Consider the following 57,671-nt stretch of genomic DNA (forward strand, 5'->3'; position numbering starts at 1 on the left):
AGAAATGCAGGGGACATTGCATTATGGGCAGGTATGTGTGCTGGAGCAGAGTCTATTATTATACCAGAGGCGATGGATGACGTAGAAGATGTGATTGATCGCGTTCAAAGGGGAGCGGCGCGCGGGAAAATCCACAGTATTATTGTTGTTGCGGAAGGTGTAGGGAAAGGTCACGAAATTGGAAAAGTCATTGAAGAAAGAACCGGTTTTGAAACAAAAGTGACCATCCTCGGTCATTTTCAACGAGGAGGTTCACCTAGCGCTTACGATCGAATGATGAGCACACAAATGGGAGCTAAAGCTGTGGATCTGTTTGTCGATGGGGTTTCTGGTGTAATGGTAGGATTAAGGAATGGAAAACTGGTTCATACACCATTTGAGGAAGCTTTAGAGTATAAGCGTACGATTGATATGGATACGTATCATTTAGCAAGGAGTCTGTCTATATAAAGTAAGCAACAGCTAGTATGAGCCAGTAAGACAAACGATCGTATTAACATGATGAAGAGTTACGTTGTGATGGATGGGATAAAAGGGAGGAAAAGAATATGAAGGTCGCCATAGCTTCAGATCACGGGGGAGTAAATATTCGCCAAGAAATTATTAATTTAATGAAAGAAATGAACATTGAATATGAGGACTTAGGCTGTGAGTGCAGTACATCTGTTGACTATCCAGACTATGCTGTTCCAGTTGCTGAGAAAGTAGCAAATGGGGAAGTGGATCGAGGGATCTTGATTTGTGGTACAGGGATTGGCATGAGTATTGCTGCGAATAAAGTAAAAGGAATTCGTTGCGCACTAGTCCATGATATGTTTAGCGCTAAAGCAACAAGGGAACATAATAATACTAATATATTAGCGATGGGAGAACGTGTCATCGGTCCAGGATTAGCTCGTGCGATTGCCGAGATCTGGTTAACGACTCCTTTTGAAGGAGGCAGACATGAAAGCCGGGTTTGTAAAATAACCGAGTATGAAAATTCTCTGGGATAAAAAATGAGCATAATAGAAGATTAGTAGTATACAATTAGTACGTTTCAATGAAAGGATCAGACTGCTGAGTTAGTTTCAGCGGTCTATATTAATTTTGAACAAGATTATGGAAATATAAAGTGAAACTTTAAACAGTGGGGTATGCCTGTGATCGCCCGGGATAAAAGGTATACTTTATCACACTATGTAAAAGTAAAGTGTGTACTTGTTTAGAGAGTCTATTTGCTTAATAATGAATCTAACAAAGCGCTTACATTCTGTTTACAAACAGTGATAAGCTGCAAAATTTTATTAAAAATGAAAATTGATGATGTAGTTGGCCTATGAAAATCAAGTGAGTCTGTATTCCATGAATGAGCTTATATTTGCAGAGTATGAGAATGTGTACAATTAGTCTATAAAAAGGTGGGAGAAACATGTCAAACTATATTGCGCAAGGATCAATTATTTGTAAACATTGTGGAGAGCTTATTGACACGATGCCTACAGAAAAAGTGACTGTCTACTATTCAGAATGTAAGCAAGAAAAGTGTGAAAATCGTGTATTACAAGAGGATTAATAAAAGTCTATGTATCTGTTATACTTAAACAGCAATAACCTTGATGAAAAAGTCTATGTAGGAATTACAATGTAATAGTTTATTAAATTCCAATCATTTAGATAAAGTCGACCTTCTTAAATGTTAAGAAGGTCGACTTTTTATTTTTAAGAAGGAAACAGCGGGCAAAGATGAAGTATTGGAGGTTTGAACAAGCGATTCATTCACGTGTTTGTTCATAATGCACAATAATTAGTTTTTTTCGAAAAAATATTAAGCAACATTGTACAATTGCTACACATACTGAATGACTGTAAGATACAGGTATAGAATAAATTTTCTTAATATTTACAATTTATAAATATTTATTTTGTACAAGTTAGGAAAATAGCGGTTTGTAAAGTGAAAACGCTTTTATATGAATTCACTATTACTTTGTGAAAATAGGTTTTACTCATGAAGTAGTAGAAAAGATTCGAAAACTGCTGAAAAAGGAACAAGGAAGATCTGTAAGATTTAGTCTTGTTGCAAGGTAAAACTATCTTGCATTAAAAAATAGTGAATTAAGTGAAATAGATTTCACTTATACTCATTATCCATATTCATTTTATTTGGAGGGACGACTATGAGTACACATTTTGATGTGATTGTTGTTGGAGCAGGATCAATGGGAATGGCTGCAGGGTACTATTTAGCAAAACAAGGAGTCAAAACATTATTGGTGGATGCATATGATCCGCCGCACACAGAAGGAAGCCATCACGGTGATACTCGCATTATCCGCCATGCTTACGGTGAAGGAAGAGAATATGTTCCATTTGCACTAAGAGCACAAGATCTATGGTATGAACTTGAAAATGAAACACATCATAAGATTTTTACAAAAACAGGCGTTCTAGTTTTTGGTCCAAAAGGTGAATCTGATTTCGTTGCTGAAACAATGGAAGCAGCTGCAGAACATAAATTAACTGTAGATCTACTAGAAGGTAATGAACTTAATGAGCGCTGGCCAGGTATTACGGTTCCTGAAAACTATAATGCGATTTTTGAACCAAATTCAGGCGTATTGTTTAGCGAGAATTGTATTCGTGCATACCGCGAGCTAGCGATCGCCAAAGGAGCAAAAATTCTAACATATACTCGTGTTGAAGATTTTGAAGTTTCCGAAGATCAAGTTAAAATCGAAACAGCAAATGGATCATACACAGCTGATAAATTAATCGTAAGTATGGGTGCTTGGAATAGCAAACTACTATCCAAATTAAATCTTGATATTCCATTACAGCCATTCCGCCAAGTTGTAGGATTCTTTGAATCTAATGAAGCAAAATACAGCAATGATGTTGATTATCCAGCATTCATGGTAGAAGTGCCAAAAGGCATTTATTACGGATTCCCAAGCTTCGGTGGTTGCGGATTAAAAATAGGCTATCATACGTATGGTCAAGAAATTGATCCAGATACAATTAACCGTGAATTTGGTGCTTATCAAGAGGATGAAAGTAATCTTCGTGAATTCTTAGGAACATATATGCCAGAAGCAAATGGCGAATTAAAACGAGGCGCAGTCTGCATGTATACGAAAACACCAGATGAGCATTTTGTAATTGATACACATCCAGAACATTCTAATGTGTTTGTAGCAGCTGGTTTCTCTGGACATGGCTTCAAATTCTCAAGTGTAGTTGGGGAAGTGTTAAGTCAATTAGCGACAACAGGTAAAACAGAACATGATATCTCAATCTTCTCAATTAATCGTCCTGCTTTAAAACAAAAAACAACGATTTAATCGAGAGATTTTGTATAAATTGCAGAAATGATAGAAATGTGAATATAACTAAATTTGAGTGACTAGCTTACAGCGCTAGAACGATAGATAACTATGTCCCAAAAGCTAGTCACAAATAGTGAGTTATCTGTTTTTCATCAATATAAACAGAATGATATAAAAGAAAAAACTCAAATATAAATGGTAGAAAAGGATAGGTGAATCAGATGGTACAACAAATTACAGATCTTGAAAGAACAAAGATTCTACAAAACGGTGGTAAAAAAGTACAACCTACTTTCTCAAAAGAAGAAATGACGCGCCGTAACTCAAACTTACGCCAATACATGGCAAAAGAAGGTATTGAGGCAGTGGTCTTTACTTCTTACCATAATATTAACTATTACAGTGATTTCTTATTTACTTCATTCAACCGTAACTATGCGCTTGTTGTGACACAGGACAAGCATGTGACAGTAAGTGCAAATATCGATGCTGGTATGCCATGGAGACGCAGCTTTGATGAAAACATCGTTTACACAGACTGGAGAAGAGATAACTTCCTATATGCTGTGAAAAAAGTGTTATCAGAAGCAGGATTCAAAGGCGGACGCGTAGGGATTGAAGACGATCATTTGAACTTAAGCTTACGTCGTCAAGTACAAGATGCACTACCAGAAGCAGAGCTTGTGGACGTTTCCCAAGATGTGATGAGACAACGGATGTTTAAATCAGCAGAGGAAATCGATTTGATTACAAATGGAGCTCGTATTGCCGATATCGGTGGAGCTGCCGTTGTAGAAGCGATTCGTGAAGGCGTACCAGAATACGAAGTGGCCCTTCATGGTACAGAAGCAATGGTCCGCGAAATTGCGCGCACATACCCACATGCAGAGCTAAGAGACACATGGATTTGGTTCCAATCTGGTATTAACACAGATGGTGCACATAACTGGGCGACTTCCCGCAAATTACAACGAGGCGATATTCTTAGCCTGAACTGTTTCCCAATGATCGCTGGTTACTATACAGCGCTTGAGCGTACATTGTTCTTAGAAGAAGTACCTTCTGATCGTCATCTTGAGCTATGGGAAGTTAACTGTAAAGTTCACAGACGCGGTCTAGAATTAATCAAACCAGGTGCTAGATGTATGGATATTGCGGCAGAATTGAACGAAATCTACCGCGAGCACAACCTTTTAGCGAACCGTACATTTGGATATGGTCACTCCTTCGGTGTACTTAGCCATTACTATGGTCGTGAAGCAGGCTTAGAGATCCGTGAAGATATCGAAACAGTGCTTGAGCCAGGCATGGTTGTATCGATGGAACCAATGATCATGATTCCAGAAGGAGAGCCAGGTGCTGGTGGATATCGTGAGCATGACATCCTTGTAATTGGTGAAAACAACAGCGTAGAAAACATCACTAAATTCCCATTTGGACCAGAGCATAACATCATTAAAAAATAATATAACATAAAACAAATGAATCAAATTCAACTGTCGAGTGATGAAATACACTTGTAACAGTTAGAACAAGTATAGAGGTGGAAATAAAGTGACTCAACAACTTAAAGACGTAAAATTATTATGCGAAAAACCTGGAATTCAATTGATTAAGGCTGGAACGTATCAATTACATGAGTTGAGCGAATTAAGAGGTACACCAGAATTAAAAGGACAAATTCTAGATTTGCCTCTAACAGACGTAAAAGAAGAATTAACTTTAGGATATTTCGCATTACAACCATCCGTTGATTACTCAGCAGAATTTGATTTTACTGAAGTTAAAATCGTAACAAAAGGAAAAATGGTTGTACGTGATGTTGAAGGGAATAAATATGTTGGTGAAGTAGGAGACGTATTAATCTTCTCACCTAAGACAACTGTTATTTTCGATGGCGAAAGTGACGGAGAAGCAGTTTACTTCAAAAACGTAGCGGCTAATCCTTCTTATCTATAAGAAACATAAACAAACTAGCTAAGGATAGACAGATATTAAAAGAAAGTGATGGAGAATCTTCTTCATCACTTTCTTTATTATAGTGTAACGCTAAATTGAGAATATGAAAAATTAAAATGAGGAACACAACACTTAACAGATTTATATATTTTATAAATTACCTCGTTAGAATATATAATAAAACTCCCAATCATATATTACTCGTCTACTTATTATTACTTCAATTAAGACCATGAGAAATCCAAATTATCCTCTCATCAATTATTGGTTTGCCCCTTTCTTAAGGCAATAGTAAATCAGAAAGGGGCCGTTAGACAAAGAACATTAAGTAAATAGGTCAAGTTTATTTAGATGAGCATACGCGTGGTCTTGATTCACTCGTTCTAAATAAATATTGGTAGTAGAAATATCCGAATGACCGGCCCAATCCTTTACAACAGCAAGAGGAACATCATTCTCGAGTAGAAGGGTAACGAATGTATGGCGAAACCAATGGGGCGTTACATTAATATTTTTCCCAGCCAGATAAACGGCTTCTTTGACCATTTTATATAAAGTTGGATAGGTTAGCCGTTTTTTATTTACTCCGATTTCTTTCCGATTATAGAGCGTGAAAAAAAGGGGGCTCGTGTCTTCCATGTTTATTTCTGTGGATTCCCCAAGGCATGTACGATATGTAAATAGAAGCTCTTTGGTTTCTTCCTTTATTGGAATAGTTCGTGGCTTTTTTCCTTTTCCAATGACATCAAGAAATAAATGCCCTTGACGATTGTAACGAAAACTGCCCCAATTTAAGCTCAAAAGCTCATTTGCTCGAAGTCCAGTTGTGTACAGTAAGTAGCCAATCAGCAAATTTCTTTTCTCTAACTGTTCTCGATTCCATTTTGCTTTAACCACTTTTGGGAAAAAGGAAATTAGATATTCAGCCTCTTTTTGACTTAATTCCCTGATTTGTACGCGCGTTTGTGTTTCACCGTGACGAGTTTCTTCTATTATATAGTGTCCTTTTTTAGATATCGGTTTTGTGATCCAAGTGGATAGATGTGCTTTGTAATATTGGGTTTCATAACCAAAGTCTAATAGCCTGCGGAAAAACTCCAATTTCCGTATGGCGGTTTTAGCTGCATATTGTTCTTTAATATAGTTATTATAAGCTTTCACTTCTGGAAAACCAATATCCCGAAATGAAAGGGAATGGTCTGTTAAAAAAGTGAGTAGTGTTTTTGCATCTGAACGATACGCTTTCACCGTGTGTGGAGAAAGCTGCTTATCTTGTGGAAACACTTTTTCTAGAAAAAATAATTCTAAAAAATCTTGTTCGGTACTTTCTGAGAGAGAAAGATTTCTATTTTCATCCAGTAGCTGTCGTTCGTTTAGATGATGTTGTAATTGAGTTAAGTAACGATCACTAGTCAAATGATCAAGAAGCGTCAAATTATTCATTTGTATGACCTCCTAATACAATAAAAAAATAATAATATTATGTAAAGTAAAGATAATCCCTAATTATCTTTACTAATATTTTATCATAGAATATTTGTTCTGACTGTAGTTTTTAGTCTATAAACAAAAGAAATGGCTCCTGAGATTCGCTCTCAGACGAAATTACTTTTGTTTTTTAAGGTCATTGTCTTATTTATTTCGATATAGAGCCTTTCGATAACATCGATACATAGAAATTTGAGGCTGGTTAAGGAATCGGGGCTGCTCTGTGAGACTCCACTCTAAATACTAAGCTTAGACAACTTATTACCAATTTTTTCTTTCATGAATTTTAATTCCTTGTAATTTCCTACGTTCAGAAGACTCTACGATATGTTTTACTTGATGAGCAAATGATTTCTGAAAAAAGCGAATAATATAGACAAAAGGACTAGTGTAATGTTAAAATTAGGTATCTAATCGATTAGATGATGATAATAAACAACAGGAAATGAGGTTTAATATAATGAAAGCGCTTCTAAAAACAAAAAAAGGAATAGATGGCGTAGAACTGTTGGAAATTGAGGAACCTCAGGTCAAAAGCCATGAGTTAAAAGTGAAAATTCATGCTACAGGAATTTGTGGGACAGACATGCATATTATACATGATGAGTATTCGTGTAACTACCCGGTTGTAATGGGACATGAGTATTCAGGTACTGTCATAGAAATTGGGGACAAAGTAACGGATTTTCAAGTGGGGGACAGAGTTGTTTCTTTAACGGCGGCCGTGAAATGCGAAGATTGTGTGTATTGTCGTTCGGGTCTGTATATGTTGTGCGAACAGAGATTATCCATCGGATCTGGAGTAAACGGGGCCTTTGCTGAATGTATGGTCATTCCTGAAAAAACCGCCTTCAAAATCCCAAATAATGTAACATTAGATGAGGCTGTCCTGACAGAGCCACTAGCATGTATGGTTCGGTGCGTCATTGAAAGAGGGACAGTCAAGGCTGGCGATTATGTGCTGGTATCTGGACCTGGAACCATCGGTCTACTTACGATGCAAGTAGCAAAAGCAAACGGAGGGCATGTAATTGTCATTGGTACATCACAAGATAAAGAGAGACTGAAGTTAGCCTCGGAATTAGGTGCGTTTGCGACTATAGTGATTGACGAAGAAGATGTCCATAAAAAGATTTCCGAGATAACCGGGGACATAGGCGTCGATGTTGCTTTTGAATGTGCGGGTGTTGGTCCGTCTGCTAACAGTTGCTTAAAACTATTGAAAAAGACAGGGTTATACGTCCAAGTGGGATTGTATGGGAAAAAGGTTGAATTTGGTATGGATTTGGCATTGACTAAAGAAATCAACATTACGAACGGATTTGCATCAGAGCCTACCTCATGGGAACGCGCCCTCAGGCTATTAGAAATGAAACAAGTAAATGTCGCACCTCTCATTTCAACAAAATTACCTTTGGATGATTGGCAAAAAGCGATTGAAATGGTCGGTAACAAAGAAGCGTTCAAAGTCCTTTTCGTTCCGAATGGGAAATAGAAGCATTTTTACGTATCTAATCGTTTAAATAAAGAGAGGGTGGGCGTTATGAGCCCACTGAAAAGGTCTTTTTAAAGAGATAAAGGAGCAACAAAAGATTGTAGAGAGTATCTCAGAAATTAAAGTTACACATTACCCCAAACTATTACAGAGATATTAATTATGATGGAGAGAAGGAAAACTGCAGAAGCAGAAGGAAACTTAAGAACTTTTTAAGAGTATAAGCTGAACGAAAGATAATAGTGAATTAAATATTCTATCGAGAAGATTTTTGGAATATTCTTTATCTCCCTAAAGCCTTCATAGAAAGCATTTTAGGGAAGCCCCTACATAAAATTCCAAAGAATTTCAAGTGGAGGGGGAGTTTAATCATGATCGCTATAATTCATTCTACGCTTCCCAAGCTGTTCCGCTGCTTTTTTTGCTTTTTCCTGTTCAGGGTTTGTATAAAGGGCAGCTGTGGTTGTAGAAGTATGACCTAGCTGAGTCATTAGTAAGTGAATATCACCTGATTGCTCCATTAAGTTGGTTCCATACGTATGCCTTAATTTATGTGGTGACATGGATTTATTTGATTTAAAAGCCTTTGTATATTTCTTTACGAGTGCCTCAATGGCCCGGTTTGATAGAGGAGTTGCTGCATTATTGGTCTTCGTCAAAAATACATAATCCATATCTTCAGTTGACCCGTTATAACGTTCAGGTCGTATAGCTAGGTAAGTTTTAATATCCAGCATCGATGGTGGAGATACTGCTACAACATCCTTTTTTCCGCCTTTACGCAAAACATGTATTTGATTTTCCTCAAAATCAAGATCTAGTAGCCTCAGGTTCGATAACTCATTTACTCGAATACCACTTCCTAAAAACAGCGATAAAATAGCAAGGTCTCGTTCCTTGTCCCGATTAAAGTAGATAAGTTTTCGCGATGTTTCAGGTAGTTCTTTTTCATAATCATGTTTAACAAAGTCAAGAAAACGAGCATCATCATCATTATGGAAAATCTTTGTTGAAATTCTAGAAGCACGTGCTCCTAGTGTTTCCTTCACCTTATTCACTTCAATTTTAAGCATGACATTTCTGTAAAAGTAAGGTTCACCTTCATCATTTTCTGTCTGTGTTGTTAAATACTTAAAGAGCGAGCGTAATGCTGAGATTTTCCGATTAATGGAAACCTTTTCAGCTTTTTTCGTTTCTTTTTTATTAATGGGAATATTTCTCCGTTCTAAAAATTTGATGAAAGAACGAGCTTCTACTAGTTTCAAATTTTCCAGAACGGAAAGAGGGATATCTTTAATATATTCGACGTCTACAAGTCCTTCTGCGATCAACCACTCTAAAAATAATTTATAATCAAGAACATAATTCAAAAGAGTGGAAGGAGATCGGGTATCCATTTTGTTATCAACGTATTCAACGATGTAAAATGGCATGGACTTAACCAATTGTTCTAATTTTTGTTCGTGGACTTGATGTTGTCTGGTATTAGCCATATGTTGTCTCCTTTTATCGAAATTTATCATATTTGCGTAAAATTCAATTTTTACGAATAGTTTAAAATAAAAGATTTTTTTTATTTTAAAGCAATTAATATGGTTTAGAGAAAGCCTCTTTATTAGAACTTGAGAATTTGTTTTGTATAGTCAGAGAAATCTATTAAATGATTTTCCACGATTTGCTTTAAGATGTCTATATTAATGGTTTGATAATCATGTACAGCAATATTTCGAAATCCCACCATGGCTTTTAATCGTTTGGCGATACCTTCGTCAATGATCGAGTGAGACTGCAGCATATCAAATGCATCTCTACTAGTCTGAGGTAACCCAAAACGCTGTTCGGATACAATATGCATGGCCAAGTCTATAGAGGCCTCACATGCACGTTGTATATTTAATATAATCGAATCTTGCTTTGTATAGTCTTTCAAATTAGAAGGTTCATTCGCATATACTTCTCGAATGCGGTTCATACAGCGTTCAATCACACTTATTTTGTTTAAAATCACATCATTTTTCATATATGGACCCACTTTCATTTATATTTTTTAAGATACTCTCACGTTCTTCATTTAATCTTGCATACATGCTAAGTGCTGTCATTTGATGCGTTTTAAGAAGTATGTCATCTTTTGAATAGATTACAGTACCTGTAGTATAGATTTGTGCCTTAAATACAGTTGATGCTGACTCTAGATTAACCAAATCAACTTCTATTTTTAGGATATCGGCTAATTCTTGGGCTACTAGAAAAACTTCATATGTAGTCAGTGTTTGTTCACGGCTGTAGAAAGCTATGTCAATGTCGCTGTCCTTATGTGTCGAGTTTTTCACAAAAGAACCGAACACAATAATAAATGAAGGATTACATTTGCTTATTAAGAAATCTTGTATTTGTTGAAATATGTCTGATTTCATAATACTCACTCCCTATTGATGATAGGTATAGTATACCAGATTTTCACTCTTGTATCCAACTATACTTAAAATAGATATTTTACGCATAATTTAAAAAATAAATGAAAGTTACTTCCCTTTCATTTTGACGAGTGACGCAAAATCGAAAACTAGTTGAATTGTTGCACACTGCGTTAAGTGACAATAAAGTTATTTACTTTTAAAACCATACACGCATAATCCCGTTCTAAAACCTTTTATTAAAAGTCAAGAGGATAATTCGTACTATGACCTCTGCTGACTTCTGATGGTTCAGCTACTTATCACTAAGCAGGTTATGAAGGGTACTTCACATATCCATCAGGGCTTCCCGGGTAAGAGTGCAATCTTTCCTTCCATCTATCTGCATCATTTACTTTGTATCTTCTTCGGCAGACAGGACTTTGTTTTGTTAAGCAAACTTATCCAATGATACCTAGCCTTATATGAAGTTCGTGTTCCTCAGACCGGAAGTTTGCCGGGCGCACTTATAGGAGATTTTCCCTACGCTAAGGGAGAAATCGCCTCTTTGGTTCCTATTCAACTAATGTATTCTAACAGGAATAGTAAAAGTATGGAGTCAAGAATGGTTGATATTTGTAGAATTCCTGCTTAATTTTACTTTTTATCAGCACTTGTCCATTCATTATTATTCTGAGTGCATATATATAATTATTGCTACCGACCGGTATGAAAGGAGGATCAACCATATGCCTTTTTTTAGATTTATTCGAAAAGACCTGTTTTTTCGTAACGGCTTTAGAAGGAGACGTTTTTTTCCCTTTGAAATCGAAATCGAGAGAAGAAGACGGTTCGAAATCGAGAGAAGAAGACGCAGATTCTAAACAGTGTTTCCAGGAGCCTTCGGGTTCTTTTTTTATAGAGAAAGATCAAACGAAAACTAAGTATGTGCATCGTCAATGAATATGTTATGACGAAATTAAATAAGAACGTTCGTATATTATCTCCTTGTATCAAAATACTTATCTTTGTAAATCCGCACTGTTCTGACGCTACCCTATAAGAAATTTTATTTTGTTTGATTGGATTTTGGTTGCTTGTTTATTCATTATTTCATACCAACATATTTTATAGACGAGTGTGAAAAGGAGGAAATTTGAATGTTTTTTTGTGGAAGACGCCGTTGTAATTGTTTTGATCGTTTTGATGATTTTGATTAAGACGATGGAAGAGGTCGTAGAAGAAGATCAGAAAATGTAATATTTGGTGATTTAACCTCTAATTCAAACGCCAGCTTTTTTCTAAATCCTTTTTATTTATCAAAAGCTGAAGTCGAATTAGGATTTTTCTTCAGCTTTTGCAATTGGCACTGTACAAGCTCCTGGTTGGCAGAACCTACATAACAAATTCTGCATTATGGAAAATTAATCCTTTAGTTTGAGGCAGACAGCATCATCGAGATATAGTTCGTTAATTTTAATGTTAACTGTCTCTCTCAATACCCATGCCGGGGAAACCAAATCCTCAAAATCTCATGCCAGGCCCGAATCCCATGCCGGGCCCGAATCCCATGCCGGGCCCGAATCCCATGCCGGGCCCGAATCCCATGCCGGGCCCGAATCCCATGCCGGGCCCGAATCCCATGCCGGGCCCGAATCCCATGCCGGGCCCGAATCCCATGCCGGGCCCGAATCCCATGCCGGGCCCGAATCCCATGCCGGGCCCGAATCCCATGCCGGGCCCGAATCCCATGCCAGGCCCGAATCCCATGCCGGGTCTGCCAAATCCTCCAAATATAATTCTTTCATCATTTTCTATTAGTTGAGGTTGAGGTTGATTCCATTCGTATTGTAATTCTGTGTACAACATAATCCCTCCTCTATTTTTTAACCACAATAATAAATAGTATGTTAGACTTCGTGTGAATTCTTGGGTATTTAACTAGATCCGGAAATAGACTTCGCAACGGCAATAAAACCACGCTGAAACAGCCTTGATAATGCCGGATCAACTTCTCCCTGCCATGTTATTGGAACAAGGGCGTTTTTGTGGATTTTATTGAACGTATGATTTTGTATATTTGTGTACATTCATTTTGTGGAGCTGAATTACATGCTGTTAGTATTGATAATAACAGTACAGTAATCGTTGCTAATAAAGCGTATTTTGGTAACCTTTTGTTTTTCATAATAATCTCTCCTTTTTCTCTTGTTGTTTGATACACTGGAATAATAGATTATTGGTAAAAAATAAAGCACCCTTAACGATTAATACTATTCCGCTTAATTAACACCTTTTTTAAACTCTCCTGCTTCATTTAAGTAAAAACCTTCACAATCTCTTCTAAATTTTCACATAGATATCCAATTTTCTTTACAGGTGTTGTTCCACAAAGTAGCCCCTTAATGCAAAAAAGCGCAAATCCTTGTTACAGAAGAGCGTCCGTTTGTGGCGTAAAATGACAAGTTCACGGAAATGAGCGACTTTATTTAAAGTAACGTTCTTTATTTTCTTAAAGTGAATAAAATCACTTTAAGAAAATAATAAAGAAGTAAACAAAAAAGAGAAAGAAAGAACCGGGAATTTCTAAGGAAGGTTGTGGTGAACATCAAGGTTAGGAATTTTTATTATCTGATTGCAGGCCTCCTTGCGATCCTGTTTACCGTCACGCACGCATGGAACGGGCAATCCGTTGTGCTACCGAAGCTCAACATTGAGGCGATATCCGTGGGTACCCGGACAGTATTCACATATGTCTGGCACATCATCACGGCGGAAAATCTGGTCTTCGGCATCGCCTTCATTTTCATGTCGTTCCAAACAGAGAGTTCAAAGATCCGGTTTGTCGCATGGTTAATCGCGGCGATCCTGACCGTCCGACTGATGGTTATTCTTGGTGTAACAGCATTGCTTGACGTATCGGGGCTTACGGATACGCTTATAGATTCGATTGCCATCGTAATCTATGTCGCCCTCATCATACTGGGCACAAGAATGAAGAAAAAGCAGTACGATGGTCAGCAACCACAGTAACAGAGATGTCCGAGTTGTCTTCTAACCCCATCAAGCTAATAACAAAAAACGAGTTACATACTACCGTTTTTCTGAAAATCCGAATCATCTGGGACCTGAACAGAATGTCGTGCAGACCTAAATGAGCGTTATCAAGCTTCATTTTTAAATATAATTTCCTACGCAGCAGGGTCGAGATTTCCGTGTACACTCATAAACTACACCTAGGATGTCAAATACGTTTTTTTTCCACAAAGATAGAACTTTCTTCCATTCTCTTCAATCATTCAAAAGATCTTTTATAGCAACGGTTTTCTGATGTCCGATAATAAAGGAAAGAGGACATTAACCAGGAATTAAAGATTCTAATGTCCGCTAAAGTTAAAATGAAAAGTTACAGGTATCTTGGTGTTACCCGTTATTCCAGAATTTGGCCCTTTAGTTGAACAAGGTCCCAAAGTATCACATGAATACTCTATACAAACCTAGTTTTACATAAAATTAATTTTCGGAACTTCCGGAATATAAAACCCCTTGGCGCTGAAATGCACCCCAATTGTTAGACAACAACTAACATTGGAGGTGTATTTTTATGGGGAAATATTCATTCGAAAATAAACTAAAGGCTATTTCCTGTTATTGTAATAGATTGTACTGAATCTACCGCTATCTGATGTGTACTGATACCGATATAGGTTATCATTCCGACAAATATAATTAAAAGGGGCCCTAGAATTACTAAAAGCATTCGTTGTCGCAGTATCATTCTTTACTATCCTTTCATTTACTTAATTCCACCTTTAACAAATCATTTTTTTCATATTTGAATACAAAAAGGACAGAATTCGATAGTAGCATGTTCTCTATCCTCCCTGTCCTTTTATCCAAAGATTTTAACTTCTTTATCTATAGATTGTTTAATAGACACAAAGCGTCCTGAATCATTCATAACTAGTTTCTTTCAAAAAAGGAGAATAGACAGCAATGCCCTTCCCCTCTCTTTATTGTTTAACTAACCGATACTGGTTGTTTTGCTGCTTTTGTTTCTAGTGTCGGGGTTTCTAAATTAAAGCAGCGGCGGTAAATCCACTCATACCCTTTTACGTTAATATCACGCGGGTTGCCAACTGTTTGCGGATCATTAAATGCTTCCACAGCTAAACGCGGAATCATATCCGAAGATACCCCCTGCTCTTCAAGTGTAGGAATTCCCACTTCTTCCACAAGTTGGTAAACAACTGTTACAGCTGCTTTTGCTGCCTCTTCTACGCTCATACCATGAATATTTACACCCATCGCTTGGGCAATACGGGCAAATTTTTCTGGCTCTCCCATCCAGTTGTATTCCATTACAGGTCCAAGCATAGCAGCAACACAAGGTCCATGAGCTACAGGCACGATGCCGCCTAAAGTTTGTGCCATCGCATGTGCAGCACCTGCAGATTCACTCCCATAGGATAGTCCTGCTAATGTAGCTGCTTTTGCCATTCCATAGCGAGCCTCAATATCTTTACCGTTTGAAACAGCTCTGCGTAAATATTTTGCTACATACTCAATAGCAAGTAATGCTACTGCATCCGTCATAGGTTGAGCATAATGACATGTGTAACACTCAATTGCATGTGACAGAGCATCGATTCCTGTTCCAGCCGTAATATGTGGCGGCATGGAAATATGAAGTTCTGGATCAATAATTGTTAAATGTGCAGCAATTAATGGACCGCCTGTATTAAATTTAAATTCACGTTTTGGATCTGTAATAACCGCCCATTGCGTTACTTCACTTCCAGTTCCAGCAGTTGTCGGGATTGTTGTTAGCGGTGGAATACGTTTCTCAAGAGGCTTTTTCCCTTCAGCTGCTTCGTAGTTTAATACGGGTTCGCCGTGAACAACCTCCACGCCAATGGCCTTTGCTGTATCCATGGAACTTCCCCCACCGACTGCCACGAGTCCGTCGCAAGATTCCGCTTGATAAATTGAGGTTCCTCTTGCAACAACATGAATTGAAGGGTTGGGCTCAACCTGGTCAAAAACGACCACCTCCAGATCTGCTTCTTTTAGACTCTTAATAACCGGATCAATTAAACCAACTTTTTTGACACCTGGATCAGTAACAAGTAATACTTTGCTAACACCTAGGTTCTTTACTTCTTCACCTGCATGTTTTACTGCACCAATCCCATGTTTTAAAACGGTCGGCATCTCAAAGCTTTTAAATCTACCCATTCTTTCAAATCTCATAAACATTCAAAACAACTCCTTCATTTATATATTATTTTTTATAACTCTATCAATTCTGTTTTTTCTTTTACTTTTTTAAACCAGTTCATAGGCTCTGGGTTTGTGTTCATGTAAATATGTTTGATTTCTGTATATTCTTCAATACCGATATGACTCAACTCACGGCCAATACCGGATTGTTTATAACCACCCCATGGTGCTTGTGGAAAATACGGATGATAGTCATTAATCCATGTTGTTCCCATGCGTAATTTCCTTACAACACGTTCGGCACGATTCATATCGCTTGTCCAAACAGCGCCAGCAAGCCCATATACACTATCGTTGGCTAGACGAATTGCTTCTTCTTCTGATTCAAAAGTTTCGATTGTTAATACAGGACCAAAGGATTCTTCTTGTACAATGTACATCTTCGTATGACAGTTTGTAAAAATAGTTGGTTCTATAAAGAATCCTTTTTGCAGTTCAGGTGCATTCGGCCGTTTGCCTCCAAGAACAAGTGTTGCACCTTCCTGTATCCCCATTTGGATATAATCTTCAACAGATGCCAAATGCTCAGCTGATATAACTGGTCCCATTTGAGTATCCTTATCAAATCCATTTCCAATTTTAATTTGCTTTGTACGTTCTACAACTGCTTCTACAAATCGATCATGAATCGACTTTTCAAGGATTAATCGGGCACCTGCAGAACAAACTTGTCCAGCGTGGAAAAATACAGCATTAAGTGCATAATCCACAGCAGTATCAAAATCTGCATCAGCAAATACTATATTTGGGTTTTTCCCGCCAAGTTCCATCGAAATCTTTTTAAAATTACCACTAGCTGCTTTCATAATTTGGCGGCCTGCTACGGCTCCACCTGTAAATGAAATAAGGTCAACCTTAGGGTTTTCAGCTAGTTCCGATCCTACTGTTGAACCTGGACCTAACACAAGGTTTACAACACCTTTTGGAAAACCAACTTCTTCAAAAATTTCATACATTTTAATTGAGGTAAGTGGGGTAATCTCGGCTGGCTTTAAAATAACTGTATTCCCAGCTGCTAACGCGGGTGCTAATTTCCATGAAGCTTGAAGCAGGGGATAATTCCAGGGCGCAATCAAAGAGCAAACACCAACAGGTTCACGTACAACACGACTGACTGAATTTGGATTAGGTGATTCAATCATAAGACCACCATCTTTATCAGCAAGCCCGGCATAATATTGAAACACGCCGGCAATTCCATCCATATCAGCAAGACTTTCTGTTACCGTTTTCCCTGTATTTAGTGACTCTAACTTGGCTAACTCTTGTTGATACTCTTTAATTTTTTGAGATACTTGAAAAAGAAGATTTCCTCTTTCCGTAGCTGTTAGGCTCCCCCACTCACCTTCATCAAAAGCTGTCCTTGCTGCTTGAATTGCCATCTTTGTATCTTCTCTGCTACCCCGTGAAACAGTTTCAATCACTTTCTGATTAAATGGGTTGATAATCTCTTTAGTTGCCCTACTGCTTGCCTCAACCCATTGATCATTAATGTACATGTGTTTCATTCTAAAACAACACCTCCATTTTTTGGTAAACGTTAAATTATTTCTTAACGTTTTGAATGTATTGAAAGTATAATACAAAAAAAATATTCCGTCAATACAGAATATTCAGAATATTTTGTATTGACTTTTGTTTCTTCTCTGTTATATTAAATTTATAATTAAGAATAATTTCCATAAAAAGGGGGTTTCATCATGGAAAGGGCGTATGCGATGGAAGAAAAACACCTTCAATCAAGGGACATGTTAAATGAAAAGAAATACTCAGAAATGCTTGAAGAAGCCGAAGATATCGTAATTGATGCGATAGCAGAAACAATGGATTTATATGGGGTAACCCCTTCAGTAGGAAGACTTTACGCAGTTTTATATTTTAGTGAGGATCCGATGACATTAAATCAAATGGGGAAAAGTTTAGGGATGAGCAAACCTAGTATGAGTACAGGTATCCATTCTCTTATGGATATTGAAATGGTACAAAAAGTGTGGCGAAAAGGAGAGCGAAAAGATCTATATAAAGCGGAGAAAGACTTTTTTATTTCATTTATTTCATTTTTCTGTAAAAAGTGGGAGCGAGAAATCTCTACTAATTTGCAAGCCATTAACAAAGCAACTACACAATTAAACTTTTTATTAGAAAACCCCGATGTTCCTGAGTCCATACAAGAAAAAGCTCAAAAAGATATTCAACAACTTAAGGATTCAACTAAATATTACATTTGGCTAGAAAAACTGGTCCAAACATTTCGATCAGGAGAATTATTTAAATTGATTGAAATTGATGAAGATTAAACGATATCCCTCTAAAATGAGACATCTTTATGGTTAATACTCCTTTCTAAAAAAGGAGTGAAAAGTAAAAATTTCCGTTTATACATTCACTCCTTGGATAGATTTTCACTCCCTGTAAAAGATATGGGTAAATGTTGCGAACGCTTACAAAAAGACACCTCAGAATACTTTCTAGGCTTATCCTCATAAAATTCTTTTCCCCTAGAGATTCAATAAAAAACTCAAATTTAATAAATCATTCAACAATTAGTCCTTATTGTCCTATATCTAAAAATATTAATTTTGAAACTTAGATGGGGCTGCTTTGGCTAGTTAAGATTATTAATAAATTTCAACTCAATATGGGTAAATAAATCATTTTGATGTTTAAACTATTTTTTATACAAGTCTAGTGAAGAGTGAACCAAGTAAAGTTGAAGCAATACATGCCCACCCCTCAGATGATGATCAAATAATATGAACATCTAATATTAATATTACACATATCTGCATCAAGTTCGTACCTCTCCTTCAAGTTCAAAAGGGTATTTAGATGGCGTGATCACGTAAATCGAACTGTCTAACCATATTTTTATGAAAGAAGGAATGTATATGAGTGGAAACCAGGAACATCAGACACAAACCTTTGAACAAACTACTACTAAGCCTTCGGAAAATCCGAGGCGTCAAATTTTTTGGACTCCTTTGAGAACAGCTATTGCTGGGTTTATTGTATTCACTAGTTTTACAGTGATTTATTCTGTTTTGACCAAAAAGTCCATTTATTGGCCAGGTTTGTTCATTATGCTCAGCCTATATTGTGTTTTCTATTACATTGGTGCAAAAGCAGTTGGGAAAAAACGAGGAAAAACGGATGACATGCTCGTTGCTGGGAGATCAATGCCCCTTTGGCTATCGATGTTTACGATGACGGCTACATGGGTTGGAGGCGGATATATCGCAGGAACAGCCGAAACAATCCATTCTTCTGGTATAACTTGGACACAGGCACCATGGGCATATGGAATCAGCCTTATTTTTGGCGGTTTATTTTATGCACGTAAAATGAGGCGAATGGAATTTATGACAATGCTTGACCCGTTAGAATCCCGTTTTGGACATAAAGTAGCGGGACTTCTCTATTTCCCTGCCCTTCTCGGAGAGTTATTTTGGAGTGCCGCTATGTTAACGGCACTAGGGACAACATTTAGTGTTATTCTCGGTTTAAGTTTTACCGTTTCAATTATTATTTCGGCAATTGTAGCTACTGCTTATACAGTCGTAGGGGGGCTTTGGGCAATCGCTCATACTGATGTATTACAAATTACGATTATGTTTATTGGTTTACTATTAGTTTTACCGTTCGCTTTCTCTCACGTAGGCGGTTTTCAAGTAGCCTTTGATAATTATGCTGCCAACATGCAAGGTGCACTAAGTATCTTTCCTCCGTTAGCTGGGTGGAATGATCCCGAATGGGGAAATTTATATTGGCATTGGTGGGACTACGCGCTTTTATTGGTATTTGGGGGGATCCCTTGGCAAATCTATTTCCAGCGTGTGCTTTCTGCTAAAAATGAAAATGTGGCGATGTGGTTATCTATTTGGGCTGGAGTGTTATGTATATTGTGTGCGCTTCCACCTGCTTTAATTGGAATTGCCGGTTTTAGCGCTGATTGGGCATCACTAGGTACCTCAGCCCCAGAAAACTCTTCCATGATTCTAACCTATGTATTTAAATATATGACACCAGGGCTAGTTGGTGCAATCGCCCTTGGCGGATTGGCCGCAGCTGTTTTATCAGCAGTAGCCGCATCACTACTATCCGCATCAGGTATGGCTTCTTGGAACGTTTATCGTCCGATTATTAAACCAAAAGCAAGTGCTGGACAATTACAAAAAGTTATTCGAAGCAGTATCATTATTATTGGGGTTGGTTCAACATTAATTGCTTTAAATGCAAAAAGCGTTTATGCATTATGGTACTTATCCAGTGACATGGTCTATTGCATTTTATTTCCACAATTGACTTGTGCCCTATACTATAAATGGGCTAACTGGTACGGAGCACTTTCTGGTTTTATTGTTGCTCTCGTATTAAGGGTTGGGGGTGGTGAACCGCTACTCGGATTGCCTGCTTTAATTCCTTATCCTTTAATAGAGGATGGAACGGTATATTTCCCTTTCCGTACAACGGCTATGCTTGCTGGATTAATTACTATTCTCGTGGTCTCTTATTTAACCCGACATAAATGCCCTCCATTACCGCTTCGAAACTTGAACAATGATAAAAATGGGCAATCTATAGCTTGATAAAAATCAAAAAAGACGATGGACTCTAACCGGAAGTACAGGAATCTTTAACCTTTATTATAGAAAACCTACCGAAGTTAGTAGAGATGCTTACCTTTATCAACGAATCTTACGATACTGCACAATCCATTATGAAAGATCGTGTTCTCATTAATGATTGGGTGGGTGGTTTCCGGAATTTGTCGATCCATTAGTTGGTAAAGTTAAAGAATTTGCGGCAACAGCTATTGAAGCGAGTGATCGAATGCACAAGAATCAACCAACACCTATTAGCTTGTTTGGACTGTTGCGAATGCTAAAAGATCCACAGGTACAAAAAATGTTCCAATTTGTACAAGCCTACTCAGAAATAGCGTTTGAAAAATATACAAAACAATAGACCTTACTAACCATCAAGCTCAGTTTAGCTTATTGGGGTCCTGCCGACAAAACGCAGATATTATACGCTAAGGGATTCTTTAGAATCAAAAACCCTGATTTTTCTACGTTAAGGAGAAAAATCAGGGTTTTATTTATATCCTAAGTGGACGTAGTGAATGGATAGAATTTGAAATCTCAGGCTTAAATGAATATTCACCCAAGAAGCTAACGTGTTCCCATCCCAAAGGGGATATGAGGAAGTAATTCCTCTTTAAATTTTCCTATCGTTTTCAAATGTTCAATTGCTTGTGATAGATACACGGTATTCCAAATACTAATAACATTTATTATGAGGTTTAAGGATCTGGCACGCTGTAATTGATCTTGTAATGCTCTTTCCCTAGGTTCCCCATTTCTCCCAAAGAAAATAGCTCGTGCCAATGCATTCATAGCTTCTCCTATATTTAATCCACGTTGAATTCTCCGACGCAATGTTTCGGTAGAAATAAATCTAATATAAACAAAGTTTTATCTATACGCCCCATCTCACCTAAAGTTGTCACAAGGCTATTTTGACGAGAATAAGAACCTAGTTCTCCCATGATAAGAGAAGCAGAGACCGTACCTTCACGAATGAATGTGCCAACCTTAATACATCATCATAATTTTCCTAAATGATCTTGGTGTTAAGTCTTCCACGTAGCAACTTCTCCATTTCTGGATATAGGTCTGGCTTTTTAAATGAATAAAATTTTGAATCTGCGAGGTCCCACTTTGTAAAGGTAATTTAATATTGTTAATTAATGGTAGTGATTCATTCCCCGACAATAACTAGTTATTAGTGTCAAATTAGTATTTTATTTAACCAAAAGGCACCTTCTTATTATAAGGTTAACCATTTATTTCTGGTTAGCCTATTTCATATGGGTTATGATTTAAGTAGTCTGGGTAGGACAATCAGCTCGTGGGAATGAACCCCGACCGGAATCAAGTCCTAAGGTCGTGAACAACCTGCCCTACGAAATAATTTGAAAGGGGGAGTTACACATGGACGAAAACAAACAGCCGTCTGCTGAATCAGAAATCAACCAAGCCGAGGAAATAGTCATTCATGCCATTGCCGAAACGATGGATTTATACGGTATCACCCCGTCAATTGGCCGACTTTATGCCATTATGTACTTTAAACAACATCCGATGACTCTTGATGAAATGAAAGACGATGTCGGTATGAGTAAACCCAGTATGAGCACAGCAGTTCGCCAATTACAGGAAATCAACATCGTCCAGAAGATATGGCAAAAGGGCTCTAGGAAGGACCATTTTGTGGCTGAGAAAAACTTCTTTAATTATTTTAGCCAATTTTTTGGAAGTAAATGGAGAAGAGAGGCTGAGTTGAACCTTTCCGCCATTGAACAAGCGGAACATCGACTTCAAGCAGTCATGGAAAATGAAAAAAACGAAGAAAGGTTAAAAGAAAGAGCGAGGCAAGACTTGCAACAGTTAGAGGAATATAAGAAATACTGTTATTGGCTCCAACAACTGGTGGATTCATTCGAGTCCGGTCAAATTTTTGAATTTTTACCGGTGGACAATTCAATTTCAAAGACATAAGGACAAGTAGAGGAACTCCCGAATTATAGTTGGAGAAGGTCTCAAAGGATCGAATGAATATTATATACAAATGCTATTTTACATAATGCAAGTTATTAGAAGTTAAAAAAAACGAACCCCCTTACGCTCAAGGGGGTTAAGCATGTGGAGTTGCCCATTATTGTTGCTTTGTAATAAAGTTTAATCAAAAATACCTCACAAACCCTTATTTTACGGTAAAAACGAAAGCAAATCCGAAAATAGTAGTGAGAAGAAGATGGATGCCTGAAATAATCCAAGTGATGGGGTTTTTGAGAATGGCAATGGTTCCAGCAACTTTTGCACCTTTCTTCAAAACTCCTTGCATAGGAACTCCTTTCTAAGATCGACTCTGACACAATGATTCAGATTGTAACGAAACCACTTCTAATGACGCCAGGTGCCTCTCTCGAATATCATTTTCACTCTTTTTCTGCTTCCTGATCTTTTGACTTCCTTCTCTCGGAACGTATAACGTGTTTTCGGAAGGTGTTGTATTTGCTTTTCTGGCATCGATTTTCTGTTGAATTTCCCACTGAGTTAGATGCTTGATCGGTTCTCTTGAAGCAGCTACTTCTTGTTGACTTTCCATTCTGGTTGCTGGGTTACGATGCGGTGAAGGTTGATTTTCAGGGTTAGTTGATCCAACTGTCCGTTGACTAGTTGGCTTAGGCGCCACTTATTTTCTGCTATCTTGTCTATTTGAATTCGGAAGATCCGAACTAGAATGACGTTCATATTTTGTACCAACTGAAAAAGTAACTGTTTTACCCATTTATTTATCCTCCTATTTTAACCCTGTTTGGATTCACTTTTAATAAGCAGCTTTTGGTATTCCTTCTTCTTATCTTTGTGTTAGTATCTCTTTTGGAAAGCTTGCCTTATCATTGTATACAATGACTATTACCTTAACTATCTTCTCGATTAATCATTTCATTCTGCTACTTTCGCTTCAGTCGATATGCTGATCCATTTAAATCATTTACAACATATATGTCAACATATATGTTATTGTTATTGCTATCATTATTAACATTTGTAATATATATAATATCCATACTATACGTATGGATCTCACCGTATATTTCTACTATCATGGCACTCCAATATCACAATCATCTTTTCTTTTATTCCCCTCTACCAATTATCAAAATCATCTAACAGAGTCTTATAGCTGCAATTAGATAACAATAACAATATCAACAATTATAAAATATATTTCTATTAATTACGTTATCACTATATACATTAATAACGTTTTTAAAACATATGTCATTATATATGTTAATATATACATTAACATATATAATATTGAATATTCTGGATATAAATATGATGATAACTAGCAATTAATATTGCTATGATTGATTACAAGTATCAAATCCCCACCGTATCTATCGAAAGAGGTGTTAATGTTGACAGCAAAAATAATAACATTTGGAATTAGTAAAGGTGGTTGTTCCAAGTCGATGAGCAGCGGAATTACCTCTTATCTATTAAGTAAAGAGGAAAAAGTTTTGGCGATTGATATGGATGGGCAAGGGAATTTAACGAGCTTTTTGACCGGCGAATATGACATATGCAACGCCTTTGAAGAAAGAACCATTTTAGAAGCCATTTTAAATGAAGACTCGCGATCGTATATCATAAAAATTAAAGAGAATTTGGATTTAATCCCTTCTAATGATTTTCTAGCTACTTTACCTAGAAAAATGTATGAAAAAGGCCTGAATCTAGATGCTTTACAAAAAGCACTCCAGCCTGTTATGGAGGATTATGATTGGATTATTATAGACACCCCCCCTGCATTATCCGAACAAACCGTCATGCCTTTAAGTACATACTCAGAAGCTGGTAGTTATGCCGTTGTTATGTTCGATGGCTCGATGTTTGCATATTATGCTATTCCAAAATTCTTAGAGATTATTGAAGGGGCAAGAGAACGATATAACCCTACTTTAAAAACAGCCGGAATTCTATTTTCCCTTATTGATGCTAGAGCAAAAGAAAATGAAGTCATGCAGGAAGCCATTGAAGAAGAGTACCCTAACCTAAAGTTTGAAACGACCATAAGAAGAAAAGCTTCTACGAGACGGATAGCTATATCAGGATTTGAAGGAAACTCAGAACTGAAAAACGCATTAGAATTTTACAATCCTTTTGTACAGGAGTTGAAAAAACGTGTCCAACAAAAACAACCTCAAAGATAAGATTAAAAAGCCAAATGCTACTCAGGCGTTCTTTAATTCGTATGATTTAGAGAAAGATAATAACAAAATTAACATCAAAGATGAGAACAAAGATGTTGTCGTAAACAACAATAAAATAGACAACAACATTGAAACATATGTCAATAATGACAATGTTGTTATTGTTAATGATGTTGATGATGCTGATGATTACTTTAGGAATTTAGCGTCTGGAAAAAAGGTAGTGAAGAAAAAACCGAAGAAAGTCTTCACCTCATTCTATATGGACACTGACCTGGCTATTGAAATAGATAAAATTGCAGCTAGGGGAAAAAAGGGGGACAAGTCTAAGCTTATTAACCAAGCAATAAGGAGGTTATTGGAAGAGTACGAAGTTTTAGAAAAAAAATAATCGTCTTTACAACTACAAAACAAAGTTGCCGGCACTAAGCCGGCTTATATATCCCTGCTAATAGAATTTTTTTCTATCCTATGATTTGCTCATTTTTTCCTAATCGATAATTTATATCTTATTCTCCGAGGTTTGAAATCTCTCGACAATTAAGTCAAATTATATCCGACAATATTGAGCACCCATTGAACATTTTTCACACAAAACTTTTTCAATAGGGCTGATGCAATACGTTGTGCAGCACCAGAGTCAACCATTAATTTTCCAAGTACGGCACCAAAACCAATAATAAGTGCTAAGCTACCAAGAGTGCTTCCAAGACCGGCTTTCGCTGTCACAACAATAGATGTTGGAGTCATGCCATTTAAAATCCCGACTAATATAGCTGAAATGATTGGAGCATCGACACTGTGAAGCTTCACTTTCATGTTTAAGAATAAGAGTAATGCTACACCAAGTACTAAAGATATAATCGGCATGTTATGTAGGAACCAATCCATTTATTCTCCCCCTGTAGTACGGTCTTTAGTTAGGTAATTCCTCCCTCTTTGTTATTGCTTTCTCAATCGGTTATTTAAATTAATTACTATAAGATGTACTCACCCAAAAACATGTGGACTACCGTTAGTTTGTCCCTCGCCCTATAATGGAATTTCACATCTGTTCGTTTTATTATCTCTTGCTTTCCATTGTTTGGAGATAAGATTTCTTTATTACTTGTTCCACAATATCACCAACTTAAAGATAATATTGCTTCTTTTAATATTACTTAATTAAACGAATGCCGTTAACTGCATCAGAAAAGACGCTACTGATCTGCTTCTGATATTAAAGTGAAGCGCACTATTGCTTCATACTGACTGACCCATTTTAAAAGGAGCTTAATGAAATTATATAGGTTAAAGATAAAAGTGATAATTATATTTTATTTCTTATCATACTCGGCTTCAAATTTGGCCTTTCAATGACCCTAAGGATGGTCCAAAATCTGCAGGCTTCTGAGAAAGTTTCAATACAATTTAAACCATAATAAACGCAATAATATCGGTTGTTTTATTTAAACCATCGGCCTTTAAGTTATCTGAATTTTCCGTATACCCAATCACTAACTTTAAGGCAGATAATCATATATAAGCATGAATACTTATAATAGCTCCACGTTCTCCAAGCTTTAAGTCATCATGATATTTTTGCTGGTCCATAGAGCCACTTCCATTATATCCCTTAAACATTTAAACATACTGACAAGTAGTATGCGAGTGGGTCTACAGAAATCTTTTTTCACTTTTCTACAAAAACAACCACTATAAAAAGAAATTGGACATAGCAAGAATCATTTGATAAAAAAACATCCCCAATGATAAAGAGATGGTAATTGATGCATTGAATAGACAAGGGAGAATAGCCTACTAAACAAGCAGACCTTGTTAATTTATTGGCTCTGGCCTTTAGTATTTACATATATAAAGGTATATTTTCCTTTCTTACAGGCTGTAGTGCCACCCCAAAACAATAGACTACCAACATCTATTAAGCCCCTTATTTCTAAAGAAATTAGCTAGTATTAAAGGTAGTTACTCAATAAAACTTCTTAATACACAACTTAAACACAACGAATAAATATTCCTGTAATAAAAAAAGCAAAGACCTTTCTCTTCTTATCAAAATGACTTATTTTAATTTTTCAACATCAGATAAAGCTGCTTTGTTAACGGATTGTTCATCCAACTTCTTTATCTCATCACCTGGCATTAATCTCCAACCTTTGTTTACGACAAAACGAAGCCAAGTTCCAGGAAACCAAGAAGTGACTAAGGCTAACATAACAAGAACCGCAAAAAATTCCTGGTTAATAATCCCTGAAGAATAAGCGACTGAAGAAAGAACGATCCCTGGTCCCCCACGATCGTTAATAGCTATTCCTAAATTGATGCTCGTAAGTGGATCTTGCTTTATCATTCGCGATGTTATATAGACAGCAATTGTTTGTGTTAGCGTAGCAAATAATAAGTAGCCGAGGAAAAAGAGTGGATCAAAGTGGTTAACAAGATTCAGCTGTAATCCGACTATTGAAAAATAAAGGGGAATAAACCAGGAAAAAGAAATATTAGAAACTTCATATTCAATTCTCTCTGAAACGGCTTTAGGCATTGCTAACTTGACAACTATTCCAGCTAGAAGCGCACCAAAAATGGTTTCTACATGTACAAATCCGGCTATTGCAGCTAGCATGAACATCGTAAATAAGAAGTAGCCAAGATTAGATGATTTGAATAATAAATTATGCTTCAGAAAGGTAAGTCGATTAAATAAGAAGTATCCAAATAGTAATGTTCCGGCTATGAATCCTAAGCTTAAAGATATACTTTTAAACCCTGTACCAAAGGTATACATCCCCTCATTACTTGCAAGAGCTGTCGCAAAGCCTAAGGCAACCCATAAGAAAACATCATGTATGCCTGCACATGCAATAACGATCTTTGCAAACCGTGTGTTCATAATACCCAAGTCATTGAAAATTTTAGATATAACTGGTATGGAGGTTATAGCTATGGAAACAGCCATGACAATTTTCATAGCGAGTATATCTTGCGCCGTCCCTAAATAAGAAGAGACGTTAAACAAATCGGTGGCCAACCATCCAACAATAAAAGCAGGTATGGTCGAACCAAAGACTAAGGCCGAAGTAATTTTCATATCCTCTCTGCTAAAATTGTTCTGAAATTTAAGTCCTGAGCTGAACATAAGCATTAGTAAACCAAATTGATATAGAAGCCCAAACAACTTGTCTTCACCCGGAAAGCCCAAAAAAATCCAATGAAATACATCTGGAAAGAAATGACCCAACAATGTCGGACCGAGCACCAACCCTGCTGAAACTTCGCCAATAACCTTAGGAATGTAACAGCGTTGTGCTATATATCCAAATAAATGAGCACAAGCAAGTAAACAGCCCATCGCGAATAAGAAATGACTAATTTCCGACCCATTTAAACTAAACATATTACAACTCCTTTGTATGCCCAATTACATATCTGTATGATTGTACAGGTTTGCTTCTAATAAGGTATGCGTATATATGTCCAAGGTATAGACGAAAGTTTATTTTAAGGAAAATTCCGAAGATGATTGCCTGAATAATTCAAGATAAGTTTCGCATACTAAAAGAAAAGGAGTGAAAATATGAGGAATACTCTAAGGTTCATATTATTAATAATATTTAGTCTACTTTTAAATCTAAACAGTCAGACTGTCGAGGCAAAAGAGGTCAGTCCCCCTGAAATCAACATGGAAAGAGCTAAACAAATTGCTCTGGAACAAGTTAGTGGCAAAATCATTAGCGCCACAACAGAAGAAGACGATGGAAAGACTAAATATGAAATTATCGTTCAAGCGAAAGATGGCAGATATGAAATAGAAATCGATAAAATTACGGGGAAAGTTCTAGAGGTTGAAAAAGAAGGCACTAATGACGATGATGATCGGCATGAAGAGGACGATCGATATGATGATTAATATACTATATTGAATTACTTAAGTTGATTACGCAAAACGATAAAAGGGGTTCTGAAATGATAAATAAATGGCTTTGCTGCTTTGTATTCACCTTCAGTTCCTTGTTTTTTTCTGTAAATGAGATGACTCAAGCAGAAGGTGTCAATCATCCCAAACAATCGAAAACAGTTACGTATGACCCTGAAATGAACTGCACAAGAAATACCAATCTCACCGCAGCTCAAAAGAAACAGCTTGACACTATTTATAATCGCATTTACAAAGATTATATTGATTTAATTGAGGTATACGCTTGGTCAGGTGCTCTAACAGAAGACCAAAAAAAATTAAGATATAGGATGTTAAACAATTATATAAAAACTTTCTACAAAAGAGATTATAAATGGTGCTCTGAGCATGAATCTGATGAATGGGAAGAAGAGTGGTATGACAATGACGAGGATTAATATCGAATCAGATGAACAAATTGTTCATCTGATTCTTTTTTTACTTACTTTGCATAAAATGTACAAGTAAAAAAAGAAAAGACGGGTGCCTATGAATTATGTTGCGATAGGTGTTGGTGGAGTTATAGGTGCAATATTACGATATTTAATCACGGATTGGTTCATAAGTTTTGGTAGTTTTTTTGCTATTGGAATCCTTTGCGTAAATGCAATAGGATGTTTTTTATTTGGTTATCTTCAAGGACTAGCAAGAGCTTATGAAATCCCAAATTGGGTGGTCATGGGTCTAGGAACGGGACTTATAGGAGCGTTTACAACTTTTTCAACTTTTAGTATGGAAGTTATTCATTATATCGAGCAAGGAGAAATCTTTCGTTCATTTTTATATGTAATGGTTAGTTCTATTATGGGATATTTCCTTGTTTATTTAGGGTTTATTCTCACAGAACCTAGGAAGAAGGGCGTTGATCGTCATGGGTAATCATATATGGCTGATCGGATTCGGTGGATTTGTCGGGGCAATCGTAAGGTATTTGGTCACTATTTATTTCTCAAGATTTTTTCCAATCGGAACATTATTCGTTAATATTACTGGTTCTTTTTTTATGGGAATCCTCACAGCAATTGAGTGGTTATCTATTCCTGTTAGTCTATTAGTGGGTACAGGTTTTTTAGGAGCATACACCACTTTCTCTACCTTGAATTTTGAATTATTGATGTTCAAGAAAAACAGACGGCATGTCCTTTTTGTTCTCTATATAATAAGCAGCTATTGCCTTGGGTTATTGTCAGCAGCCTCGGGATACTGTATTGGAAAGATTCTATTCGACGGATAAATTTGAAGATAATGATCCAATTAACAGTATGTTATTCCGTCATAATTTTAATTTTACCCCTGGAAATATTACAATTACTTAAGACCTCAATTCTATATTCCTCTCCGTATGGAATATTTGTAAACGCGATATTAAAACAGTTCGGACTTTTATAATCTCCGTAAACAACAACTTGGCCATATACTTTTGTTTTTCCCCACCAATTTTGTTCCACGACTGAATATTGTATAGGACTATCTACACCTAAAACCTTCTGATATCCGATAAGAGTAATACCCTGTTTGTTCACAGTAAAGCGAGAACTGTAAAAACAGCCACATTCAACTCCTAACCCCCATTTTATATACTCAGATTTTTTATCAACCATTTTTAGAATCATAATAATTGTAAAAACCACGACACACGTCATGATAATAAGAGTATTCATTTGTACAATCACCCCCCACCTTCTTATATTGTTTGCATCGACTTTAAAAATGGTTACAGCCAATCTCGGCTTTCAACACCTATTTTCAAAAACTCATACATAACTCCATTAGGTTAAGCCATATATTTCAATAAATATATGGCTGAGAAGTTGTAGTTCAATCATATGGCCCGATTGCTGAATAAAAAAAATCCTGTATTTCAGTACAGGATTTTTGATCGAACTTTTTACATTAATGTACTATGGTTATTAGAGGATAATTAGTTCAATATATGAGCTACTATCCTCTTTTTTAATATATTTTAGAATTATAAACTATACTAAAAGTTTCTAGTTTGAAAAATTGGTATACCATCAAAACGCCCAATACCCGGAATATCAACCCCTGCCACAATTGAACCCTAATCATTACTAGTATCATAATCGTATGATTCCATATCAGCAAATGTTTCAAATATATTCTCCGCAGTTATGGTACCCTCAGCCTCGATCGAACCAAGGACAGTATATTCAGGATGAGGTTGAAAATTATCCAGGACATCATAATAATAAAAAGCTTCTTTTACACCTATATATTAAAGGTTACCTTATCATGGGAGGTTAAATAAATGTTTGAATATCATTGCTATGTATCCAATGCTGGTTAAATCTCTTTCATTTTATAATAGGCGTATCTAATTTGTTATTTTATCTGTTTCCGTGTGAGAGGTGTGATACAGGATAAAAGTCATTTCCGTTAAAACTCGGTCCCCTTGCCTTTAGCGAATGGAAATTGCCTTTTTATTTGTCAGTATCAAGTTTTATTTAATAGAATTATGAACCTATAAATCTAGCAGAATCCAAAAAGTATTGCTATATAAAGACAACTGTTAAAGTATTTTAACTGATACAGACTATATGTATCAGGATTTGAAGGAAACTCAGAACTGAAAAACACATTAGAATTCTACAATCCCTTTGTACAAGGGTTAAAAAAACGTGCCTAGCAAAAACAACCTCAAAAATAAAATAAAAAAGCCATATGCTACACAGGCGTTCTTTAATTCTAATGATATAGAACAGGATGACAACAATAACAAAGACATTGATGTTGACAACGAAAATAAAACATATGTCAACAATAACAATGTTGTTATTGTTAATAATGATAATTACTTTAGGAACTTAGCGTCTGGAAAAAAAGGTACCGAAGAAAAAGACGAAAAGTCTTCACCTCATTCTATATGGATGCTGACCTGGCTATTGAAGTAGGTAACATTGCAGCTAGGGGGAAAGAGGAGGATAAGTCTAAGCTTATTAACCAAGAAATTGGTAAATCTTTGGAAGATTACCTTGTTTTAAAAAAATAATCGTCTTTCCCGATACAAAACAAAGTAACCGGTATTAAGCAAATAATACTAAAACGCGGAAGACGTTGTTTTCCGCGTTTGGGGAACTTTATTAAGTAGTGTTATTATTTATTTCTTTTTTGCCATTTTCATTTTTTAATGCAATTCTTGCATTTTGATCTAGTTTTTTAAAAATACGCTCCAATTCATTTTTATCTTTCAACAAACGTTCTCGGTTTTCTTTGACAAGTTCATTAAAATTTTTACTCTTTCGATGCATTCACAATTCACCTCTTACATGGTTGAATTCTCGTTCAAGAACAAAAATGGGAAGTTCATATAACTTTTATCGTATTTTTTATAAATTCCACATTTCAATAGTTCTTGAATCAACTCTTCTTTATTTGGTGTTTCATATATATTTGTTTGATTCATCATGAAGAATCCTCCTTCATAAAGATGCAGGCTTTGCATAATGCAGGATGTTCAGTGCACGACTTCTCAAAAATAATCGCCATTTCTTCCGTTTGGTACTCCACATAAGAACCTGATCAGCAAAGTCCTCGCACCTCTTTATTTGATTATATGTAGTAGTCTTTTGATGAATTTTTAAAGTTTCACCATATACATTTGACCCGTGGTCCTTCATTTTTTTCAATAGCATATCTATAGCTGTATAGGCATTTGTATAGGATAAATCATCAGAGCCGAAACATGCCACTTTTACTCCATAAACATCTGCCTGTCCGAGTTCTTCATAAAATTCTATTGCCTCATATGGCAATTCATCCTTATTCCATGTATATGAACCGATAAAGACCAAATCATAGTCCTTTAAGGTATCGGTTTCTAACCTATCCAATCTTTCCATTTCTACTTTGCATCCAGCAGCAGCCAATCTATCCTTAATGATTACAGCCATTTTCTCTGTATTACCAGATAAACTGATATATCCAATGAATACCTTCATTAAACCCACCTGCCTAATTGAGAATTATTTTCAATATAATTTAAGTATAGTTGAAAATGATTATCAATGTCAATTAATTATGTTTTTTAATAATCGTCACCTCTTTCATTTAAACAGATATACATATAGAATTTTAGTTTTCAATCGACATGAACTTCTGCCTCAAAGACTAGACTCCCTCAAAAACACAATAATTTACAAAACTATTGAATGATTGTCACACAAAAATAACAGAATAATTTTATTATTGAAGTAAGTGTTTTTTTAGAAAGTAGGGAAAGGAGTATCATGTTGAAAAAGCTTAACAAGAAATCATTTAAAGACCTTTTGCAAGAGAATAAACAAGAATTACTTAATGATAAACAAGCAATTGAAAAAATTGAAATACGGTTAGAACAACGACATGAACATAAAAAGCTAGCTTAAAAACAGCTAGCTTTTGTATCATATACAATTCGATTTCGTTTACTTTCACAAAGTTGGCATCTTAGGATGGTGTAAAAGGCCTTTTTTCATAAGGCGGTTGGTTTCAGGAGATTTACTCTTCTATTTGGTTGCATGCCAAATATTTCTGGAAGGAAATATAAGAGGAGATTTCCCTCCAGAAATGTTTGATTTCTTTATTTTTCAAAAGATTCTTATTCAATATCACAATTCGCTGTTTCTTTAGCGTCTATCAAACTTTCTATATTGTCTCAATATCAAGCTACATAAAGACCATTACTCTGTCTCTATTCATGTCGCTCTCATCGTTTCATTAGCTTTTGAACGGTTATTAGTACTTCATCAATAACTTCTGAATCCCCCTCATTCAGCCGGTCTACTACACAGGTTTTCAGATGCCCTTCTAATAAAATTTTAGCAACACTATTTAGGGCACTTTGAGTTGCTGCTATCTGGGTTATGACGTCATCGCAGTACGTATCCTTCTCAATCAACCCTTTAATTCCTCGTATTTGACCCTCTATGCGATTTAAACGTGTTGTTAAATTTCTTTTTACAGTTGCAGAATTGTGACTTTTTCTATTTTGAGTGGAGGTTACACTGCATTCATCATGAATTAAATGATCAGTCTCCATAATTACTTTCGCCATTTTTCATCCACCTTGCACATATGATACTAACCGATTTATATCACATCGTTCTGTCAGCGATAGAGGCTACCTATAAATTGGGTCGGAGCTACATGTACAAATTTCTTAAAGCCCTTAATAAAGTGCGCCTGATCATAATAACCATTTTGATATACGATATCCGCTAGATTATGAGCATTATTTTCAAAAATCATCGCTAATGAATTTTGAAATCTAACAATTTCACTAAATTGCTTTGGTGAAAAGCCGATCACCTCTGCAAACTTCTTGCGAATATACCGATCTGAATATCCGGTATCTTCCGTTAAATCGTTTATACTAATGTTCCCGTTCGATAAGTAAATTTTTTTAATACAATAATTCATAACATTCTGACTACTGTTTTGATTCATCATGCTTTTAATAAATACTTCAAATAGACGTATTCTCTCAACAAAGCTACTTGCATGTAATATATTCTCCATCAGGAATGGATCAACAGATATAAGATCATTTAAAGGGATTTTTTTACCTAGAAGATCCCTCATGGAATAGTTTATTTTCAAAAGCCCCTGCTCAGGTTGAAATCTAACACCAAAATATTCACAGCCTTCTTGAAAATCAAGTTGCTGTTCTCTCCGCTCCAGTGGGCTTGTCCATAGAAAAATAGATGAATGTTTTGGACAACAACAAAATAATAAATCAAAGCAACCATCAGGTATAAGTGCAAAAGGATTGATTGTTTCTTTTTGGGTTGTAAACTGATAATATAAGGCTATGTCTTTACCGATGAGACGATTTAACGGTCTCTGCTCGATATAATGATCCATCTTATACTGAACTTCGGGTTGAGATGGGAAATAAGTAAGGGCTTTCATTAGGTTGCACTCCCCTGATTCATACACGTTCAATACAGTGTACTAACATTTTAATGATTATATCAGAATATTCATTCATCTCATAAGTCCAAAACTAGACATCCTTTGGCTCTTGAAACACATGTCAAAACGACATTCGCTTCTTTCTTTTCTTCATCGGTAAGAAACACATCTCTATGATCGACTTCTCCTTTTAACACATTCACTTGACAGCTGCCACATCCACCAACTTTACAAGAATAGGGTGCGTCAATATCATTTTCCAGTAAAACATCTAATAAAGTGGCTCCTTCAGGAACTTGAAGAACCTGCTTACTTTGTTTCAATTCCACTTCAAATGCATACAATGGACCAAAATCCGGCGGTGTGAAAAGCTCAAAATGAATACTACTTTCAGGGTATCCATATAATTTTGCAGCTTCTGCAAATTCCTTTACCATTCCTTCCGTTCCACAAAAATAAACATGAGTGCCGATTGGTTGGTTTTTCATCACTTCCGTTGTCATTCTTCGATCGGTTCTGGAAAAGTAGAAATGAGTTTCTTCTGGATAAACAGATGACAGAAAAGGATAAAACGCGCACAATTCTTTTGAAGGAGCTGCATAATGTAATTCAAACGTTTTTCCTTGCTTTTTTAAATGAGACGCCATCGCGAGAAACGGCGTAATCCCAATACCAGCCGCAATAAAGACATGATGTTTGGCACTAAAGCTAAGAGGGAAATGGTTTTTCGGATAACTTATTTCTAGTTGATCGCCTTCTTTTATTTGATCATGCCAATACACAGAACCGCCTCTTGAGTTTGTATTTCGGCCCACAGCAATTTGATAATATTCATTTTGATCGATATCATTTGTTAATGAATAATGGCGTTCAAAGAGGTTTTTTTCACTCTTAATCTTTGTCGTAATATGGGCGCCGCCGCTAAAACGTGGCAAAGCAGAACCGTCTGCTGCTTTTAACTGAAAACTTCTAACTGATGGCGATTCAATTGTTATTTTATCTACAATAACATCAATGGTACCCGTAGCCATTTTGTCAACTCTCCTTTCTAAACTTAGACCACATGGATATAGCCTAAGTATGCATCCAGTCTTTTTGAAAAATGATTAGAAACATCGAGGACAGTATGACAATGTACACATGTTATTTCATCACTGTTTGTCTTCAGATTATGATTGTAACATTTTACACAATATACTTTTTCCTCTTTGATTCCAATCTCTTTTGTTTGTATTTCTGCATCTGTAAACCCTACTGAATATGCAACTTGTTTAACATCTCGAACCATGGACCAATCCCCAGATATAAACAATTTTGTACCAATTAATTGTTTATCCAAAACGTCTTGAACGTCTTCAGCAACAAAAGATGATAACATAGTTACGCGATGACCATGCTTCTGTTGAAGATAATCCAAAATAGGATCTTTTTCCTCAGCTAACACAAATACATGAAATTCTATATTTTTTAATGAAAGAAAATCAATTTCAGCCAAATTTACAAACAGGGCCGATTGATCGATAAGCAATAGCATTTTTTCGCAGCTATGATGAAGTTCAAAGTATGGATCTTCCTCGACTACCAATTCAAATTCCTGATCTTTGAGCTCTTCTACTAAGCGCATTTTTTCTTGTTTTGGATAAGTTGTTGTATTCATGACAAGGCGATATGTTCCTTCCTGTTTACCGGTTTCAACCAAATAAACAGGAAGCTTGTACTGAGTTTGATTGCATATAATTTGCTTCGCAAAGCCTATCGTTTGAGAATTAGAACCGGAAAGCAATTTCACTTCTGCTATAAATCCTTGATCAAATGAATTCTCTACTTGTATTACTCTGCCTTTAACTGTATTCAATTGTCCTCATCCCTTTAGTTAATTTGAAAAAGTCTCTTCTAGCTTTTTTTCCAAATATGTGACTAATTGATCTTTATAGAAAAGTAAACCTTTGTATTCTGCTATATCATCTGCCAAATCAACTAGTACATTGCGAAGTTGGCCCGTCCATTTGCGATTTTCGGTTAATTCTTCTAATGAAATAATATGGGTATGGATACTGAATAAAATTCCATTGCTACGTGGGAGACGGAATAATCTCTGATCTTCAACCCTAAAATATACTAGCTTTCCTGCATTTTCACTTGTTACATCGTCTTTTTTCGGTCCCCACTCATCAAACGTTTCAGGTGATGTACCAAGAATTGGCTCAACGGTCATTGTCCAATTAAATCGAGTCCACGGTTTTCCAGCTTCCATTCTTAAAATGAATCCGCGGATTTTCTCAGCTAACCCAGTATTCGTAAAACGGGATGGCACAGGAAAATGAATAGATAAAAAGTCCATACCTAGATCGAATGCCAGGGACCAATTGGCTGGGAAACATAATTGTCCCGCGTCAAGGAAAAGATCACCGTCTTTTTGTGCAAGATAAATCAAATCTGCTTGAACATGGCGACCAATAAAGTCTAATGGCTCATACGGTAAACTGGAACAATCGCCGAAAGTAAATGAATATTCTTCTTCAAGGATGTTATTTTGGAACGTCCACTGATTTCCATTTTTAAAGACACTGAAATAATTCGGGTGAATGGATGCCATCTCATCCATAATCATCTCTAATATTTCCCATTGTGCTTCAATAGAATGAGGGTAAGATTGATAGGTTTGTTCTTTTCTGCTATCTAGAAGTTGCCGCTTTAGTTTGATTTCCTCAATATATTCAGGTGTAATATCAAGCACAAACGGCGGATCAAGTGGTGTGGAGTTGTTTGAAAAATCATGGGAGTCTCCCTTAAATGGGAAAGGGAAACGGTCGACTTTAGGCCGATTAGGAATTTCTGCTTTTATAGGGGTAGGAGTACTTTTTTCCATTATTTTCTCTCCTTGATAAAAGATTCGTCTTTTTTTAGAAAAAACATTCTATAGGAACCAAACTACCTATAGAATGTCTTTTAGTACATAAAATTTTTGTCGTTTTCAGCTACTTTAGGATGTGATAATCCTTATTTCATAAATGCAGCATCAGCAGCAGCATGTTTCGTGTAGATCGCTTCTCCATCACTTTCACCATCAAAAATAACTGGAACATTAGGTGTGAATAGAACAACATCGCCTGCTTCAGCTATATATTTGTTTCCTTGCTTGTCACGCAAGACAAATTTACCTTTTGTAATCACTTTATATTCTAAAAATTCATATACGAATTCAAATTCATCTCCTGGTTGCATAGAGAAGAACCCGATTGTAAGTGGATTTGCTGTTGCTGTAACAGGAACATCGATGATTTGGCTGTTCAATTCTGGCTTACCTAAAAGTCCATCCAATTCAATTTTGTCAAAAGTACCTGGTTTAAAAATTTGGATCCCTGGTTTTTGGCTCAAATAGCTATAGTTTTTTGCTTCTGTTGATTGGCTCATTATTAACACTCCTATTAGTTTTTTATTTTGATTTTTGTTAAATTTATTAGATTTAAACAGTAACTGCTTCTTTAATTAAACGTTGCATTTCTTGAGCAACTGCTTTTTTATCTGCTGCACCTGTAATTCCGCCACCTACGATTACTAGATCTGGTTGAGCTTGAATTACTTCAGGAAGCGTTTCCAATTTAATCCCGCCTGCAACAGCTGTTTTAGCGTTTTTCACGACGTTTTTAATTGCTCTTAATTGTTCAAAAGGAGTTTCTCCTGCAGCTTGTAAATCGTATCCAGTATGTACACAGATATAATCAACGCCTAGAGCGTCTACTTCTTTCGCACGTTGTTCAAGATCTTTTACGTTGATCATGTCAATAAGAATTTCAGAGCCATGTTTCTTTGCTTCTTCAACAGCCCCTTTAATTGTTGCATCATCTGTTACTCCTAAGATCGTAACAATGCCTGCGCCTGCTTCTGAAGCTTTTAATACTTCATAACCACCTGCATCCATAACTTTAAGGTCTGCAAGAACAGTTAAATTAGGGAATGCTTCTTTCATTTCTTTTACAGCACGAAGCCCTTCGTTAATCACGACAGGTGTACCGATTTCGACAACATCTACGTACGCTTCTACTTCTTTAACGACTTCAATACCTTCTGGAATATTGACAAGATCAAGTGCTAATTGTAACTTCATGAATAGGACACTCCTTATAAAAGTAGTTAATAATAGTACTAAATCTATTATATGTCTTAATTTTCTGAAAACAAAGTACGCACTTTTTTATCATATTGTGTCATAAAATATACTATTGGGATTAATAAATCATTTTCTTCCTAGTATTCTGTCTATATTACCTGAATAAAAGCTGATTTTGTTACTTGTCTATCATGATTTTTAGCGTATATTGTCATAAAAAACGGTCTGCTTCTTTATAGTTCATTTGTTTTTTCTAGTGTATGATTTAACACGCTTTCCGTATAATCTTTCCCCCACACATACATAGATTCGAGAATCGGGATTAAAGTATGCCCCCGTTCCGTAAGTGAATATTCAACTTTTGGTGGGACGACAGGATAAACTTTACGACTGACAATGAGATCTTCTTCCAATTCCCGAAGCTGACTAACAAGCATTCTCTGAGTGATGGCAGGTATGAGAGATTTCAACTCTCCAAATCTCTTAGTCCCATCTTTCCCTAAATGCCACATAATCAGCATCTTCCATTTCCCGCCGATAATAGAAAGTGTTAATTCTTTTTCACAATTAAACGTCTTTTCTCGAGTATGGCTCATTCATTATCCCCGCCTCTGTCATGATAGAAGTCATCATGAAAGTATGATTTCTTACACTATATAACAAAATACTGCGTTTTTACAAACTAATTTTCTGATAATATAATATTTTCTAAAAATATTACTTTTATTTATTGAATGAATGCTTGGATATCAAACCTTCTTGTTATGTAAATGTAATATATCTTTAGAAGAGAGATTGCAAGAGTCAGTATTGTCTTTTTAGCAAGAAGGGAGAGTCGTCTAAAACCAAAAACATGAAAAGTGGAATTGTCAGAAAATCAAATGGTTGGGTTGTTATGCCTATATTGAATAACAAAATTAAGCAACTTCCGCCCGTATGAACTGGACGAAAGCTGCCTAAACACGCTCTTTTATTTACGGTCTTCAAATAAAGTCTGATCCTGTTGTTTGACAGTCAACTATTCTTATTTCATAAATGCAGCATCAGCAGCAGCATGTTTCGTGTAGATCGCTTCTCCATCACTTTCACCATCAAAAATAACTGGAACATTAGGTGTGAATAGAACAACATCGCCTGCTTCAGCTATATATTTGTTTCCTTGCTTGTCACGCAAGACAAATTTACCTTTTGTAATCACTTTATATTCTAAAAATTCATATACGAATTCAAATTCATCTCCTGGTTGCATAGAGAAGAACCCGATTGTAAGTGGATTTGCCGTTGCTGTAACAGGGACATCGATGATTTGGCTGTTCAATTCTGGCTTACCTAAAAGTCCATCCAATTCAATTTTGTCAAAAGTACCTGGTTTAAAAATTTGGATCCCTGGTTTTTGGCTCAAATAGCTATAGTTTTTTGCTTCTGTTGATTGGCTCATTAGTAACACTCCTTATCCACTCGTTTATTGTTTACTCAATCGAACTCTATTTCATAGAAAGATACTTATTCATTTAATTATGTAGAAAGAAAGTGAAGAAACAGTTAACTGGATTTTAACCATCCCAATTCTTCAGAAATGACACCTGCTGCCTTCTTCACTTCACTCATCATATATTTAAATCGTTGATCCTTAATATTTGTTTCGGTAAAAACAGTGCTGATGGAAGCTACTACTTTTCCCTCCCAAGAAAAAATAGGTGCCGCTATAGTAACCGTTCCCTTAGTCATTTCTCCAAAAGAGTTAGCAATCTTCCATTTCGTAATACTTTTTAATTCGCTTTCCAATGTGTGTACATCACTTATTTCACCCTGCTCAACAAGCTTTTGTATAATCTGCTGTTTCATATCAGAACTTAAATGAGACAAAATGGCTTGATTTGATGCACCAACACATAATGGTGTTCTCGTTCCAATCTCTCTCTCTTTTGAAAGCAAATTCTTATGAAGACAGTCAACAATTACTCCCTCAGTACCTTCTGGAACGGTTAAATAAACGGATTCTCCGGTATTTTTCATCAGCTTTTCCATAGTCGGAAGTGCGCTATTTCGAATGGCTAAATTATCCCGTATCGAGAACCCTAATTGCATCAATGTAAAACCTAAACGGAACTTTTTGGTTTCATGATTTTGAAAGACAAAACCGTATTCAGCAAGACTTGAAAGTAATCGATGCACCGTTTGAATAGGAATATCAAGTTGGCGGCTTACTTCAGTCGCACTCCACTCCTCTTGATCCTCAGTCGGCACGATGGTGGTGAGCAATGCAACAGACTTCCGAATAACCTCCGACATACATTTTCTCCTTGATTGAGATATTAATAAGTTGCTGTCTTTATAAAAGAGTACTTCCAAAATGAATCATATAAAGTGTAACTTTTTCTTACGATTTAATGGAAGGGATCACGAACAACATATGACTCGCTACTATTCTAAATTCGCGTGACGCCCGTACATTTTATCGGAATCCATGCCTTTTTTCTCCATGAAGCGAAGAATAATAGAATCATAGAACAATAGAAGGCTTTGTTCGAACAAAGAGCCCATTGGTTGAATGGATTTATTCCCCGTATCGACGCCAGACTTCGCTTGAGCAGGGATCTCAATGACGATATCTGCTAAATCACCAATTGTGGAGTTCGGAAATATCGTCACAGCTGCTACGGTCGCACCGATGCTTTTGGCTTTCTCTGCCATAGCAACAAGGCTTTTCGTTTCACCAGATCCGGAGCCGATGATAAAGATATCGCCTTCTTCCAAGTTAGGTGTCACCGTTTCACCGACAATATATGGATCTAACCCCATATGCATCATCCGCATGACAAAACATCTAGCCATAAATCCTGATCTTCCAGCTCCTGCCACAAACACTTTCTTTGCGTTCAAAATGCCATTTACGAGTTGTTCAGCATCTTCATCACGAACGAGCGCTGCTGTTCGTTGAAGCTCTTGCAAAACGAGTTCAGTATATTGAGTTGTTTGCATAATTAAACAGTCACCGCCTCTTTAATTAAACGTTGCATTTCTTGAGCAACTGCTTTTTTATCTGCTGCACCTGTAATTCCGCCACCTACGATTACTAGATCTGGTTGAGCTTGAATTACTTCAGGAAGCGTTTCCAATTTAATCCCGCCTGCAACAGCTGTTTTAGCGTTTTTCACGACGTTTTTAATTGCTCTTAATTGTTCAAAAGGAGTTTCTCCTGCAGCTTGTAAATCGTATCCAGTATGTACACAGATATAATCAACGCCTAGAGCGTCTACTTCTTTCGCACGTTGTTCAAGATCTTTTACGTTGATCATGTCAATAAGAATTTCAGAGCCATGTTTCTTTGCTTCTTCAACAGCCCCTTTAATTGTTGCATCATCTGTTACTCCTAAGATCGTAACAATGCCTGCGCCTGCTTCTGAAGCTTTTAATACTTGTTAACCACCTGCATCCATAACTTTAAGGTCTGCAAGAACAGTTAAATTAGGGAATGCTTCTTTCATTTCTTTTACAGCACGAAGCCCTTCGTTAATCACGACAGGTGTACCGATTTCTACTACATCGACAAATGCTTCTACTTCTCTTACAACTTCAATACCTTCTGGAATATTAACTAGATCTAGTGCTAATTGTAATTTCATGAATGGGTCACTCCTTATAAAGTTTGTTTATTATTTGATAGGTGCTGAATCAATTATATGTTCCCATTTTCAGAAAACAAAGTACGCACTTTAATAACATATGGTATTAAAAATATACTAACTGAATTAATTAGCTAGAATCCTCGATCCGTATGACTGATAGAGATCCTGACCATGATTTATTATTTTTAGAACGCTTTCATTTTAGTTTTCAGTTGTTCTTTCTAGCGTATGATTTAAAACAAATTCCGTGTAATCTTTTCCCCATACATACATGGATTCGAGAATCGGGATTAGAGTATGGCCTCGTTCCGTTAGCGAATATTCTACTTTTGGTGGTACGACAGGATAAACTTTACGACTGACAATGAGATCTTCTTCCAGTTCACGAAGCTGACTGACAAGCATTCTTTGAGTGATGGCAGGTATGAGAGATTTTAATTCTCCGAATCTTTTTGTCCCTTCTTTCCCTAGATGCCACATAATCAGCATCTTCCATTTTCCCCCGATAATAGAAAGTGTTAATTCTTTTTCACAATTAAACCTCTTTCCACGAATTTGACTCATTGGTTATCCCTCCTCTATTATCACTATCATACACCATAAAAGTATGAATTCTTATACTATATACAATGACTTACAATTAACTCCCCCTCTTTAGCGTCCTTATGGTTGTTTGAAATTAGGGATTCTTAAGAATACCAATCTATCGATCAGTTATGGATTAGGTGATCCCCGTAGTCACTATGGTTAGAAGTCTTATCGCTTCTTTACTAAAATTTTGTCCTGTCATACATTACTATCTTGATCAGCTAGAGGGAGAGTCTCAAACTTTATTCAATTGTTTTTCAAAACCTTTCAACAAATTGTCTTGTTTTGTATTCTCTACCGTATAATCTTCATAGGTGAAACCAAAAAAGTACGCTTTAGAACCAATTATGTACGATGTAACCTCTTTAACCCCTTATGTATCAAAGGTTTTATTTAGTGAAAAACAATAAGCGATTTAATACAATAAAAAAACAGATGGCTTGATTAATAAATATTCATTTTTAACTTCTTCATGATCAAACCAAATATGTGCGTGATAAGTCAGCAAAAATACTGTAAAAAAGTGTCGTAAGTTTGAATTTTCTAAAAAAATAACTCCAATACATAGATGTGTTACACTTTATGTAAACGCATACATTTAAAAATTTAATTGAAATGAGTGGATTACTATGTTAGTAGAAGATTTAATACATCGCTTTCAACTAGCAAAAAAACAACCCCCATTACATGTCAATGAATTACTAGATTTTATTCAAAAAAGTTATATTTATGGAGAATTTTCTATTGTTGAATACAAAAAACATTTTTTTGAATTGAACAAACTTGGAGCAGAAAAGCCAATGTCGTTGTTTGAAAAAATAAGATCTTAACATCTATCGATTTTGAAAATGTAAATTGAATTTTACCAGGAATATGCATTATTACGTGGCTTAAGCTACTCTTTCCAATGTACTTAAGTAACTAAACCCATATACAAGCTACTAGATAGGAGATCATAGAATTAGGGACTCCTATGTCAGCATTCAGAATGAAATAACCATCACACATTTAAAGAAGGGCGGCCATAACGGTCGCCCTTCATACTGCTTCCTTATTAGCATAGCCTTCCGTTATTCCTTGCATGGGCTAATAAATAGCATGCTTAAAATAAACAAACTTAGCTACTCTTTCGTATCGCAATATCAAGTTGACTAACTTTATTTGCCTTCGATCGGAAAATGTATTTAGACGCAATGTAATAACAACCGCCTGCAACAAAGTACGTTGGAATACCCGCAGTCATGTAAATAAAGATTCCACTTGGCTGATCCAGTAATGGATTATACACACTCCAATAAAAGATTGTGCCAACGGTTACACTTAATACGGCTGATGGATTTATCCCATACCAATATTTATAAATTCCATTTGTATCATATAAATCTCGTACGGAAATATTTTGTTTTTTGACCAAGAAGAAGTCTACTACGACAATTCCACCTATTACCGACATAATGTATGCAATAATGACAATGAAAACATTCCACGAATTATAAAAGGCAGGAGTAAGCACTAACAAGATAACGGGCACATTCATTGCTAAAGCCATTCCCCATTTTTGTTTAGGAAATATCGTTTTAAAACTGATTGCCTGAGCGTACATGAAGAAAATCGCTGCCGTAACATTGCCTAAAATTAAAAGCCCTAATCCCATTATAGCAAGCCAAGCACTGCCCATTTGTGTCATCCAATCAGTTGGATTGATCGACCCTGTAACAAGCGTCATAAAAACGGCTAAAATAGCAGCAACGCATAAACCGATTCCATAGCTTAGAAACCCACCATTAAATGCACCCTTTTCATCTTTAGCTAGACGGCTATATTGACCCAAATAAGGGAGCCAGGAAAAACCAAGCCCTACATTTAATTCAATTGCTGTCGCTAACGATCTCCCAACAGAGTCATACGGTTCGATAGGCTGAAGGGCGAATACCTTATCTAAATTTTGTCCAAATAAAACGACTCCTAGCAATATTAAAACCAAAACAAACATGGCCGGCGCTCCGACCCAGTTAAAATATTTAATCATAATTGGACCTTTGGATGTGACGAATAGACAAAGAAGTATTAAAACAACTGAGAAAAAAGGTGCTCCAAAACTACTTGTTGTCAATAGATTGCTAACATGAAACATGCTTAATATGGTTACAATTGCTTCACCTGACATAAACATCGTAAACGCCGTATATCCTAATGTCGTTACGGCAAACAAGCCCCAAAACAATTTAGACCCTAGATACCCTAAAGAACTCCTAAAGCCAATAATGGTGTCAATTCCGTATCGTGCAAAGTAAATAGCAATAGGAATAATTAACATCATCGGAATCGCATTTCCAAATAAGATGGCGCCAATGGAATCTTTAGCATCCAATAAGGCGCCTGTAGCTCCACCAGTAAGCAGGCTAAAGCATGATAACCCTGTCCCGAGTTGGATGAGAAGTAGACTCCAAAATCCTAGTACTCGATCCCCTTTTCTCGCTGGTAAAAATCCAAATGCAACGTCTTTTGATATACTATTATCACTCATATACAAATCCCCCCTTTTAAAGAAAGCGCTTTCCAATTCCAATTACGAGGCTATTCAATTCAAATTCATAATTAAATACACTAAAAATACACTAATAATTTCTACTAAAAACAAGGATAAAGAAGTATCTTTCCACGTCATTCTTTTCACTTCATAGTCCTTACTTTCAATTTCAGCAAGCCTGACGTCCAAATCCGCGTACAATTGATCCACAAATAACTGTTCCGAAGACGAATACATAGTTTCTTCAAAAACTTCAGCTTTCAACATAGCTCCTTGTTCTCTCATAATTTCACCTCATATAGTTATTGTTAAACTTTTGTAAGACATGTTCTCTTGGCAAGTTAACAAAAGAAGAAGCATTGACATCTCGAATCATTATGTGAACCCGCCACTTTTAACAGAATTTTTCATCAGGAATGATGTTCTTGGTGATTTGGTTGAATGAATTTATCGATCGTTTAGGCTAAAGTGATTATTAAAATAGCTGAAATCACGACTGTAATGATTTATGGCAATCAAATTCAATAGTTGATTGAATTTTCGGAAAATTCAGATAATTTATCCAGTGATTAAACTGCGCCTCTTCCATAATACCATTACAACCGTCATACCAGTTATATCCTCTATTTCGCTTCGAAACGACCTGATCTTCATAAAATCCTAAAAGAGGGTGTTATATTTCGAAATTGTTCATTCTCTAAATAAGAAGGTGAAAAGGGAATTGTAATCAATTCCCTTTTCACGCGACTTTTTTATTTCTTAATGGCAGCTTTTGCCTTCAGTATTAGAGCAGCTCTTGCTTTCATCCTTAGTTGCACGTGGAAGATCAAGCGCTGGGTTCCCATCAAAGAATCCATGAGGCTTCAATTTGAATCCGATATGGTGAACTGGCATTACTGGCCAATCTTCAGGGCGAACAATATGGTGAACAGCCATGTTATACCAAACAACGATATCCTCATTGTCAATTGAGCGGTTCGCTTTCACATAATGCTCTAAGCTATCGCTTCCACCTTTATTTTGGTTTGGATATTTTCCGGAAGCATATATTTGATCACTGTCAAATTGTGTAACATGCAAGTGATTTTTAATGAAGCCTGCACGTTTCATAATACTTGACTCTTCGTGTAAGAATGGAGAAGCGTTTTCACCAGGTATTAGTTCGTATGCAACAGGCTGACCAATAAAGTTCTTAGAGTTTGGATTAATAATTTTCCATCCTCTAGCTGTTTCAAGGTTCATTTTACGCTGTGCTTCCAATTCTGTTTTAAATGTTGTTGTTTCATGATAGAAACCATTTAAATGTGGATTGTTTTCATCAGGACGTGTCGCAACTGTATTTGTTTCTTGAACAGAGTTCTTTTGACCATCAATATGCGTATCAATACGGTAGTTAAAGATATGTTGGTGAACTGGCGCAAAGACTTGCGGCGCAACTTCTGCTCCATATCTTGTTTTCACGCCTTCTTCTAGTGCACCAACATTCAGAATTCCTGTTAGCTTCGCTTCATGTTCAATTCTTCCATCTGTATAGAAGTACCAGAAGAATCCATAATCGTAGTTTGCAACAGTTGTGAAGAATGAGATTACAAGACGGCGTGAACGGCGTACTTCTACATCTTCTGTTCTCCAATCTGTATGCTTCCATGCGATTCCAGCATCTTCTTCGTGAAGACAAACTGCATTAGGAATTCGATGAACGCCACCTTGGCTATCAGCCATTACAGCATCAAAATAGTGAATGTTACCGACACAGTCACAGCCTAGCTCTAAAGAGTTTGCCAATTGACCGATTCCGTATTCACCAGCATCAAACGCACATTGCCAGTTATGAGCAGGATTCGTATCCCCATAAGGAACAACCATTTCTGATAAAGCTGCACGATATAGAACTGGTCTTTTCTTTCCTTTATCCTCATAATCTACTGTATAAAGAACAAGTCCTTCACGAGCTGTGTATCCAATACGGATATCCCATTTTTGCCATTTGATATTATGTCCTTCAACTGTAAAGCTAGGACCTTCTGGCTGAACGATTTCTAACGGTTTTAGATCTGTACGTACATTGATTTCATCATTTAGTTCAGGTTTATAAAGTGCGTTTTTAGGCGCAATTGGTTGTACACCATGATCTTCAATTCTTACAATTTCCATTTTGTTCATATCAACAACTGGAAGTAAACCTGTAAGTGGATGCGCATATGCATTATCTTCAGGATATTCTTTAACAAAACATAGAGCACGTAAAAGTCTTCTTCCTTCATCTTCTTCGATTCCAAAGTATCCAACAGACCAAGGATCAACCATAACTAAATCTGGATCTTCAATACCGCGCTTTTTAAGAGCTACATGGAAGTCAGGATGACTCTTTACTAGTGCTTCTAGTTCAGAATATTCTTCAAGAAGGAATGATGGCTGAACACCTGGAACATGTTTAAAAGAAATCACTTCTTCATTTGTAAGAGATATAACAGCCTCATGTGTAGTGCTATCTGTTCTATTAATTATAATAGCAAAAGCTTCCCTGTTAATTGGATCTCCCTCTTTAAAGTTTAAAACAACATCTTTTGGAGGTTCGTGTAATCCAATTTGTTCAAATCGGGCATTCTCATTTAAGTTCTTTTGCGCTTTTAAAATTGCAGCAGCTTTTGTAATTTCTTCACCTGTTAGTGGTTCTAGAGGGTGGGCAACCTTTTTTAACACCTGTTCTTGAGTTTCCATGCAATATCCTCCGTTTCATCTAGTTATATAATAATTATAAAAAACTACTAAATTTACAATTCCTTCTAATCCAATTCATCTTCAACTCTAGGCTAAAGCAACCGGTTTAAGAAGAAACGATTGATATAACTAAATAATAACGGAGTCATTGGTTCATTAATTGTAAAAAACGGAACTTTTACACTTTTCAACAAATTATACTGAGTCATTAGTCATTATTTTGATAGGGAAGATTTGGTACTTCTAACTATTAATTAAAGATGATGACAACTTTCCCCATCCATGACCTTATTAACGATGTCAATTGCTTCTTGAAATTGATATAGATCGCCACCAAATCCTACTTGAAATTGCTTGGCTTGTTTCATAGACTCAAAAATAAGCACTTGTGGTTGGCAGTGATTCAGTTGGATGTCTGCATTAAACAGAAAAGTTGCAATCTTAGCACTTATCGTTGTTTCTTTTAAAAAGTCATAACAAATAATTTGAGAAACCTTTTTTTCTATATCTTGATATCGTAGTAGCGCACAGTGCGCACAACAGGTATGCTCGACTCGATTATTTACTTTGACGAGTTGCACGGATAATCTCGTATTTGAATGCTTATTGCAATACGAACAATTTTTCGTGGTCACATCATTTTCTGATGTTGACATCACTCCATTAGATGTTTTGATTACCTTCTTCTCTTCAATTAGCTGTTTCAAGTCACGGTAGACAGTCATGATCGACACATTTAACCTTTTACTAATTTCAGAAATTCGTAAAGTCTCTTCTTCTTCTAACCATGTTAAGATTTGTTGCTTTCGTTCTAATGGCAACATATTATTCCTCCGTTCATTTTCAATAATTCATGATCTTCGTTTTATAATATCTTCAAACCCTAGTTTGAATGGCATAGAATTTAGGCTTTTTGTTCATTCCTATATTATCTAATTGTCTGGATTCGTCATTGTAAAAAACGGAAAAAAATGTTGAACTATAACAAGCAAGAGGGAACTGCATTACAAATACAGCCTCTCTGATTTATCCCTTATCTCTTTCATTTAAATAAAAAGAGGCCTCCTAAGGAAAGCCTCGTCATACCAAATAGTATCGTTTATTAATCTGTAATTTTCACTTTAGCAAAAAGCTCATTTTCTAAGACAGAAACAATGTTATCTGTAGAGTTTTCGACAATTAGGCGCCCTTTTTCAGCCGTACTAGATCTTGCTGTATGCAGGCTACCTGATTGTGGAATCAATGTTTTAGATGGTGGAAATTGTTGAAAAGTAGGTGGGATATCAATCCCTTCATCTGTAATAGCATCTTCACGAACAAGCTCTGGATAACAGTACATCATCATCGAAGTTTCCGCAATTGCGGCATGTTCTAAAGCCCATCCCGGGAATTCTACTTCATCAAAAACTAAAGGCAAAATGTTTTCTGATAAATTATCCCACCAATTTACAAGTAAAATTTTTGGAAATTCTTCTGTTTGATTTCGCGTAATTAAATCTGCCGCTTCAGCAAGAAACGCTTCGTTTTCATAATGACAGCTCACCAACACTATTTTTTGCCATCCGTCATGTAAAAACTCCTCCAATAAATCATAGACTAAGGAAACGACGGTAGCTCCTTTCAAATCAATCGTACCTGGGAATATAGGTCCACCACCGCTAGCAGGTAGGGACTTATAACCATACGATACAGTAGGGGCAACGACAGCATTTATTTTTTCCGCAATCGCTAAACTATAACTCTCAGCTAGCATAGAATCGACACCTAGTGGTAAATGCGGGCCATGTTGTTCTGTCGATCCAATCGGTAAAATTAAGATATTATCTTTGATTTTAGATTGATATTCCTGCCATGTCATATTTGTTATCAAATGCTTATTCATGTCTAACTCGCCTCCAAATTTATCATCGATTACATGTTACACCTAAATAGCAATTCCAATAAATTCACTGATACTTCTAGTAATAGCTGTTGGAGGGGGAAAGCTTTTTATTCCCCTCCACTTAATAGATTATTCCACTTTAACATCTACTTCAGATAACTCTCCATTCACGAGAGCATTTTTAGCTGCTCTCTTCTTAGCAATGTTCGATTTAATCACATATAGAAGTAGAACCACAACTACACTCAATAGACTTAGCATTAACTGTGAACGAGTCGAAGCACTAAATGCCATACTCACAATAATTGTAGCCATTGCAATGATAGAAACGATAGTCAAATATGGATAGGCCCACATACGCAGTTTCAGACGTTCTGGCATTTCACGTTCTATTTTTTTGCGTAGTATCAATTGAGAAATAGCAATGAGTAGGTAAACAAAAAGAGCAATAACTCCAGAAGAGTTTAGCAAGAATTGAAACACTGTTTCCGGTGATACGAAAGCCATGATCACGGAAATGAAACCAAAGATTGTACAAGTCAAGATCGCCTTTAATGGTACTCCTCTCTTCGACACATTCAGCATCCACTTTGGAGCATCTCCTTTATCACCTAAAGCAAACAACATTCGAGATGCTGTGTAAATGCCTGAATTTAAACAAGAGAGTACAGCTGTAACCACAACTAAATTCATGATTTTATCAGCATAAGGTATACCAATAACTTGGAGGGCACTTACGTACGGGTTTGTAAGCGCTTCAGAGTTATTCCATGGAACGATCGTAACAATTAAAAATACAGAGCCTACATAGAATGTCATGATTCGAACAATAACAGAGTTTACCGCTTTTACTACTGCTTTTTCAGATTCAGCCGACTCTGACGCCGCAATTGTGACGATCTCTGAACCAACGAAGGAAAAAATAATCGTGGCGACAGCGATAAATACTGCAGCTGAACCAAGTGGTGCGAATCCACCGTGTGCCGTCAAGTTAGAAAAGTCCATTGTTGTACCCGGTAGAAATCCTAAAACATACGCTCCTCCAAGAGCTAAGAACAAAAGAATCGCAACAATTTTAATCAATGAAAACCAATATTCAAATTCACCGAACGCTTTAACCGAAAATATATTCGTTATGGTTAGTGCAATAAGCAATAATAGATTTAAAAGCCAAAGTGACATATCAGGAAGGATCCAACTTTTCAATATTGCAGCACCAGCAATTGCTTCAACAGCAATAACGATTACCCAGAAGTACCAATACAACCAGCCTACCGTAAAACCAGCCCAATTTCCCATTGCCTCTCGTGCATAATCTGAAAACGAACCTAATGAAGGCTTTGCAACAACCATTTCCCCTAGCATTCTCATAACTAGTATAACTAGAATCCCAGCCATTAATGCTGTAAAGACCGCTGCCGGTCCGGTAATCTGGATAATAGCCCCACTTCCCACAAACAAACCAGCGCCTATCGATCCACCAAATGCGATCATCATCAAGTGTCGTATCTTCAGACTTTTCTGCAGCTTTACCTCTTCATTCATATTAGAAAGCTCCTTTTTATAGAGATTATTTATCACACAAATGTAAATGAATTTATCGTGAGTGTAATCCGCTAAGCGTATCTAAGTAGAATTTATTATTCAGGATCATCATTTCCCATAATAGCTGAGAACTCTTCAATTAAATCGTGCACTTATGAGATTAAAAGCATTTCTTTTTCCTATCATGCTATATACACAGATTCATTAACTATTAAAAATGAAATGAATCTATCTATTTCCGCTTCAACGATAAGTAAGTCTTACTTAAAAATGAAATAACTTTTGTTATGATCAGCTCCCAACTTTAGTAACCTTCAGTTAGAAGCTAATCCATTACATTTGATGTAAGGCAATATATGATTGATCGAATTATTTTTTGATAATGTTATGCTCTGGTCCAAATGGAAAGCCCGTAATATTTTCTGCATCGTTTTCGCCAATCACAAGGATGTCATGCTCACGATATCCACCAGCACCTGGCTCTCCTTCTGGAATCATGATCATTGGTTCCATCGATACAACCATGCCTGGCTCAAGCACTGTTTCGATATCTTCACGAAGCTCTAAGCCTGCTTCACGACCATAATAGTGGCTTAGTACACCGAATGAATGTCCGTATCCGAATGTACGATTCGCTAAAAGGTTGTGCTCACGGTAGATTTCGTTTAATTCTGCCGCAATATCCATACATCTAGCACCTGGTTTGATTAATTCAAGACCACGTCTGTGAACTTTACAGTTGATTTCCCATAGCTCAAGATGGCGATCCGATACCTCTTCTAAGAACAATGTACGCTCAAGCGCTGTATAGTAACCAGCAATCATTGGGAAACAATTCAAACTAAGGATATCGCCTTGTTGTAGTTTGCGAGAAGTCGCCCAGTTATGTGCACCATCCGTGTTAATGCCAGATTGGAACCAAACCCATGTATCTCTTAGCTCTGCATGTGGGTATGTGCGTGCAATTTCGCGCACCATTGCTTCTGTCCCATGAAGGGCTACTTCGTATTCTGGTACGCCTTCACGAATCGCTTCTACAACGGCAGCTCCACCGATATCGGCAATACGAGCTCCATTTGTAATCAAATCGATTTCCTCTGCTGATTTAAACATCCGTTGTCTCATCACATCTTGGGAAACGTCCACAAGCTCTGCTTCTGGTAGTGCATCTTGTACTTGACGACGTAAGCTTAAGTTCAAATGATCGTCTTCAATCCCTACGCGTCCGCCTTTGAATCCTGCTTCTGATAACACTTTTTTCACAGCATATAGGAAGTTATCTCTTCTCCAGTCTGTGTAAACGATGTTTTCATCAAAGCTGCGTCTCCACGGCATTCCCGCATCAATATTCGCACTTACTGTCACATGCTTGTCCTGTGTTACAACCAGTGCATAGTTACGGTTGAATGAAGTAAATAAGAAATCACTGTAATAGTTAATATTATGGTAAGAAGTAAATACAACCGCATCAATTCCGGATTTAGCCATATATTGGCGCAAATTCGTATTACGACGAGTCATTTCCTCTTTTGAAAAAGTAGGTTTTACTTTTTTGCCGCCATTTTGTAAAATCTTTGTTCTTTCAAGATCTGTGATTTGTTGTACCACGTTTATCACCTTTCCTTTTCCATAATTTTATTTAGCATTACTCTTACTCTTTCAATTGCCAATCAGTAAAATGACCAGTGTGCGCTCACTGTAATACGTAGGATCACGTGTGCTCAGGAGATAAGTGCGGCACTCTTCAAAACAATGAATACCTAGTATGTTCTGCATCGTGCACCAACTCTCTCATTTTTAACTAGTAATTATTTTTCCTGCTACATGGATTTGTTCACAGTCTCTTTCGTTCGTAATAATGCGATGAAGGCGATGAAAGCAGCCGCCATCAAGTAGAAAGCAGGAGCAAATGTGTTTCCTGTTTGAATAATCAAGAATGTTGCAACGAATGGTGCTGTTCCACCGAAAATAGCGTTCCCCATATTGAAAGACAATCCAAAGCAAGTGTACCTTACAGAAGTTGGGAACATCTCCGATAAGAAAGTTGCGAGCACGCCATCGTTTCCTGCTAATATGGCACCCAGTAATATTTGTGCCAATATGGCGTACATCCCACCTTGGGAAAGAAGTAAAAATGCTGGAATAGTAAATAGCATAAACAGTACACTAGCACCAATAAGTACCGGCTTCCTGCCGACCCGATCAGCGAGTGTACCCACGAATGGGAGAAGGATTACATAAGTTGTTAATGAGACAATCGTTGTAAGAATCGCTTTCATATTGTCAAAGCCTAACTCATTAACAAGATAAGTTGGCATGTAGCTGAGAATGATATAGAAGCCGACTGCATTTAGGCAGATGACTCCAAATGCAACGAGAAGCTGCTTCCGATTCTCACGGACACTCTTGAAAATGGGCTCTTGTTTTTCCCCGTGCTCCTTCTCCGTAAAAACAGGCGTATCTTCAAGTTTCATACGGATATAGAGAGCAATTAAGCCTAGTGGTCCTGATATAAGAAAGGGAATGCGCCAACCCCAGCTATGTAAGGCATCTTGCGACAAATTGTACTGAAGAAGGAGCGCAGTCAAAGCTCCAAGTAATAATCCAGCAGCCGTACTTGCTGGCACCATACTGACAAGAAGTCCCCTTTTGGAGTTCGGTGCGTATTCTGCAATAAATAAGGATGCTCCAGCATACTCACCGGAAGCAGAAAATCCTTGGACGATACGACATAATAGAAGTAACAGTGGTGCTGCAATACCTATCGTGGCATAGCTAGGTATGAGGCCGATTGTGAACGTCGCAAGCGACATCATAATGATTGTAAGAATCAAGATACGCTTTCGCCCAAGTTTGTCCCCATAATGCCCCCAAACTAGACCTCCTACTGGCCTTGCTATGAAGGATACAGCAAACACTCCGAACGTTCCGAGCAATGCTGCCTTCTCGTTACCAGGAGCAAAGAAGACTGTAGCGATAATCGTGGCCAAATACCCATATGAAGCATAATCAAACCATTCGATCAAATTTCCAATCGCCGCCCCAAAAACGGCTTGTTTCACACCAGTGGCTTGTGCTTTCTCACTTTCTATGTTTTTTTCTACCTGTTGTTGTATAGACATTTCTTTACCTCCATGACTTTCGGAATCAACTCATTTTATGGAAAATTGTTAACTTTCAGAAAATTAAGGTTAAAAAAATCTTTTATTTCAGCTTCCAAAGGCAGGGTTACTACAATAGGTCAAAATAAATTAAGATAATAACGTTGGTATGTATTAAATATTTAATCTCGTAAATCTCTCAGACACATTCTTAACATCATCTGTACAAATAGCTTTAAGGCTAGATCAGAATAAATCTAACTTCTGAGCACCTCCATTCCTAATTATAAAACCTTCTATCTATGCTTGATACTATTCAACACTTGATTCCAAAATCAAAATCAGAAACAGAAGGGACTGTTAAATTTTAGAATATTCTGTATAGAATTAATGTAAGCGCTGTCTTATAATGAGAATGATATCATTCTATTAATTCTCAATACAATTGGATATTGTGCTTAAATTCACTTATTTTTTTTCATTTTTTGTATGTTTTGCACAAAGGAGGAAATTTAATGATCACAGTAAAAGAAGCAATACTTCTAACAGGGAAGAATAATGTAACAGTTCGTGCAGGAAAAAGAGGTTTGTATCGCAAAATCCGTTGGGCACACGTTATTGACCATGATGACATGAGGCACTTCCTTGAAGGAGGAGAGCTACTTATGACGTGTGGACAAGTATGGCCTCAAGATCAAGCATCAGAAGCTAGACTTCTTAAAGGCTTTTTACGGCACCAAATTTCCGGAATTTTGTTTGCAACCGGCCGTTATTTAGATGAATGTCCCCCTTCCGTTGTGGAATTTGGTGAAAAGTATGCAATCCCGATTTTAGAAGTACCCTTTCACGTGCAATTCATTAAAATTACCCAATCGATTCACCAAGAAATTATGAGACGAGAATTTAGAAAAAAAGAATTGGCTGCACAACTTCCTTCAGAATTGGTCGGAGAATTACGCATTGCAAATAATGGTATGGATGTTTGTCGCATCCTCTCCCAGCACTTTAATTGTCCTACTATCATTACCGACACTACGAACAAAGTTTTGAATAAAGTCATTCCAACAGGTGGAAAACGTATAAATCTTCCCAATGTATTGGATCATTTATCCAAAATATTACATGAACTCTTGGATCATAATTTGCCTGAAAATGAAGCGATTCTAAGAGAGAGCCATCCTCTAAGAATCCCTACTAACACTTTACCAGAGGCAATGGCTATGCCACTTCAAATTGAAGGGAATTATTCGGGAACGCTTTGGCTTCTCTTCCATGATCAGCAGGCGGAAGAAACGCATAAGCATGTCCTTGAGTATGCAGCAACTGTTCTTTTAGATATCCACCTAAATCAACAGGTTGTAGGGGTTACGAGTAGGCAATTTAAAGTAGAATTAATGGAATTACTATTTGAAAGTCCTAAAACAGCCTCTATATTAATGGAAGATAGAGTGCGCAAGCTTGGATTGGATCCGAACGAGAATTGGATGGCAGGTTTTGTCCTTCCTGGAAAAAAGGAAATACCTCTTAGCTTATCCATAGAGATGGATTTTTTGAGTAATGAATGTACAATGTGGATTAACCAAACAGAAGGGATTGATGGATTCTGTGAGGTATATGAAGGTCGATTAACATTATTGATTTCCTCTAGTCTTGAATATTCGGTCATCAAATCCCATTTAAGAGATTTATACAGTCATGTACAAAGGATTTATAAGCAAATCATTCCAGTTCTTGTGTTTGGTGAAATGAAGGAAGATTGGCTCTCTATAGTTGAAAGCTATCAGGAGGCAAAATCTTTGACTCCACTTGTTCAGTTTTCAGATCCAGCAGGTGGAGCCTATTTTGCTGATGAATCACGGAAAGAGTTGCTCCTTTATGGAGATATGGATCAAGCTAAAGCTCAAGCATTTCGTCATTTAATTTTACCAGATGAACTTCTTTCTGAACGAGGTTTGGTGCTTTATGAAACGCTAAAATGTCTCGCTGCTCATAACTATAATCGGGAAATGGTAGCGAAAACGCTACATATTCATCGAAATACATTAAGATATCGAATTGAGCGGATTGAACAGCATTTAGGAAATAGTCTTTCATCTTCAAACTGTCAATTTTGGATCCAAATAGCTCTTACTCTTGAATCGCTTGCGAATCAAAGCCAAGTGCCTACTTTCAAAACAGAAATCGATGAAAATAAACCACACTCTATCATGTAAATATCCTCCCCAGAAGACAAAATACACATTGTGAGGATATCGGATAAAAGTGATTATCATATTTGTTACTCTAGTAACAAATCCGAAAAAGCAAAGATTGTCCCAAAACAAACACTAACTCTATGCTGTTCATTTTGCCCTATATTATAGATGTTGATATTAGATTTTAGCCCAGCCGTTTTGGGACAACCTTTTGCATCATTTAATTATATTTTTTCAATACAATCGCAGAATTATGACCACCAAAGCCAAATGAATTAGATAGGCCGATATTTAACACAGCTCGCCGTGCTCCTTCTGAGACATAATCTAGATCACATTCCAGATCGGCAGTCCTTAAATTGATCGTTGGTGGTACAAGCCCTTCTGTTAGACTTTTCACTAGAGCGATCGCTTCAACCGCACCAGCAGCTCCGAGCATATGACCGAGCATCGATTTGTTAGCCGTAATAGGCACTTGATAAGCATCATCTCCAAATAATTTCTTAATTGCCAATGTTTCAGAAATATCGCCTACATTCGTACTCGTTGCATGAGCACTTATCACGTCGACTTCATTGGCAGCTATATTAGCCTGATTCAAGGCACGTTTCATAGCTGAATAAGCACCTCTTCCTTCAGGATGTGAAGCTACCATATGATAAGCATCGGAACCAGCACCATAGCCAATTACTTCCCCATAAATCGGAGCATCACGTTGTAAGGCATGATCGAGTGATTCTAACACGAGGATCCCTGCTCCTTCACTCATCACAAATCCATCACG

The 57,671-nt window shown here is 36.7% G+C and carries 57 protein-coding genes and 3 pseudogenes (2 of these 60 cut by a window edge); 22 read left to right on the forward strand and 38 right to left on the reverse strand.

Annotated elements, in window-relative coordinates:
* From pfkA to V179_RS0103860, 6 genes are all read left to right on the forward strand, one after another.
* On the forward strand, positions 1 to 450 hold the 3' portion of the coding sequence (pfkA, locus tag V179_RS0103835; protein WP_028390357.1) for a 6-phosphofructokinase. 510 nt of this gene lie to the left of the window's left edge; 450 of the gene's 960 nt are visible here — the last part of the coding sequence; its start codon lies off the left edge, out of view; the stop codon is at positions 448 to 450.
* A 98-nt stretch (positions 451 to 548) separates the two neighbouring features.
* Positions 549 to 995, forward strand: coding sequence for a ribose 5-phosphate isomerase B (gene rpiB / locus V179_RS0103840; protein ID WP_028390358.1), 447 nt, complete (start codon positions 549 to 551; stop codon positions 993 to 995).
* 416 nt (positions 996 to 1,411) lie between these two features.
* The gene (locus V179_RS29590; protein ID WP_084552193.1) at positions 1,412 to 1,555 is read left to right on the forward strand and encodes a GapA-binding peptide SR1P; all 144 of its coding nucleotides are present in this window, start codon (positions 1,412 to 1,414) and stop codon (positions 1,553 to 1,555) included.
* A gap of 604 nt (positions 1,556 to 2,159) precedes the next feature.
* Complete coding sequence (gene solA / locus V179_RS0103850; protein WP_028390359.1) at positions 2,160 to 3,323, forward strand: N-methyl-L-tryptophan oxidase; 1,164 nt, start codon at positions 2,160 to 2,162, stop codon at positions 3,321 to 3,323.
* A gap of 206 nt (positions 3,324 to 3,529) precedes the next feature.
* The gene (locus tag V179_RS0103855) at positions 3,530 to 4,774 is read left to right on the forward strand and encodes a M24 family metallopeptidase (protein WP_028390360.1); all 1,245 of its coding nucleotides are present in this window, start codon (positions 3,530 to 3,532) and stop codon (positions 4,772 to 4,774) included.
* 88 nt (positions 4,775 to 4,862) lie between these two features.
* A complete protein-coding gene (locus V179_RS0103860) occupies positions 4,863 to 5,267 on the forward strand; it encodes a cupin domain-containing protein (RefSeq protein WP_028390361.1) in 405 nt (134 codons plus the stop codon).
* A 324-nt stretch (positions 5,268 to 5,591) separates the two neighbouring features.
* On the opposite strand, the gene V179_RS26995 is transcribed toward V179_RS0103860, so the two are convergent.
* Entirely contained in the window at positions 5,592 to 6,710 is a 1,119-nt protein-coding gene (locus V179_RS26995) for a tyrosine-type recombinase/integrase (protein ID WP_051404825.1), read from the reverse strand.
* Positions 6,711 to 7,215: 505 nt separating this feature from the next.
* Here V179_RS26995 and V179_RS0103870 point away from each other — a divergent pair.
* Positions 7,216 to 8,250, forward strand: coding sequence for a zinc-dependent alcohol dehydrogenase (locus V179_RS0103870; protein WP_028390362.1), 1,035 nt, complete (start codon positions 7,216 to 7,218; stop codon positions 8,248 to 8,250).
* Positions 8,251 to 8,615: 365 nt separating this feature from the next.
* On the opposite strand, the gene xerS is transcribed toward V179_RS0103870, so the two are convergent.
* From xerS to mntA, 3 genes are all read right to left on the reverse strand, one after another.
* Entirely contained in the window at positions 8,616 to 9,743 is a 1,128-nt protein-coding gene (gene xerS, locus V179_RS0103875) for a tyrosine recombinase XerS (protein ID WP_028390363.1), read from the reverse strand.
* 122 nt (positions 9,744 to 9,865) lie between these two features.
* The gene (hepT, locus tag V179_RS0103880; protein WP_028390364.1) at positions 9,866 to 10,270 is read right to left on the reverse strand and encodes a type VII toxin-antitoxin system HepT family RNase toxin; all 405 of its coding nucleotides are present in this window, start codon (positions 10,268 to 10,270) and stop codon (positions 9,866 to 9,868) included.
* Positions 10,260 to 10,667, reverse strand: coding sequence for a type VII toxin-antitoxin system MntA family adenylyltransferase antitoxin (gene mntA / locus V179_RS0103885; protein WP_028390365.1), 408 nt, complete (start codon positions 10,665 to 10,667; stop codon positions 10,260 to 10,262). Before mntA ends, hepT begins: the two co-directional genes overlap by 11 nt.
* A gap of 2,577 nt (positions 10,668 to 13,244) precedes the next feature.
* Here mntA and V179_RS0103905 point away from each other — a divergent pair.
* Positions 13,245 to 13,679 carry a hypothetical protein gene (locus V179_RS0103905; protein WP_028390367.1) on the forward strand — a complete coding sequence of 145 codons (435 nt, stop codon included), beginning with the start codon at positions 13,245 to 13,247 and terminating at the stop codon, positions 13,677 to 13,679.
* A 987-nt stretch (positions 13,680 to 14,666) separates the two neighbouring features.
* Here V179_RS0103905 and V179_RS0103910 read toward each other — a convergent pair.
* Both V179_RS0103910 and betB read right to left on the reverse strand, forming a co-directional pair.
* A complete protein-coding gene (locus V179_RS0103910) occupies positions 14,667 to 15,905 on the reverse strand; it encodes an iron-containing alcohol dehydrogenase (protein WP_028390368.1) in 1,239 nt (412 codons plus the stop codon).
* Positions 15,906 to 15,937: 32 nt separating this feature from the next.
* A complete protein-coding gene (betB, locus tag V179_RS0103915) occupies positions 15,938 to 17,437 on the reverse strand; it encodes a betaine-aldehyde dehydrogenase (RefSeq protein ID WP_028390369.1) in 1,500 nt (499 codons plus the stop codon).
* A 240-nt stretch (positions 17,438 to 17,677) separates the two neighbouring features.
* On the opposite strand from betB, the gene cudC (V179_RS0103920) reads away from it, so the two are divergent.
* The 3 genes from cudC (V179_RS0103920) to V179_RS32295 all read left to right on the forward strand — a co-directional run bounded on the left by cudC (V179_RS0103920) (position 17,678) and on the right by V179_RS32295 (position 20,894).
* Positions 17,678 to 18,226: a choline uptake/conversion transcriptional regulator CudC gene (gene cudC / locus V179_RS0103920; RefSeq protein WP_028390370.1), complete on the forward strand. Its 549-nt coding sequence runs from the start codon at positions 17,678 to 17,680 to the stop codon at positions 18,224 to 18,226.
* Positions 18,227 to 18,811: 585 nt separating this feature from the next.
* Complete coding sequence (locus V179_RS0103925; RefSeq protein ID WP_407637226.1) at positions 18,812 to 20,515, forward strand: sodium:solute symporter family protein; 1,704 nt, start codon at positions 18,812 to 18,814, stop codon at positions 20,513 to 20,515.
* A gap of 157 nt (positions 20,516 to 20,672) precedes the next feature.
* Complete coding sequence (locus V179_RS32295; protein ID WP_051404827.1) at positions 20,673 to 20,894, forward strand: DUF1641 domain-containing protein; 222 nt, start codon at positions 20,673 to 20,675, stop codon at positions 20,892 to 20,894.
* 133 nt (positions 20,895 to 21,027) lie between these two features.
* Here V179_RS32295 and V179_RS29595 read toward each other — a convergent pair.
* Positions 21,028 to 21,644: pseudogene (locus V179_RS29595) on the reverse strand (Tn3 family transposase); the annotation flags it as partial.
* 278 nt (positions 21,645 to 21,922) lie between these two features.
* Between V179_RS29595 and cudC (V179_RS0103940) the strand changes: the two are divergent.
* Positions 21,923 to 22,489: a choline uptake/conversion transcriptional regulator CudC gene (gene cudC, locus V179_RS0103940; protein ID WP_028390373.1), complete on the forward strand. Its 567-nt coding sequence runs from the start codon at positions 21,923 to 21,925 to the stop codon at positions 22,487 to 22,489.
* Positions 22,490 to 22,694: 205 nt separating this feature from the next.
* Here the strand turns inward: cudC (V179_RS0103940) and V179_RS30960 are convergent, their stop codons facing one another.
* Positions 22,695 to 22,835 (reverse strand): hypothetical protein, encoded by a 141-nt coding sequence (locus V179_RS30960; protein ID WP_154663989.1) that lies wholly within the window; start codon positions 22,833 to 22,835, stop codon positions 22,695 to 22,697.
* A gap of 12 nt (positions 22,836 to 22,847) precedes the next feature.
* Positions 22,848 to 23,186 (reverse strand): hypothetical protein, encoded by a 339-nt coding sequence (locus V179_RS0103950; RefSeq protein WP_028390374.1) that lies wholly within the window; start codon positions 23,184 to 23,186, stop codon positions 22,848 to 22,850.
* A gap of 736 nt (positions 23,187 to 23,922) precedes the next feature.
* On the opposite strand from V179_RS0103950, the gene V179_RS0103960 reads away from it, so the two are divergent.
* Positions 23,923 to 24,717 carry a ParA family protein gene (locus V179_RS0103960; RefSeq protein WP_161632335.1) on the forward strand — a complete coding sequence of 265 codons (795 nt, stop codon included), beginning with the start codon at positions 23,923 to 23,925 and terminating at the stop codon, positions 24,715 to 24,717.
* Entirely contained in the window at positions 24,689 to 25,108 is a 420-nt protein-coding gene (locus V179_RS0103965; protein WP_028390376.1) for a CopG family ribbon-helix-helix protein, read from the forward strand. Before V179_RS0103960 ends, V179_RS0103965 begins: the two co-directional genes overlap by 29 nt.
* A 149-nt stretch (positions 25,109 to 25,257) precedes the next feature.
* Here the strand turns inward: V179_RS0103965 and V179_RS0103970 are convergent, their stop codons facing one another.
* The 3 genes and pseudogenes from V179_RS0103970 to V179_RS0103975 form a co-directional block, all read right to left on the reverse strand.
* Positions 25,258 to 25,608, reverse strand: a complete 351-nt coding sequence (locus tag V179_RS0103970) for a GntT/GntP/DsdX family permease (RefSeq protein ID WP_028390377.1) — start codon at positions 25,606 to 25,608, stop codon at positions 25,258 to 25,260.
* 453 nt (positions 25,609 to 26,061) lie between these two features.
* A pseudogene (locus tag V179_RS31500) lies at positions 26,062 to 26,310 on the reverse strand (cation transporter); the annotation flags it as partial.
* A gap of 469 nt (positions 26,311 to 26,779) precedes the next feature.
* Complete coding sequence (locus tag V179_RS0103975; protein ID WP_028390378.1) at positions 26,780 to 28,111, reverse strand: cation:proton antiporter; 1,332 nt, start codon at positions 28,109 to 28,111, stop codon at positions 26,780 to 26,782.
* A 180-nt stretch (positions 28,112 to 28,291) separates the two neighbouring features.
* Here V179_RS0103975 and V179_RS27005 point away from each other — a divergent pair, with 180 nt between their 5' ends.
* The 4 genes from V179_RS27005 (at position 28,292) to V179_RS0103995 (ending at position 29,906) form a co-directional block, all read left to right on the forward strand.
* A complete protein-coding gene (locus V179_RS27005; protein WP_051404828.1) occupies positions 28,292 to 28,624 on the forward strand; it encodes a PepSY domain-containing protein in 333 nt (110 codons plus the stop codon).
* 56 nt (positions 28,625 to 28,680) lie between these two features.
* Positions 28,681 to 29,070 carry a hypothetical protein gene (locus V179_RS0103985; RefSeq protein WP_028390379.1) on the forward strand — a complete coding sequence of 130 codons (390 nt, stop codon included), beginning with the start codon at positions 28,681 to 28,683 and terminating at the stop codon, positions 29,068 to 29,070.
* Between the two features lie 91 nt (positions 29,071 to 29,161).
* Complete coding sequence (crcB, locus tag V179_RS27010) at positions 29,162 to 29,551, forward strand: fluoride efflux transporter CrcB (protein WP_051404829.1); 390 nt, start codon at positions 29,162 to 29,164, stop codon at positions 29,549 to 29,551.
* Positions 29,544 to 29,906 carry a fluoride efflux transporter FluC gene (locus tag V179_RS0103995; protein WP_028390380.1) on the forward strand — a complete coding sequence of 121 codons (363 nt, stop codon included), beginning with the start codon at positions 29,544 to 29,546 and terminating at the stop codon, positions 29,904 to 29,906. The genes crcB and V179_RS0103995 overlap by 8 nt, the downstream gene beginning before the upstream one ends.
* Positions 29,907 to 29,937: 31 nt before the next feature.
* Here V179_RS0103995 and V179_RS0104000 read toward each other — a convergent pair whose 3' ends face one another.
* Entirely contained in the window at positions 29,938 to 30,333 is a 396-nt protein-coding gene (locus tag V179_RS0104000; protein WP_152534693.1) for a hypothetical protein, read from the reverse strand.
* A 978-nt stretch (positions 30,334 to 31,311) separates the two neighbouring features.
* Here V179_RS0104000 and V179_RS0104005 point away from each other — a divergent pair.
* Entirely contained in the window at positions 31,312 to 31,584 is a 273-nt protein-coding gene (locus V179_RS0104005; RefSeq protein WP_028390382.1) for a hypothetical protein, read from the forward strand.
* A gap of 189 nt (positions 31,585 to 31,773) precedes the next feature.
* Here V179_RS0104005 and V179_RS30495 read toward each other — a convergent pair whose 3' ends face one another.
* The 3 genes from V179_RS30495 to V179_RS27015 are packed head-to-tail and all read right to left on the reverse strand — an operon-like array spanning position 31,774 to position 32,631.
* Positions 31,774 to 31,941: an FbpB family small basic protein gene (locus V179_RS30495; protein WP_152534694.1), complete on the reverse strand. Its 168-nt coding sequence runs from the start codon at positions 31,939 to 31,941 to the stop codon at positions 31,774 to 31,776.
* Between the two features lie 14 nt (positions 31,942 to 31,955).
* Positions 31,956 to 32,099, reverse strand: a complete 144-nt coding sequence (locus V179_RS30965) for a hypothetical protein (protein ID WP_154663990.1) — start codon at positions 32,097 to 32,099, stop codon at positions 31,956 to 31,958.
* Positions 32,100 to 32,112: 13 nt separating this feature from the next.
* Positions 32,113 to 32,631: a flavodoxin domain-containing protein gene (locus V179_RS27015; RefSeq protein ID WP_051404831.1), complete on the reverse strand. Its 519-nt coding sequence runs from the start codon at positions 32,629 to 32,631 to the stop codon at positions 32,113 to 32,115.
* A gap of 291 nt (positions 32,632 to 32,922) precedes the next feature.
* Here V179_RS27015 and V179_RS29605 point away from each other — a divergent pair, with 291 nt between their 5' ends.
* Complete coding sequence (locus V179_RS29605; RefSeq protein ID WP_407637227.1) at positions 32,923 to 33,057, forward strand: FbpB family small basic protein; 135 nt, start codon at positions 32,923 to 32,925, stop codon at positions 33,055 to 33,057.
* A gap of 320 nt (positions 33,058 to 33,377) precedes the next feature.
* Here V179_RS29605 and V179_RS0104030 read toward each other — a convergent pair whose 3' ends face one another.
* The 13 genes and pseudogenes from V179_RS0104030 to V179_RS0104090 form a co-directional block, all read right to left on the reverse strand.
* On the reverse strand, positions 33,378 to 33,710 hold the full coding sequence (locus tag V179_RS0104030; RefSeq protein WP_200868655.1) for a metal-sensitive transcriptional regulator: 333 nt from the start codon (positions 33,708 to 33,710) through the stop codon (positions 33,378 to 33,380).
* Positions 33,711 to 33,778: 68 nt separating this feature from the next.
* Positions 33,779 to 34,582, reverse strand: a complete 804-nt coding sequence (locus tag V179_RS0104035; RefSeq protein ID WP_028390384.1) for a helix-turn-helix domain-containing protein — start codon at positions 34,580 to 34,582, stop codon at positions 33,779 to 33,781.
* 80 nt (positions 34,583 to 34,662) lie between these two features.
* Positions 34,663 to 35,616, reverse strand: a complete 954-nt coding sequence (locus V179_RS27020) for a PDR/VanB family oxidoreductase (RefSeq protein ID WP_034300501.1) — start codon at positions 35,614 to 35,616, stop codon at positions 34,663 to 34,665.
* A 23-nt stretch (positions 35,617 to 35,639) separates the two neighbouring features.
* Positions 35,640 to 36,440, reverse strand: a complete 801-nt coding sequence (locus V179_RS0104045; protein WP_028390385.1) for a dimethylamine monooxygenase subunit DmmA family protein — start codon at positions 36,438 to 36,440, stop codon at positions 35,640 to 35,642.
* Positions 36,441 to 36,458: 18 nt separating this feature from the next.
* The gene (locus tag V179_RS0104050) at positions 36,459 to 37,454 is read right to left on the reverse strand and encodes a heme-dependent oxidative N-demethylase family protein (protein WP_051404832.1); all 996 of its coding nucleotides are present in this window, start codon (positions 37,452 to 37,454) and stop codon (positions 36,459 to 36,461) included.
* A gap of 131 nt (positions 37,455 to 37,585) precedes the next feature.
* Positions 37,586 to 37,999, reverse strand: coding sequence for a hypothetical protein (locus V179_RS0104055; RefSeq protein ID WP_028390387.1), 414 nt, complete (start codon positions 37,997 to 37,999; stop codon positions 37,586 to 37,588).
* 52 nt (positions 38,000 to 38,051) lie between these two features.
* Positions 38,052 to 38,693 (reverse strand): 3-hexulose-6-phosphate synthase, encoded by a 642-nt coding sequence (gene hxlA / locus V179_RS0104060; protein WP_028390388.1) that lies wholly within the window; start codon positions 38,691 to 38,693, stop codon positions 38,052 to 38,054.
* 236 nt (positions 38,694 to 38,929) lie between these two features.
* Entirely contained in the window at positions 38,930 to 39,292 is a 363-nt protein-coding gene (locus V179_RS0104065; RefSeq protein WP_028390389.1) for a winged helix-turn-helix transcriptional regulator, read from the reverse strand.
* 428 nt (positions 39,293 to 39,720) lie between these two features.
* On the reverse strand, positions 39,721 to 40,134 hold the full coding sequence (locus tag V179_RS0104070) for a hypothetical protein (protein WP_028390387.1): 414 nt from the start codon (positions 40,132 to 40,134) through the stop codon (positions 39,721 to 39,723).
* 104 nt (positions 40,135 to 40,238) lie between these two features.
* On the reverse strand, positions 40,239 to 40,988 hold the full coding sequence (locus V179_RS0104075) for an IclR family transcriptional regulator (RefSeq protein ID WP_028390390.1): 750 nt from the start codon (positions 40,986 to 40,988) through the stop codon (positions 40,239 to 40,241).
* Between the two features lie 132 nt (positions 40,989 to 41,120).
* On the reverse strand, positions 41,121 to 41,678 hold the full coding sequence (hxlB, locus tag V179_RS0104080) for a 6-phospho-3-hexuloisomerase (protein WP_028390391.1): 558 nt from the start codon (positions 41,676 to 41,678) through the stop codon (positions 41,121 to 41,123).
* Positions 41,679 to 41,680: 2 nt separating this feature from the next.
* Positions 41,681 to 42,322 (reverse strand): annotated as a pseudogene (gene hxlA / locus V179_RS27025) (3-hexulose-6-phosphate synthase).
* A gap of 204 nt (positions 42,323 to 42,526) precedes the next feature.
* On the reverse strand, positions 42,527 to 42,889 hold the full coding sequence (locus V179_RS0104090; protein WP_028390392.1) for a winged helix-turn-helix transcriptional regulator: 363 nt from the start codon (positions 42,887 to 42,889) through the stop codon (positions 42,527 to 42,529).
* A 653-nt stretch (positions 42,890 to 43,542) separates the two neighbouring features.
* Between V179_RS0104090 and yppF the strand changes: the two genes are divergently transcribed.
* Entirely contained in the window at positions 43,543 to 43,743 is a 201-nt protein-coding gene (gene yppF / locus V179_RS0104095) for a YppF family protein (protein WP_028390393.1), read from the forward strand.
* Between the two features lie 287 nt (positions 43,744 to 44,030).
* Here yppF and V179_RS0104100 read toward each other — a convergent pair whose 3' ends face one another.
* The 8 genes from V179_RS0104100 to V179_RS0104135 form a co-directional block, all read right to left on the reverse strand.
* On the reverse strand, positions 44,031 to 45,440 hold the full coding sequence (locus V179_RS0104100; RefSeq protein ID WP_028390394.1) for a purine-cytosine permease family protein: 1,410 nt from the start codon (positions 45,438 to 45,440) through the stop codon (positions 44,031 to 44,033).
* 54 nt (positions 45,441 to 45,494) lie between these two features.
* Positions 45,495 to 45,728, reverse strand: a complete 234-nt coding sequence (locus V179_RS0104105; protein ID WP_028390395.1) for a hypothetical protein — start codon at positions 45,726 to 45,728, stop codon at positions 45,495 to 45,497.
* A 474-nt stretch (positions 45,729 to 46,202) separates the two neighbouring features.
* Complete coding sequence (locus V179_RS0104110) at positions 46,203 to 48,164, reverse strand: primary-amine oxidase (RefSeq protein ID WP_028390396.1); 1,962 nt, start codon at positions 48,162 to 48,164, stop codon at positions 46,203 to 46,205.
* A gap of 254 nt (positions 48,165 to 48,418) precedes the next feature.
* On the reverse strand, positions 48,419 to 48,988 hold the full coding sequence (locus V179_RS0104115; RefSeq protein ID WP_028390397.1) for a DeoR family transcriptional regulator: 570 nt from the start codon (positions 48,986 to 48,988) through the stop codon (positions 48,419 to 48,421).
* Positions 48,989 to 49,266: 278 nt separating this feature from the next.
* On the reverse strand, positions 49,267 to 50,046 hold the full coding sequence (locus V179_RS0104120) for a creatininase (protein WP_028390398.1): 780 nt from the start codon (positions 50,044 to 50,046) through the stop codon (positions 49,267 to 49,269).
* 129 nt (positions 50,047 to 50,175) lie between these two features.
* Entirely contained in the window at positions 50,176 to 51,591 is a 1,416-nt protein-coding gene (locus V179_RS27030; RefSeq protein WP_051404833.1) for an amino acid permease, read from the reverse strand.
* A 369-nt stretch (positions 51,592 to 51,960) separates the two neighbouring features.
* Complete coding sequence (locus tag V179_RS0104130; protein WP_235178952.1) at positions 51,961 to 53,199, reverse strand: M24 family metallopeptidase; 1,239 nt, start codon at positions 53,197 to 53,199, stop codon at positions 51,961 to 51,963.
* A gap of 212 nt (positions 53,200 to 53,411) precedes the next feature.
* Positions 53,412 to 54,713: an MFS transporter gene (locus V179_RS0104135; RefSeq protein WP_028390400.1), complete on the reverse strand. Its 1,302-nt coding sequence runs from the start codon at positions 54,711 to 54,713 to the stop codon at positions 53,412 to 53,414.
* 494 nt (positions 54,714 to 55,207) lie between these two features.
* On the opposite strand from V179_RS0104135, the gene V179_RS0104140 reads away from it, so the two are divergent.
* Positions 55,208 to 56,905 carry a PucR family transcriptional regulator gene (locus tag V179_RS0104140; RefSeq protein WP_028390401.1) on the forward strand — a complete coding sequence of 566 codons (1,698 nt, stop codon included), beginning with the start codon at positions 55,208 to 55,210 and terminating at the stop codon, positions 56,903 to 56,905.
* A gap of 202 nt (positions 56,906 to 57,107) precedes the next feature.
* Here the strand turns inward: V179_RS0104140 and fabF are convergent, their stop codons facing one another.
* Positions 57,108 to 57,671 carry the 3' end of a beta-ketoacyl-ACP synthase II gene (gene fabF, locus V179_RS0104145; RefSeq protein WP_028390402.1) on the reverse strand. The gene runs 672 nt beyond the window's last position, so 564 of the gene's 1,236 nt are visible here — the last part of the coding sequence; its start codon lies off the right edge, out of view; the stop codon is at positions 57,108 to 57,110.

Source organism: Bacillus cihuensis (assembly GCF_000504145.1).
Taxonomy (GTDB): domain Bacteria; phylum Bacillota; class Bacilli; order Bacillales; family DSM-1321; genus Peribacillus; species Peribacillus huizhouensis.

What these genes read in the sequence shown, in the direction of transcription:
- rpiB (WP_028390358.1), top strand. Translation starts at nt 549, where the DNA reads ATGAAGGTCGCCATAGCTTCAGATCACGGGGGAGTAAATATTCGCCAA.
- V179_RS29590 (WP_084552193.1), top strand. Translation starts at nt 1,412, where the DNA reads ATGTCAAACTATATTGCGCAAGGATCAATTATTTGTAAACATTGTGGA.
- solA (WP_028390359.1), top strand. Translation starts at nt 2,160, where the DNA reads ATGAGTACACATTTTGATGTGATTGTTGTTGGAGCAGGATCAATGGGA.
- V179_RS0103855 (WP_028390360.1), top strand. Translation starts at nt 3,530, where the DNA reads ATGGTACAACAAATTACAGATCTTGAAAGAACAAAGATTCTACAAAAC.
- V179_RS26995 (WP_051404825.1), bottom strand. Translation starts at nt 6,710, where the DNA reads ATGAATAATTTGACGCTTCTTGATCATTTGACTAGTGATCGTTACTTA.
- V179_RS0103870 (WP_028390362.1), top strand. Translation starts at nt 7,216, where the DNA reads ATGAAAGCGCTTCTAAAAACAAAAAAAGGAATAGATGGCGTAGAACTG.
- xerS (WP_028390363.1), bottom strand. Translation starts at nt 9,743, where the DNA reads ATGGCTAATACCAGACAACATCAAGTCCACGAACAAAAATTAGAACAA.
- hepT (WP_028390364.1), bottom strand. Translation starts at nt 10,270, where the DNA reads ATGAAAAATGATGTGATTTTAAACAAAATAAGTGTGATTGAACGCTGT.
- mntA (WP_028390365.1), bottom strand. Translation starts at nt 10,667, where the DNA reads ATGAAATCAGACATATTTCAACAAATACAAGATTTCTTAATAAGCAAA.
- V179_RS0103910 (WP_028390368.1), bottom strand. Translation starts at nt 15,905, where the DNA reads ATGTTTATGAGATTTGAAAGAATGGGTAGATTTAAAAGCTTTGAGATG.
- betB (WP_028390369.1), bottom strand. Translation starts at nt 17,437, where the DNA reads ATGAAACACATGTACATTAATGATCAATGGGTTGAGGCAAGCAGTAGG.
- cudC (WP_028390370.1), top strand. Translation starts at nt 17,678, where the DNA reads ATGTTAAATGAAAAGAAATACTCAGAAATGCTTGAAGAAGCCGAAGAT.
- V179_RS0103925 (WP_407637226.1), top strand. Translation starts at nt 18,812, where the DNA reads ATGTATATGAGTGGAAACCAGGAACATCAGACACAAACCTTTGAACAA.
- cudC (WP_028390373.1), top strand. Translation starts at nt 21,923, where the DNA reads ATGGACGAAAACAAACAGCCGTCTGCTGAATCAGAAATCAACCAAGCC.
- V179_RS30960 (WP_154663989.1), bottom strand. Translation starts at nt 22,835, where the DNA reads ATGCAAGGAGTTTTGAAGAAAGGTGCAAAAGTTGCTGGAACCATTGCC.
- V179_RS0103970 (WP_028390377.1), bottom strand. Translation starts at nt 25,608, where the DNA reads ATGGATTGGTTCCTACATAACATGCCGATTATATCTTTAGTACTTGGT.
- V179_RS0103975 (WP_028390378.1), bottom strand. Translation starts at nt 28,111, where the DNA reads ATGTTTAGTTTAAATGGGTCGGAAATTAGTCATTTCTTATTCGCGATG.
- V179_RS27005 (WP_051404828.1), top strand. Translation starts at nt 28,292, where the DNA reads ATGAGGAATACTCTAAGGTTCATATTATTAATAATATTTAGTCTACTT.
- V179_RS0103985 (WP_028390379.1), top strand. Translation starts at nt 28,681, where the DNA reads ATGATAAATAAATGGCTTTGCTGCTTTGTATTCACCTTCAGTTCCTTG.
- crcB (WP_051404829.1), top strand. Translation starts at nt 29,162, where the DNA reads ATGAATTATGTTGCGATAGGTGTTGGTGGAGTTATAGGTGCAATATTA.
- V179_RS0103995 (WP_028390380.1), top strand. Translation starts at nt 29,544, where the DNA reads ATGGGTAATCATATATGGCTGATCGGATTCGGTGGATTTGTCGGGGCA.
- V179_RS0104000 (WP_152534693.1), bottom strand. Translation starts at nt 30,333, where the DNA reads ATGAATACTCTTATTATCATGACGTGTGTCGTGGTTTTTACAATTATT.
- V179_RS30495 (WP_152534694.1), bottom strand. Translation starts at nt 31,941, where the DNA reads ATGCATCGAAAGAGTAAAAATTTTAATGAACTTGTCAAAGAAAACCGA.
- V179_RS30965 (WP_154663990.1), bottom strand. Translation starts at nt 32,099, where the DNA reads ATGATGAATCAAACAAATATATATGAAACACCAAATAAAGAAGAGTTG.
- V179_RS27015 (WP_051404831.1), bottom strand. Translation starts at nt 32,631, where the DNA reads ATGAAGGTATTCATTGGATATATCAGTTTATCTGGTAATACAGAGAAA.
- V179_RS0104030 (WP_200868655.1), bottom strand. Translation starts at nt 33,710, where the DNA reads ATGGAGACTGATCATTTAATTCATGATGAATGCAGTGTAACCTCCACT.
- V179_RS0104035 (WP_028390384.1), bottom strand. Translation starts at nt 34,582, where the DNA reads ATGAAAGCCCTTACTTATTTCCCATCTCAACCCGAAGTTCAGTATAAG.
- V179_RS27020 (WP_034300501.1), bottom strand. Translation starts at nt 35,616, where the DNA reads ATGGCTACGGGTACCATTGATGTTATTGTAGATAAAATAACAATTGAA.
- V179_RS0104050 (WP_051404832.1), bottom strand. Translation starts at nt 37,454, where the DNA reads ATGGAAAAAAGTACTCCTACCCCTATAAAAGCAGAAATTCCTAATCGG.
- V179_RS0104055 (WP_028390387.1), bottom strand. Translation starts at nt 37,999, where the DNA reads ATGAGCCAATCAACAGAAGCAAAAAACTATAGCTATTTGAGCCAAAAA.
- hxlA (WP_028390388.1), bottom strand. Translation starts at nt 38,693, where the DNA reads ATGAAGTTACAATTAGCACTTGATCTTGTCAATATTCCAGAAGGTATT.
- V179_RS0104065 (WP_028390389.1), bottom strand. Translation starts at nt 39,292, where the DNA reads ATGAGCCATACTCGAGAAAAGACGTTTAATTGTGAAAAAGAATTAACA.
- V179_RS0104070 (WP_028390387.1), bottom strand. Translation starts at nt 40,134, where the DNA reads ATGAGCCAATCAACAGAAGCAAAAAACTATAGCTATTTGAGCCAAAAA.
- V179_RS0104075 (WP_028390390.1), bottom strand. Translation starts at nt 40,988, where the DNA reads ATGTCGGAGGTTATTCGGAAGTCTGTTGCATTGCTCACCACCATCGTG.
- hxlB (WP_028390391.1), bottom strand. Translation starts at nt 41,678, where the DNA reads ATGCAAACAACTCAATATACTGAACTCGTTTTGCAAGAGCTTCAACGA.
- V179_RS0104090 (WP_028390392.1), bottom strand. Translation starts at nt 42,889, where the DNA reads ATGAGTCAAATTCGTGGAAAGAGGTTTAATTGTGAAAAAGAATTAACA.
- yppF (WP_028390393.1), top strand. Translation starts at nt 43,543, where the DNA reads ATGTTAGTAGAAGATTTAATACATCGCTTTCAACTAGCAAAAAAACAA.
- V179_RS0104100 (WP_028390394.1), bottom strand. Translation starts at nt 45,440, where the DNA reads ATGAGTGATAATAGTATATCAAAAGACGTTGCATTTGGATTTTTACCA.
- V179_RS0104105 (WP_028390395.1), bottom strand. Translation starts at nt 45,728, where the DNA reads ATGAGAGAACAAGGAGCTATGTTGAAAGCTGAAGTTTTTGAAGAAACT.
- V179_RS0104110 (WP_028390396.1), bottom strand. Translation starts at nt 48,164, where the DNA reads ATGGAAACTCAAGAACAGGTGTTAAAAAAGGTTGCCCACCCTCTAGAA.
- V179_RS0104115 (WP_028390397.1), bottom strand. Translation starts at nt 48,988, where the DNA reads ATGTTGCCATTAGAACGAAAGCAACAAATCTTAACATGGTTAGAAGAA.
- V179_RS0104120 (WP_028390398.1), bottom strand. Translation starts at nt 50,046, where the DNA reads ATGAATAAGCATTTGATAACAAATATGACATGGCAGGAATATCAATCT.
- V179_RS27030 (WP_051404833.1), bottom strand. Translation starts at nt 51,591, where the DNA reads ATGAATGAAGAGGTAAAGCTGCAGAAAAGTCTGAAGATACGACACTTG.
- V179_RS0104135 (WP_028390400.1), bottom strand. Translation starts at nt 54,713, where the DNA reads ATGTCTATACAACAACAGGTAGAAAAAAACATAGAAAGTGAGAAAGCA.
- V179_RS0104140 (WP_028390401.1), top strand. Translation starts at nt 55,208, where the DNA reads ATGATCACAGTAAAAGAAGCAATACTTCTAACAGGGAAGAATAATGTA.